The sequence below is a fragment of the Paenibacillus tepidiphilus genome (assembly GCF_008635795.1).
Classification (GTDB): Bacteria; Bacillota; Bacilli; order Paenibacillales; family Paenibacillaceae; genus Paenibacillus_AQ; species Paenibacillus_AQ tepidiphilus.
Genome location: NZ_VWRQ01000032.1, coordinates 1 through 57,178, shown reverse-complemented (window position 1 = coordinate 57,178; position 57,178 = coordinate 1). Strand labels below are relative to the sequence as shown.

Genomic DNA, 57,178 nt, shown 5'->3' with positions numbered 1-57,178 from the left:
GAGGAACCGCAGCGGGTTGTAGTACTGGATGCCAACCGCCCGCTGGAGAGCGTGGAACAGGATGTGCTGCAGGTGCTCAAAGATCGCTTTTTAAAGGATATTGGGGACAATTTGTCTAATTAATAGAGGAGCAGGTTTTGCCGCAGTAAATTCAATGAAGTAATCCTAACATAATAATACTTTGAGGAGGATGCGAAATGAATTTAATCATCGCTATTATTCAGGATAAAGACAGCAACCGGTTGTCCAGTGAGCTGGTCAAAGCCAATTTCCGCGCCACCAAGCTGGCAAGTACGGGCGGCTTCCTGCGTGCAGGAAATACGACGTTTCTGATCGGTGTGGACGACAGCCAGGTCGATGGCGTGCTTCATGTCATCCGCAACAGCTGCAAGGTGCGTGAACAGCTGGTTACTCCGGTGACGCCGATGAGCGGAACCACCGATTCCTATTTGCCGCTGCCGGTTGAAGTCCAGGTCGGCGGAGCGACAGTGTTTGTTCTGCCGGTTGACCGATTCGAGCACTATTAAGCAAAGATTAACGCAATCAGCGATATAAGGGCGGTAGATACCATTGAAGATCAATCCGGGCTACAGGCCCCTAAAAAGCGATCTGTCAAACGCTGAAGGCCCCGGAAGACCGGTGCAGCCCAAGAACTTCTCCGATGTCTTCCAGCAGCAGGGTGAGCAGAAGACGATGGATGAGCTGAACCGCCAGATTAAAGATATTCAGATGCAAGGCGACCGGCTGGCTAAATCCATGACGGTGCGCGAGCTGGCCATCTACCGGAATATGATCAAGCGATTCCTCGAAGAAACGGCCCGGCGGGGTGTTACCCTGAAGGAAACGAAGGGCTGGGACCGCCGGGGCCGCGGTAAACGCTATAAGCTGCTGGAGGAAATAGATACCGCACTGCTTGGGCTGGCCGACGACCTGCTGGAAAGCGAGCAGGGACGGATTGACCTGCTGGGACGAGTGGGAGAAATCCGCGGAATGCTGATCAACCTTTCTTTTTAGAGTTGGAGGAATTTATGCCTTTTCATGATATATTAGGCCAGGAAGCGGCCAAGCGGCTGCTGCAGACGGCACTGCGGAAGGATGCGGTCAGCCATGCTTATCTGTTCACCGGTCCGGCCGGCAGCGGACAACTGAAGACGGCGCTGATGTTCGCCCAGGCGATATTCTGCACAGGCTCCGGCGATGACGCCTGCGGCGAATGTCTGGAATGCCGCAAGGTCCAGCATGGCAATCACCCGGATCTGACCGTGCTGAAGCCTGATGGAGCGAGCATTAAGATCGATCAGATTCGTGAGCTGCAGCGGCTGTTCTCCTACCGGTCGGAGGGGATTCATCCGAAGGTTTACATTATTGAAGGCGCCGATACCATGACGGTACAGGCGGCCAACAGTCTTCTGAAATTCCTGGAGGAGCCTCCTGCTCCGGCTGTCGGTATCCTAATCTCGGACAATGATACGGCGCTGCTCCCGACCATCCGGTCGAGAACCCAGCGTATCCCCTTTGGACCGCTGAACCCGGAGCTGATGCTCCAGACATTGTCCGAGGAGGGTATTCCGGCTCCGCTGGCCAAAACGGCGGTAGCGTTAAGCTCCGGGCTCGACGGCTGCAGGGAACTTTTGGAACAGAATTGGTTTGCAGAAATGAGAAATCTAGTGTTACAATTAGCAAAGGAGTCTCTGGGCAAAAACAGCGCCACCGTGGCAACCGCGGGGCAAAAGCTGTTCAAATCCGGACTGGGAGAGCATATAGCTGTCCTGTTTGACATGTTCCATCTCTGGTTTCGAGATATGCTCAACTTCCTGTACCGCAGACACGAAAGCATCGTTTTCATAGATCAGTTGGATTTTATATCCAGACATGCGCGCCAGCGTAATGACGAGCAGTGGGTGGCTTATATGGAATTCGCGGCGGAGAGTAAGCGAAAGCTCCGTTCCAATGCCAATGCCCAGCTTTGTCTGGAGCAGTTTTTAATCCGATTGGAAAGTTAGGGTTTATTCATCATATATCCTCCGGATCAACGCTCGGCCTGGAAGTAAGGTTTACGGATGAGGAAGGACAAGCAGTGATCATCAGGGAGCGGACTTTGCTTAGGTTCCTTTTACCGGCAAACAAGGGGGTTTATTTTTGTACAGCGTAGTAGGCGTCCGCTTCAAAAAAGCGGGTAAAATATACTATTTTGATCCGCTCGATTTTCCGATTGAACAGGATCAGTGCGTTATTGTCGAGACGGCAAGAGGGGTAGAGTACGGCAAGGTAGTCATTGGCAAAAAAGAGGTGCAGGAAGCGGATGTCGTCCTCCCGCTCAAGAAGGTGATGCGTATCGCCGGCGATGCCGACGCGCGCGTGGTTGAGGAGAACAAGGGAGCAGCCAAGGAAGCTTTCACCACCTGTTTAAATAAAATCCGCGATCATGGACTCAAGATGAAGCTCGTGGATGTAGAGTTTACGTTTGACCGCAATAAGATCATATTTTATTTCACTGCCGAGGGCCGCGTCGATTTCCGCGAATTGGTCAAGGACCTGGCAAGTATCTTCCGTACCCGGATCGAGCTCCGGCAGATCGGTGTACGCGACGAAGCCAAGATGCTGGGCGGGCTTGGGCCATGCGGCCGTGTACTCTGCTGCTCATCCTGGCTAGGCGATTTTGATCCGGTATCGATCAAGATGGCCAAGGATCAGAATCTTTCGCTGAACCCGACGAAGATATCGGGATTATGCGGAAGACTCATGTGTTGTCTGAAATTTGAGCATGATAATTACGAAAGTGCCAAGGAAGAGATGCCGGCGGTCGGTAAGCTTGTCATCACCTCGCTTGGTGAAGGCAAGGTAGTAGGTCTGAACACCGGTAGCCGTACAGTTCATGTGCAATTGTTTGAAGTGGGCAAAGTTAAGGAGCTTCCAATGGATGATGTTGTCGTCAAGTAAACCATAAGGTTACTTTCGGGGTGGAAACTTGGAAAAGATAAATATTTTTGCACACATGCAGGAGATGGAAACGCAAATGGAGAGTATGCGTGTCAGTCTCGATCAATGGAAACAGACGGTTAAGGAATTGATGGAGGACAATCAGCGGCTGACGCTGGAGAATGAACAGCTGCGTAAGATCCTGAAACGCGAGGCGCCGCTTGATCCCACAGCCGAAATGCAGAGTGAAGCGAAGTCGCTGCTTGCTGCAGGCGAAGGACCTGAAGGAGTTGTCGGTGAAGGACATGATAATTTAGCCCGTCTGTATCACGAAGGGTTTCATATCTGCAATGTCTATTTCGGCCATCTGCGTACAGAAGGCGATTGTTTATTCTGTCTTTCCTTTCTTAATAAATAAGGGTATCAGCCGTAGGGTTTACGCCTACGGTTTTTTTTGAATTTGCAGAAGGAGACAACTTGAATGAGAAGTTCTGACCGACCACAGGTGCCACTGCTCCCTTCGGAGCGTGTAGATGACCTGCTGACCCATGATTTGCATATTATTCAAAGTGATGAAGTGTTCAGCTTTTCCATGGATGCGGTTTTATTGGCCCGGTTCGCCGGGATTCCGCCGCGGGGGAGAGTTCTTGATCTCTGTACGGGCAATGGAGTGATTCCCATGCTCCTTACTACACGCACAGAGGCTTTAATAGAAGGAATTGAGATACAGCCGCGTTTGGCCGATATGGCCCGCCGCAGTGTGTCCCTGAATGGACTTGAGAAGAAGGTTACGATTCATGAAGGTGATCTGCGCGAGCTGCATCTGAGTGCCGGTTACGGTGTGTATGATGCGATTACGGTGAATCCGCCTTATATGCCGCTTAATGGCAGCGATCTTAAGCTGAATGAACATCAGGCGATGGCGCGTCATGAGCTTGGCTGTACGCTCGAGGAGGTTATCCAGGCGGCGGTCAGACTGGTGCGTACCGGGGGGAAGGTCAGTATGGTGCACAAGCCGCAGCGGCTGGTGGACATTATGAGCCTGATGCGCAAAAACAGGCTGGAACCGAAGCTGATCCGGTTTGTACATCCCCGGGCTCATCTGGAAGCCAATATGGTGCTGATTGAAGCGGCGCGTGACGGCAAGCCTGAGGTGCGTTTGCTCCCTCCGCTCATTGTATATAATGAAGATAATCAATATTGTCCCGAGATCATGAACATATACTATGGAAACAAAGAGGATAAATCATGACAATTAATTACCAAAGCAGCTTCCAGGGCAAGCCGGATGGGAAAGGAAGCCTTTATCTGGTAGCAACCCCAATCGGCAATCTGGAGGATATGACTTACCGGGCAGTGCGTACGCTGCAGGAAAGTGACATTATTGCCGCAGAGGATACGAGACAGACGCGCAAGTTGCTGAGTCATTTCGAGATTACACCTTCAGAGCTCTACAGCTATCATGAGCATAACAAGGCAGCCAGTGGTCCTGAATTAATCCGCCTTATATTAGAAGGAAAAAATTTGGCACTGGTCAGTGATGCCGGTCTTCCCGCCATCTCCGACCCTGGAGCAGACCTGGTTCAGCTCGCAATCAGCCAGGGAATTCCGGTTGTGCCGGTTCCCGGTGCAAATGCGGCGCTGTCTGCGTTGATTGCATCCGGATTACCGACGACAAGCTTTACCTTCGCCGGGTTTCTGCCCCGTGAACGCAAGGATATCCGCAATGTGCTGTCGGGTCTGCGGCAGGTGCAGGGGAGCCTGCTGTTCTACGAGTCGCCGCACCGGGTGGAGAAGACGCTGGTTCACCTGCAGGAGGCCTTCGGCAACCGCAGAATTGTATTGGCCCGCGAACTGACCAAACGTTATGAAGAGTTTGTACGCGGCACACTGGAGGAATGCAGTGCCTGGCTTCAGGAGCATCCTCCGCTCGGTGAATACGTCATTGTCGTCGAAGGGGAGAGCAAAGCGGAGGCGGAGCTGGCGGAATCGGCATGGTGGCGCGAGCTTACGGTCTCGGAGCATGTCAGTCATTATGAGCAGGAGGGCCTAAACCGCAAGGAAGCCATGAAAAAGGCGGCGCTTGACCGGGGCGTGCCTAAACGGGAGATTTACAATACTTTATTGGCGGCGGAAGAATAAATTCTGTATATTCAAACAACAGATTAAATACCCAAAGATTGATTGTGTTATAAAATTGCTGGATTTGACGTAAAAAAATACCTCCCGGGATCAGCGGGAGGCCAAGGAGATATGAAAAGGTTAGAATTAACAATTGGATTAGTTCTTATTATAACCTATTTATTCTAATTTGTCACAGGGGTAGGGATAGCAGAAATACATTCGTGGCAAACAATTTTGCCTTTGAAGTAAGTAACATTCTCGGCGTTGCCGCAGAAAATGCAGGCAGGCTCATATTTCTTGAGCATGATGCGCTCGCCGTCTACATAAATTTCAAGGGCGTCTTTCTCGCCGATGCCCAGCGTACGGCGCAATTCGATCGGGATAACGACCCGTCCCAGTTCGTCTACTTTTCTTACAATTCCTGTTGATTTCATCATAGCCATCGAAGCTCCTCTCAATTATCAAAAACGTCATGATTCGACATAGTTCACTGTTTTATGATATTTATAATACCAACCATTCCCAAAACAGTCAACCTTTTTTACGCCAAAATTTATGGCATTTATTAAAAAACTTTACGATGCTTAGATTTACCTGAATACGCATGTCTGGACGTCTAAAAATGAATGTCGATGAATTAATAAAAAAAGTCTCATTATTCGACAAACAGCGACAATGATCTTTTTGTCCATACCTCCATTTCGTCGAAATTGGTTTAAATGATAAACAAAGGAGTTGATCTAAGTGAAACAGCTGCTGACTGAAGAAAAGGTTTTCAAAGACCCTGTTCATAACTATATTCATGTACAGGATAGCATCATCTGGCGATTAATTAACACTAAGGAATTTCAGCGTTTACGAAGAATTCGCCAGTTAGGAACATCTTATTTCACCTTCCATGGAGCCGAGCATAGCCGGTTCTCCCATTCACTGGGTGTCTACGAAATTACGCGCCGGATTATTTCACAATTTGAGCGGAGCGGATATAAGGATTGGCTGCCGGAAGAAAGCCTGCTTACCCTCTGCGCAGCGCTGCTGCATGATTTGGGACACGGGCCTTTCTCACATTCTATAGAAGAAGCTTTTGAAATGGACCATGAAGATTGGACATGCCGGATCATTAGGGAGGATACGGAGATTAACGCTATTCTGCGCGAGGTTTCTCCGGATTTTCCTGAAAAAGTGGCTTCGGTTATCGCTAAAACGTATGAACATGAAATTGTCGTCAATCTGGTATCCGGGCCGCTGGATGCGGACCGCATGGATTATTTGCTGCGCGATGCCTACTATACTGGTGTCAATTACGGGACCATTGATATCGACCGGATTCTGCGGATGCTCCGTCCTTATAACGGCAGGGTCGTGGTGAAGGAATCAGGCATGCATGCGATTGAGGATTATCTGATGTCGCGGTACCAGATGTACTGGCAGGTTTATTTTCATCCGGTGACCCGCAGTTCGGAAATTATTTTACGGCAAATTTTCCGCAGAGCCAAAGAGCTGTATCAAAGCGGTTATGCCTTCGGGTTTATGCTGGCTCCCCTGCAGGAATTGTTTCAGAGTGATATCACTGTAGAAAGATATCTCCAGCTTGACGAAGCCTTGGTGCAGACCGCCTTTATGCAGTGGACACAAGAACCGGATGAAATTCTGTGCGACTTGTGCGGCCGGTTTATTCATCGTAGACTGTATAAATATGTAGAGATGGAGAATTTAGATGCCGAGATGATTCAAGACATTCGCAGCAGCTTTGCAGAAGCGGGCCTGAACGCGGATTACGATCTGGAGATCGACTTTCCGACAGATCTTCCTTACGATGTATTTCGTCCGGGCGATGCGTTTGACAGCAAGCAAATTCTATTGCTCGACCGACAGGATAAGCTGCGGGAAATCTCGGAAGTGTCGGATATTGTCCGTTCCATCAGCGGTATTCACCGCGGCCGGTACCATCTTTATTTTCCGCAGGACAAGCTGCAGAAGGCGCTTTCGTGTCTGCCTGATCCTGTGGCAGCCATCTTTGCCAAGTGATACAAAAAAAACTGGAGTTTTATATAGAAATTATGATCAAGGAGTGAATCTTACATGCAATTGTTCGACACACATACCCACCTGGATGCTCCGCAATTCGACGAGGACCGTGAGCAGGTAATATCCCGTGCGCGGGAGGCCGGCGTAAGTAAGATGATTAATATCGGATTCAACCGGGAAACGATTCCAACTACGATGAAGCTCGCGGAAACGTATGATTATATTTATGCAGCAGTCGGCTGGCATCCCCAGGATGCGATTGACATGAAGGAGGGGGACCTAGAATGGATTGCTTCCCTCTGCAGTCACCCGAAAGTGGTCGCCATTGGCGAAATCGGGCTCGACTATTACTGGGATACCTCTCCCAAAGATGTACAGCATGATGTGTTCCGCAAGCAAATTGGCTTGGCCCGAGAATTGAAGATGCCGATCTGTATCCATAACCGTGACGCCCATGAAGATGTGGTGCGGATTTTGCGCGAAGAGAAGGCAAATGAGGTTGGGGGAGTCATGCACTCTTTTTCCGGAAGCTGGGAAACTGCTAAAATGTGCCTGGATTTAGGGTTCCATTTGTCTTTCGGCGGTCCGGTTACTTTCAAGAATGCGCGGGTACCCAAAGAGGTGCTGGCGAACACGCCGCTCGACCGTCTGCTTATCGAAACGGACTCCCCATATCTTACACCGCACCCATTCCGTGGAAAGCGAAATGAGAGTGCTCATGTGCGGCTTGTCGCCGAGGCAGCGGCGGAAATAAAAGGGATTGATTTACAGGAATTAGCTCAAATTACGTATGCGAACGCCATGGAACGATTTGGGATTGTCTGAAATCGGGAGAAAAACGGGCAAAAAAAAGAGTATAGCCGACCTATTAAACTTTTTTAACTTAAAAATGGCCGATTATTACAATTTTTTAATCTTTTTTTTGCTTAAACGTGGTTGAAGCGTGCTTTACAAGATGCATCAAATCAGGATATCATCTTTTCAGTGCAGTGAGCTGTTGTTACTTTTGACAGCCACCGATTCATGAATCGTCTCGCTGAGTCTCCGCTATAGGAGAACGGGGGAACCAATAAATGCCCTGCCGCATGTCCGTACATAGAGTACAACCAGAAGTGCCGCAGAATTTATTCGATTTCTTCACGTGGTCTTTGGGGTGAATTTAGAGGCATCCGCCGTGAGCGGGTGACCCGAGATAGGGCGTCTCTCTTATGCCCGAACCCGACAGCTAACCCCGTAAGCGCAAGTAAGAGAGGAAACCTCGTGCATACATTCCCGCGTATTCAAGCATCCGGAGAAGCCACGAAAGAGTCCTCAAGAGAACTCTTTGCCGGGCTTTTTTATTTTGAATAACGCGGCGGTAACCAGCATACTGTTATACAACAGTCTGGGACACTATGCCGGGCAGGCGATCCATGAAACAGGAAAACGCTTTATAAGTGTGGGCGTATCCTGTTGCAATCTCAAACCTAGTTTTCGTCATTCAGATGCGGTTCTCCGCCATCATGATTATACACCTTGAACGACGGGGCTATGTAAGGAGGATGGAGAGAATGGGCGTAATCCAACCAGAGGTAACCCATGATTCGCAATCATCCAGCAGGTCTATCGCATTACGGTGGAAGCAAGTGAATCCTCGTGTACTATCGCTTGCAGGTGCGGCATTAATTGTGATCGCACTGTTCATTCTGCTGTACGCACACGGTCAGAGCATCAAAGCCATAACTTTGGTAATAGACGGTCAGGTACAGTCGCTGGAGACGCGGGAAACGCTGCTTAGCGAAGTGCTGGCAAAGGAACAAATTTCAGTGCAGCCGCATGATAAGTTATCTATAGGCCTAAGCGATGAAATACAGGACGGCGACCGTGTCGTGATTACCCGTGCGCAGAAAATCAGCCTTACTGCGGATGGAGCAACAAAGACGCTTTACACCACCGAGGGTGCACTCGGTGACGCCATTGCCAAACTGGGCTACAGTCTGGATGGCGACGACAAGATTTTCCCTTCGCTTGACACCGCAGTTTCATCCGGTATGGAAGTCAAGATTGTCCGAATCACCAAACAGAAGGTGGAGCGGTCAGTAAGCTTGCCGTTCCGGGTCATCAAGACCGCAGACCCATCCCTCTACGTTGGAGACGTAAGAGTTGCGCAAGCAGGCAAGCCGGGTGTAATGATCCAGCACATCGAGAAGATCTACCAAGACGGTGAGCTGGCATCCATGAGCATGATCGGCAAGGAAGTACAGACGATTACCAAAGACAAAGTCATTGCCGTTGGTACGAAGGCTGTGCCCAAACCTGTTGTAGCAACTACCAAAACATCTACCGCATCCAAAACCACCGCAAAATCTACGAAGACGGCTGCTGTCAGCAGCAAAGTCGTGCATAAGGCCGGCATCGATTTTGAATACAAGAAAGTGCTTAAGAATGTAAGCATGACCGCATATTCTTCGGAAGAGCCGGGCATTGGCACACGTACCGCTTCCGGTACAAGAGTAACGGAAGGCCGGACGATTGCCGTCGATCCGAATGTTATTCCGATTGGCTGGTGGGTGTACATTGAAGGATTGGGATTCCGCCGCGCTGAGGATACCGGCGGTGCCATTAAAGGCAACAAGGTCGATGTGTATTATGATTCACTGAGCCATGCCCGTAACTTCGGCCGCAAATCGCGAACCGTCTACGTCATCGGGCCTGTGAAGCCGGAGCTTGATTAGGCTGGGGCAGCATCTTTTGCAAAATGATGGTTTATAAGCTATAGTGAGGGTAGCCATGAGGAACGGATGCTGCTCATCAGTTATACATTCTTTAGCCAAAAAGAAGAGGAGCGAATCCTCTTCTTTTTGTGTTGTAGCGGTTGTGGGAGGAGTAAGATGAGCATGATTAAAGAGATCATTGTGGTAGAGGGCAAAAGCGATACGGCCGCTATCAAGCGCGCGGTGGAGGCTGACACGATAGAGACCGGGGGCTCGGCGGTGGACCGCAAGGTCATCGCCAAAATTGCCCTAGCTATGGAACGCAGAGGCGTCATCATTCTGACCGACCCGGACCATGCAGGAGAGCGTATCCGCAAAATTGTCTCATCCAAGGTACCGGGCTGCAAGCACGCGTTCATTCCGGAAAAGGATGCGACACGCAAGGGCGATATAGGAGTGGAGAATGCGTCCCCCGAGTCTATCCGCCATGCGCTGGAGAGGGTGCACACCGCCTTTGAGGGAGCACCGGTGCGTATTGGACTGGAGGAGCTGATGGCAGCCGGAATGCTGGTGCATCCGCAGGCTGCAGACCGGCGCATGCTGCTCGGCAACGCTCTGGGTATCGGTTATTGCAACGGCAAACAATTGTACAAGCGCCTGGCGATGTTCGGAATCTCTCCGGAGGAGTTCGCAGCTGCAGTGGCGCAAATTGATCAGGGAGGCATCGCAGATGAGCGGTAATGACTATATTTCATCCCCGTCGAAGACCAAGGACATTATTTCGCGTTACGGATTCTCGTTCAAGAAAAGTCTCGGCCAGAATTTCTTAATCGACCAGAATATTCTTGATAAGATTGTCGATGCAGCCCAGCTTGACACCGCCTCCGGTGCGCTGGAGATCGGCCCGGGCATCGGGGCGCTGACCCAGCGGCTGGCGGAGACGGCAGGCGCTGTAACGGCGGTAGAAATTGACCGGAGGCTGATCCCGATTCTGAAGGATCTGCTGGCGGACTATCCCCATGTCAACATTCGCAACGATGACGTGCTGAAGGTTGATTTGCGGCAGCTGTTTGCGGAGGACTTCGCTTCCGTAGAGAAGGTCAGCGTAGTCGCTAATTTGCCGTATTATGTGACCACGCCAATCCTCATGAAGCTGCTGGAGGAGAAGCTGCCGCTCCATAATATCGTGGTCATGATTCAGCGTGAAGTCGCCGAGCGCATGGCAGCGGCTCCAGGAGGCAAAGAATACGGCAGCCTGAGCATTGCCGTGCAGTATTACAGCGAGCCTGAGCTGGTCTGCATTGTGCCGAAGACGGTATTCATACCGCAGCCCAATGTAGAGTCTGCGGTAATCCGGCTGAAGGTGCGGGAGCGGCCGCCTGTGGAAGTGGCCGATGAGAAGCACTTCTTCGAGGTAGTTCAGGCGTCCTTCACCCAGCGGCGCAAGACCATCGCCAATAATCTAAAGTCGCGCTTCTTTCCGGGCGAAGGGCGGGAGCGGCTGGAAGCTCTGCTGGCCGAAGCAGGTATTGACGGCGGGCGGCGCGGCGAGACGCTAAGCATCGCCGAATACGCCAGGCTGAGTGCCGTACTGCTCGCTGCCGGAATCAAGTAAAATCCGGCTGCCTATGAACCAACCGTGACCTTTGCCCATACGATGGGGATAGAGGTGGTGTTGGAATGAATCTAGGAGACTTAGTCGTTCGCAAATCCTATGGCGGAGATGTTACTTTCCGGATTGAAAATATGCTGCGGCAAGGAGCAGTCATCAAGGGTACAGAATTCCGCTTACTTGCGGATGCGCCCATGGAGGACCTGGTTCAGGTGCCTCCGACCCGTGTGACCGAGCGGGGCGAGCAGGCCCGGATTAAGGCCAATGAATCGCTGACCCGGCTGAGAAAAGACCGGCAGGAGATTAGCCAGCGCAGTGGTGAGAGCGTCTCGGGCGTCTGGCCGCAGTCGGTCAAGGAGGCGGCGTACTTTGAAGTGCCGGGTAAGGTGCTGCATCTCGACGGCGACGCGCTGTATTTGAAAAAGAGCCTGAGCCTGTACGAGCAACTGCGGATTCCTGCAGAAGGTCATCATGTTCATGAATCCAAGATGGCGGAGACTCTGTATCGGCTGTTGCCGCGTGTACGTCCGGACATTGTGGTAATTACAGGCCATGATGGAGTGCTGAAGCAGCCTCATACCTATGACCTGTACAATCTAAACAGCTACAAAAATTCGCAAAATTTTGTTTCAGCCATTCAAGTGGCACGTGAATATGAGCGGCATTTCGATACGCTGACCATTGTGGCAGGCGCTTGCCAGTCGCATTTTGAGGCGTTGCTGAGCGCTGGAGCCAATTTTGCCAGCTCACCGGGGAGAATCCTGATCCATGCGCTCGACCCGGTATATATCGCAGCCAAGGCGGCGTTCACCTCCATTCGCGATACAGTGAACCTGGGAGATGTGCTGAATCACACGATCAGCGGAAGCCAGGGCATGGGCGGAATTGAGACACGGGGCAGCTTCCGCATAGGAATGCCGCGGCTGCAGAACCTGTCTGCGCTGAAGGTAACGCCTTCAGTGATCTAGAGATTTGTGAATAGAGTGGACGAAAGAAGCGCCGTCGCTGGACGGTGCTTTTTTGAGGTTTGTAAAGTTAGTTAAGTATCGTTTGGGCATATGGTTAGACCCTTGCTTCGTGAACTAATGCTTTGCCGATAACAAGGGGATCAGACCGGTGTAAGCAAGCCGCCGAAAAAATTCGTTGACAACACATGTTGGCATCCACTATAATTAATTATTTAATTTGACAATGGATATTAAAAGTTGTATAATGGACAAGGAAAGAGGTGGTCGTCAGGCAATGGCTAATAATGCGCTATTGGAAATCAAACGCAGTCTCGAAGCTCACGTCGGTCAGAAGATCACTTTACGTGCTAACGGTGGCCGTCGCAAAACTGTTGAACGCACCGGTGTCCTGGAAGAAACGTACCCTTCTGTATTTATTGTCAAACTGGATCAGGAGCAGCAATCGTGTAAGCGTGTCTCCTACAGCTATGCCGATGTACTAACCGAATCTGTGGAGATCACGGTGTTCGAGGAAGATGGGCAGATGCGGATCATGTATATTAAAGCTTAATCGTCTAAAGCAGCCCCCTGTTCAGGGGGCTGTTGTTTTTGCTGGGGGTATTTTGTGAATGGGCTGTGTTCTCCGGCAGCATACTAATCAGGCAACACCTCGTTCACCAATTGTCCATAGGGAGGTAATCCATTAATGAGCCGCAGAAGACGAAGCGTGATGTCCGATGAACTGAAGACAGAGCTCGCTAAGGATCTTGGATTCTACGACACCGTGGAACGCGAAGGCTGGGGCGGTATCCGGGCCAAGGATGCCGGCAATATGGTGAAGCGGGCCATTCAGCTGGCCGAGGAGGCTGCCCGCAAGTCGTAACGGCTGACGTGCTGGAAAACGGAGAACGGAGGTTGTCCTCATTGGACGGCGTCCGTTTTTTATAATGCTGGCATCAATCCTCCGGGAACCCGCAAAGTACCTGCACTGGCATCAGCGGTAAAGCTGGACATTGGGGGTTGTTTACAGGGGTTATTTAGCTTATGGACTTCATCTGCGGTTTCTCATATAATATGTTAAGTTGTTTGTACGGGAAAAGTGAAGGTGGGTGAACGCCTTGAAAATGTATGAAAAAGCGCCAGCCAAAATTAATTTGATGCTGGACGTGCTCCATAAACGGCCTGACGGATTCCATGAGGTAGAGATGATTATGACCATGGTCGATCTCGCCGACCGGCTGGAGCTGTCCGAGCTGAAGCGGGACTCGATTATTATCTCAAGCCAGGCAGGCTATATTCCCCTGGATGAGAAGAACCTGGCTTTCCAGGCGGCGCGTCTGATTAAAGACCGGTATAACGTAAAGACCGGTGTACATATTCATCTTGATAAAAGAATTCCGGTGGCTGCCGGGCTCGCCGGGGGCAGCAGCGATGCCGCGGCTACGCTCCGCGGCCTTAACCGGCTCTGGCGCCTCGATATTCCGGCGCAGGAGCTGCAGGAGCTCGGAGCCGAGCTCGGCTCCGACGTGCCGTTCTGTGTCACAGGCGGTACGGCTCTGGCGACAGGCCGGGGAGAGCGGCTGACTCCGATTACAAGTCCGCCGCAGTATTGGGTGATTCTGGCCAAGCCGCCGATCAATGTTTCGACGGCGGAGGTTTATGGCCGTGTGCGTGCCGCAAGCATCGAGAACCATCCATCGTCGCTCAAGATGCGGGAGGCAATCGAAGCGAATGATTTTGCGGGGATCTGCGCCAATCTCGGCAATGTGCTCGAGGACGTGACCCTGAAGCTGCATCCGGAGGTCCAGCAGATCAAAGAAGCGATGGTCAAGCTGGGTGCCGACGGCGTGCTGATGTCGGGCAGCGGGCCGACGGTATTCGGTCTGGTACAGAAAGAATCCAAGGTGGCACGGATATTTAACGGCCTGCGCGGATTCTGCAAGGAAGTCTATGCTGTCCGCTCGATGGGCTAAAGGAAATAGACCATAGTTTGGCGGCTGGCGCTTGTATAAATCCGTACAAAAGTGATATTATTTGATAATAATATTCGGTTTTGGCGAGGAGCGTTCCGTGAGAAAACTAAAGAGAAGCCAACGTTTGGTGGACATGACCCAATTTTTGCTTGAGAAACCGCATGACTTGCTGCCGCTATCCACCTTTGCCGACCGCTACGGGGCGGCGAAGTCGTCGATCAGCGAGGATCTGGCGATTATCAAGGAAGTTTTTGAAGGTGAGGGTATGGGCGAGCTGCAGACGCTGGCCGGCGCTGCCGGTGGCGTTCGTTACATTCCGCGTATGCCTAAGGAATTGGCCATGGATTTCGTCCGCAGCCTATGCAGCCAGCTCGAGAGCAGTGACCGGATTCTGCCCGGGGGCTATTTGTATATGTCAGACCTGCTGGGGTTCCCGTCGCTGATGGGACAGGCGGGAAAGATTATTGCCTCGGCTTTCTATGGTGTAGATATAGATGTGGTAATGACCGTTGAGACCAAGGGGATTCCGCTGGCTTATGCCACGGCCGAGCAGCTGGGGCTGCCGGTAGTGCTGGTGCGGCGGGACCATCAGGTGACGGAGGGCTCGGCGGTGAGCATTAACTATGTATCCGGCTCGCATAAGAGTATACATACGATGACCCTGTCGCGGAGAGCACTGCGTGAGAAATCCCGGGTACTGATCGTCGATGACTTTATGAAGGCTGGCGGAACTGTGCAGGGCATGATCGATTTGCTCGGTGAATTCAATGCCGAGGTCGCAGGTGTCGCCGTACTGGTGGAATCGGGTGCAGTGGAGAACGAGGAGCGGCTTCTGCATGACTATGTATCTCTGGTCAAGCTTAGCGAGGTTGATTCCAAGGGGCGGCGGATTTCGGCGCATCCCGGGAATTTCTTTACCTCCTGAAACCCACTTCCTGACCATAAAATTCTGCAGATAACATTCCATAGCTATTTGTCGAATTCGTAAGGAAATATAAGAATACTGCCCGAAACTTGTCGAAAACAATGGTTGAAGAAAAATTATCTTCTTTATCAGGCATTTTTTGGAATCAAAAAGAAGGAATTCGCCTTGCAGTGTGGAATTATACACCAAGTCTCTGATGGAAAAAGGTGGTGAACACACACATGCAAATTACGGATGTCAGACTCCGCCGCGTCAACTCTGAGGGGAGAATGAAGGCAATCGCATCCATTACCATCGATAACGAGTTTGTTGTTCATGACATTCGCGTCATCGACGGTAACAACGGAATGTTCGTTGCGATGCCCAGCAAGCGCACGCCGGACGGCGAATTCCGCGATATCGCCCACCCGATCTCTTCGGGTACCCGCGAGAAGATTCAGTCGGCAGTACTGGCTGAATACGAACGCGCCGCTACTGAAGAAGAAGAGGTTATCGAAGAAGGAGCCTGACCATCGCGCGCCGGCTCACTCGGATGCAGCCATTCCTGCGGGAAGGCTGAAGGCCATGCTGTACTTTATTGGGGTTCAAAGAAAAGGGAACCATGCTTGAATGGTTCTCTTTTCTTTTTGCCCGGAATGAGATATATTCAGTAGTGAACTCAAGAAGTAGGAGGTTGGCATTCTTGAAGAGAATGGCTGTTGTTCTTGCCGCAGGTCAAGGCAAGCGCATGAAATCTAAATTATATAAAGTGCTGCACCCTGTCTGCGGGAAACCGATGGTAGGGCATGTACTGGATACAATTAAAGCGACGGGATGCCAGCGGACGGTTGTTGTTGTAGGCCACGGGGCGGAGAAGGTCAAGGCATACATCGGGGAGAATGCCGAATATGCGCTGCAGGAAACGCAGCTGGGTACAGGTCATGCGGTGCAGCAGGCCAAAGCCCTGATCGGCAGCGAGCAAGGGACCACCGTTGTTGCTTGCGGAGATACCCCGCTTATCGCTACGAAGACACTGCAAGGACTGATGGCGCTGCATGAGGAGCGCGGTGCAGCCGCAACCGTATTAACGGCCGTAACGGAGAACCCTTCGGGACTGGGACGGATTATCCGCGGTTCGCAGGGAGAGCTGATCAAGATTGTCGAGCAGAAGGATTGCTCGCCGGAAGAGGCTGCAATCAAGGAGATCAATACCGGTATTTTCTGTTTTGACAATGCCAAGTTATTCGCCGCTCTGGAGGAGGTCACTCCAAACAATGTGCAGGGCGAGTATTATCTTACAGACGTAATTGGTATATTACGGGGACAGGGTGAGCTGGTGCTGGCCTACCAGACCGACGACGCTTCAGAAGCGGTCGGTGTGAATGACCGGCTGGCTTTATCGGAAGCGGAAGCTTATATGCGCGCCCGGATCAACAGAGAGCATATGCTGAACGGCGTAACAATTATTGATCCGGCCTCCACATATATCGGAGCGGACGTCGTTATCGGTACCGATACCATTCTTTATCCGGGAACTCTTCTGAAGGGCAAGACGGTTATCGGGGAGAACTGCGTAATCGGGCCTGCCAGTGAAATCGAAGACTGCACGGTGATGGACGGGGCCTGTGTCAAGCATTCCGTACTGAATCAAGCACAAGTCGGCGCACGGACAACCGTTGGGCCTTTTGCCTATTTGCGGCCGGGTGCAGTTCTTGGCGAAGAGGTCAAGATCGGCGATTTCGTGGAAATCAAGAATGCCGTGATCGGCGACGGCTCCAAGGTGTCGCACTTGAGTTATATTGGCGACGCAGCCGTAGGGAAGAATGTAAATGTTGGATGTGGTGCAATTACCGCCAATTATGACGGATATAATAAAGCAACAACGACGATTGAAGATGATGCCTTTATCGGAAGCAACGTCAATCTGATTGCTCCGGTAACCATCGCCAAGGGAGCTTATGTGGTAGCGGGGTCAACGATTACCCGTTCCGTAGCCGAGAATGATCTGGCGGTTGCCAGAGTTAGACAGGAGAATAAGCCGGGATATGCGGAGAAGATCCGTGCCCGTGCGAAGGCCAAGAAAGACCAATCAAGTCCATCGTAAATGTCCAGGAACTTGGCGCCGGATGATGGTGTGCTACCTTCGCCGGCGCTCTTTTGGAAGCTAAATTCCGTCACGGAGGGTTTAAATTTTATGACTTATTGCGATTCAAAACTGAAGATTTTCACTTGCAATTCCAATCCTAAGCTGGCCAGCCAGATTGCCGATTACATCGGTATTCCGATGGGGGAATCCCATACTACCAGCTTTAGCGACGGCGAGATTCAGGTCAAGCTTTCGGAAAGTGTGCGGGGATGCCATGTGTATATCGTGCAATCCACCTGTGGTCCGGTGAACGACAACCTGATGGAGCTGCTGGTTATGGTCGATGCGCTCAAACGGGCTTCCGCCAAGAGCATCAATGTCGTCATCCCTTATTACGGGTATGCGCGGCAGGACCGCAAGGCCCGTTCCCGTGATCCGATTACGGCCAAGCTGGTCGCCAACCTGATTGAAAAAGCAGGTGCCCACCGTGTCATTACCATGGACCTCCATGCGATGCAGATTCAAGGCTTCTTCGATATTCCGGTTGATCATTTGCTCGGAGTACCGATTCTAGCCCAGTATTTCCGTTCTAAGCAAATTGAGAACCCAGTAGTGGTCTCTCCTGACCATGGCGGTGTTGTGCGGGCGAGAAAGCTTGCTGATTTCCTTAACGCCCCGCTGGCGATTATCGACAAGCGGCGTCCAGAGCCGAATGTCAGTGAAGTCATGAACATTATTGGTAACATCGAAGGCAAGACGGCGATTCTGATCGATGATATTATCGATACAGCCGGAACGATTGTGCTGGGGGCCAATGCACTGATGGAGGGCGGCGTTAAGGAAGTCTATGCCTGCTGTACCCATCCGGTATTGTCCGGGCCGGCGCATGAGCGTCTGGAGAACTCGCCGCTTAAGGAAGTTATCGTGACGGACACCATTCCGATCCGCAGCGATAACCCGACGTCCAAGCTCAAGGTATTATCCGTAGCTCCGCTGATGGGTGAGGCGATCATTCGCGTCCATGAAGAGCTGTCGATTAGCAAGCTGTTTGAAATCGAATAATATCAGCAGAATGTTCTGAGGAATGCTCTGCGCCTATCTCTACATTGTGGGACATAAAAAGGGTTACACCTCCGGTTGTCGGAAGATGTAACCCTTATCGGCGTGTTATTTCCGGACAGCTATGCTCTGCATCAGTAGCCCGGTCGTGAAATAAAGGTGAACCGATTGCGGTTATACAAGGTGCCCTGAAGCTCCACAAAGCCCTCGTCTGCGGCGGTCACTACACCGATGGCGATATGTCTGTCGCCCTGGTAGATCTCGACAGGTACGGCATAATCAATATGATACTGGAAATGGCGCTTTTGCGTTAGACTGTCGCCGGGTTGCAGCATGGTTCATCACCTGTCCTGAAGTAGAGATGGTCAAAGCGTTTGATATAAAGTAAACCCCATACAGCTTATTGTATCAAAAACTGGTTTCTTCTGCTGAAGAGGCCTGTGGAAAGGATCAGGCGGCGACATGAAATGGATTGTAGGACTTGGAAATCCCGGAACACAGTATGCCAAGACCCGGCATAATGTCGGATTTATGGCACTGGACGAGTTGGCATCCAGACACGGGATCGCCTTTAGCCAGAACAAGTGCAAGTCGGTGATCGGGGAAGGAATGATTGGCGGCGTGAAAGCTGTGCTGATCAAACCGATGACCTTTATGAACCTTTCCGGAGAAGCGGTTCGCGCTTATATGGAATATTATAAAGTAAGCCTGGAAGATCTGATTGTCGTGTATGATGATCTGGATACAGAGATCGGCAAAATCCGCTTGCGGTATCAGGGAAGTGCCGGAGGACACAACGGCATCAAGTCGATTATCCAGCATACCGGGACCCAAACGTTCAACCGTGTGCGGATGGGCATCTCCCGGCCGGAGCCGGGCTTTGCCGTTGTCGACTATGTGCTGTCTGCTTTTCCCAAGAAGGAAGGGGATCAGCTGAGAAGCATGATCGAAAATACGTGCGATGCACTGGAATTCAGCTTAAACCATACGTTTGAGCAGACGATGGCCAAGTATAACGGGTAACCGGGAAAGGCAGCAGCCTTTCTCCATAGGCTAAAGAGAAAGGCGTCGGGGCATACTTGAGGGTATATACTACCTTCAGGAGGCATATAGATGGCAATACACTATGTATGCCGGCACTGCCGGACCTTTCTTGGAAGCATCGATAGAAGCAAGTTCACAGAGATGCAGCTGGGGCTGCAAGTGCTGACCCCCGCGGAGCGCAGAGATATCATAGCTTATGATTCAGACGGCGAGATTACGGTTAAGGTGACCTGCGGTTACTGCAAGGAAGCCTTGGAGAACAACCCGGAGCTCAGCCTGCTGGCCAGCCCGCTTCAATAACCGCAGAAGCGGCCGGCTTCTATTGCCATCCGCAAGCCTTGGCTTTTTGCTGAGGCTTGTTTTCCATATTTAATCATAACAGGGACGGGTTAAGATGAACCGTACCCGTATAAACCTGTTTAGTAAGAGAGGTGTTTGTTGTTGTTACAAGGTCTTATAGAGGCGTTTTCTAAAGATACGGACTTCCAGTCCATCGTCCGGGGCATCGGCACGGGGATGAAAGAGCAGTTGATCTCGGGCTTATCCGGGTCGGCCAGACAAATCATGCTGGCTGCGCTGCATGAAGAAACTGCACGGCCGCTTCTCGTCGTCACCCATAATATGTTCTCCGCACAGAAAATCGCCGAAGATTTGCAGGAAGCGCTTTCGGTGGACCGTGTGCTGCTCTACCCAGCCAATGAGCTGGTTGCCGCCGAAGCGGCTGTTTCCAGTCCGGAGACGCTGGCACAGCGGATTGAAGTGCTGACTAAATGCGCCCAGGGATTCCGGGGCGTTGTTGTCGTGCCGTATTCGGGTGTGCGGCGGCTGCTCCCTTCACCGCATGTAATGGCCGAGGCACAGCTGACCGTCACACAGGATGGAACCCTCGTTCTTGATGAGTTCCTGAAAGATATGATTAAGATGGGCTATGAACGGGTAGAACGGGTGGAGAATCGCGGTGAGCTCAGCGTCCGCGGCGGTATCATTGATTTCTATCCTATGACTTCATCGCTCGCTTACCGAGTGGAGCTGTTCGACGAAGAGGTGGATTCCATCCGCACCTTCGATCCCGCCGACCAGCGTTCTATTGATAAAGTACGCAGTGTGAAGATTACACCGGCCAAGGAAATTATTGCTGAAAGCTCCCGCCTGGATGCTGCTTCCTCGGAAGCGGCCGGGATGCTGGAGCGGCAGCTGGAGAAAATGACCGACCGGCAGGCGAAGCTGCGCCTGCGCGAGGAAATGGGCCGCGAGCTGGAAATGCTGCGCCAGGGCGCTTATTTTCCGGAAATCTATAAATATATCAGCCTGCTGTATCCGGAGCGGGCTCATCTGTATGATTATGTGGCGCAGGATACGCTGCTGATTCTGGACGAACCCGCCCGGCTCCTGGAGACGGCCAAGCAGCTTGAACGCGATGAATCGGAATGGAATCTACATTTGCTGCAGAACGGCAAAACATTGCCGGATCTGCATCTATCTGTCGACAACGATGCCATTATGTACCATCGTCCATTCCAGAGCCTGTTCATGTCGATTTTCCTGCGTCAGGTGCCGCATATACAGCCGCAGAATATTCTTGGCTTCATCAGCCGCGGCATGCAGGACTTCCATGGCCAGATGAATGTGCTCAAGGCCGAAATGGAACGCTGGCATAAATCGGGTGTACAGGTAGTGATGCTGGCGGGCAGCGAAGAGCGTCTGGAGCGTATGCGCCGCGTCCTGTATGATTACGGCATTGAGGAGCCGACGATTCTTCAGGGCAATCTGGGCTCCGGCTTCGAGTTGCCCTCCATCCATCTGGCCGTGATTACCGAGGGGGAAATGTTCTCCCAGAAGCAGCGGAAGGCCCGCAAGGTATCGTCCAAGGGAATGGACAATGCAGAGCGGATCAAGAGCTATACTGAGCTGAAGATCGGCGATTATGTCGTGCATCAGAATCACGGGATCGGCAAATATATGGGCATCGGCACACTTGAGGTCAGCGGCATCCACCGGGACTACATGCATATTATGTATGCCGGCGGCGACAAGCTGTCCGTACCGATTGAGCAGATTGATTTGATTCAGAAATATGTCGGTTCAGAGGACAAGGAGCCGAAGGTATATAAACTGGGGGGCAATGAATGGTCACGTGTGACCAGTAAAGTGCGCCATTCGGTACAGGATATCGCCGATGACCTGATTAAGCTGTATGCGGAGCGCCAGAGCGCTCTGGGCTATGCTTTTGAGAAGGATACCCAGGAGCAGCGTGAATTCGAGGAGATGTTCCCGTATGAGGAAACCCGCGACCAGCTTCGGGCGATCGGAGAAATCAAAAAGGATATGGAGCAGAACCGGCCGATGGACCGACTGCTGTGCGGAGACGTAGGCTATGGCAAGACAGAAGTCGCCGTGCGGGCGGCTTTCAAGGCTGCCATTGAGGGCAAGCAGGTGGCTATACTGGTGCCTACGACTATTTTGGCGCAGCAGCATTATGAGACCTTCCGCGAGCGGTTTGCCAACTATCCGCTGAACATTCAGGTGCTTAGCCGTTTCCGCAGCCGCAAGGAGCAGAACGATACAATCAAGGGCGTGCGGCAGGGGACAGTCGATGTCGTTATTGGAACGCACCGGCTTTTGTCGCAGGATATGGTATTCAAGGACCTGGGTCTCTTGATTGTTGACGAAGAGCAGCGGTTCGGCGTTACGCATAAAGAAAAACTGAAGAAGCTGAAAACCAATGTCGATGTGCTTACGCTGACGGCGACACCGATTCCCCGGACGCTCCATATGTCGATGCTGGGCGTACGCGATTTGTCGGTTATTGAGACGCCGCCGGAGAACCGTTTCCCGGTCCAGACTTATGTGGTGGAGTACAGCCAGACGCTAGTCCGCGAAGCAGTGGAACGGGAGCTTGCCCGCGGCGGACAGGTCTACTACCTCTACAACCGTGTTCAGGGCATTCAGGAAATGGCTGCGCAGATCTCCATGCTCGTTCCGGAAGCGCGCGTGGGCATCGGGCACGGACAAATGTCTGAATCCGAGCTGGAAAAAACGATTCTTGATTTCCTTGACGGTGAATACGATGTGCTGGTCAGCACCAGTATCATTGAGACCGGGGTGGACATTCCCAATGTCAACACGCTGATTGTTCATGACGCAGACAAAATGGGGCTGTCCCAGCTGTACCAGCTGCGCGGGCGCGTAGGCCGGTCCAACCGGATTGCCTATGCCTATTTCACCTACCAGCGGGACAAGGTGCTGACAGAGGTGGCCGAGAAGCGTCTGCAGTCCATCAAGGAATTCACCGAGCTCGGCTCGGGCTTCAAGATCGCCATGCGCGACCTGTCGATCCGTGGTGCAGGGAACCTGCTCGGCGCCGAACAGCACGGCTTCATTGCCTCTGTCGGTTTCGATTTGTACTCGCAAATGCTTGCGGAGGAGATCCGTAAACGGAAGGTAACCGTGCTCGGGGAAGAGGATTCCTCCCTCAAGCAGGGGAATACCGTCATTGACCTGTCGATTGACGCATATCTTCCGTCCGAGTACATTTACGACAGCATTCAAAAAATTGAAATCTATAAAAAAGTTGCCGCCGTCTCCACCTTTGAAGATGCCGCAGAGCTGGAGGATGAGCTGCTGGACCGTTTCGGCGAACTGCCGGAAGCCGTGGTCAATCTGCTGTCCGTTGCCCGGCTTAAGGTGTACGGCAAACTGTATGGCCTGGAGTCAATCATCCGCAAAGGCGACGAGGTGGCGCTCAATCTGCATGAGGACAGTATAGGCGCCTTCGACACTGCCAAGCTTGCCAAGGTTGGCAATAGCTTTGAAAGACGTGTACAATTTGATAAAGAGGCCAAGGCCAGCATTCGGATCAAAGCCAAGGACCTCAGTGACAGAGAGCTGCTGGAGCTGCTGGAGAAGTTCCTTGAAGCGGCCAAACAGTCTTTAAAATCGAAGGGAGAACTTCATAATGCCATCAAATAAACAAAAAACCTGGAAGGTGCTGCTGGTTACGCTTGCGGCTACCGTTTCCTTTTCCATGCTTGCCGCTTGCGGCAACGGCAACAATAACAACAATGCCGAGGACAACAGTGCGGCTGTGGCCACGTATAAAGACGGAACAATTACCGAGAAGGAATTCGATCAGGATACCCGGGTGATGAAGTTCCTCTCGCCTCAACAGGCGGCTTACCTGGAGATCGATGCCTTCAAGGAGTCGATCCTGAAGCAGGAGGTGGCCTTCGAGTATTTGGCGGGCCAGGCGACGGATGAAGCGAAGAAGCAGGCGGAGGAAGAAGCCGACAAACAGGTGGCAGCCATCAAGACAGGTCTTGGCGATACTTATGAAGATGCTCTGAAGCAGGCCAATGTAACGGAGGCCGAAATTAAAGACTATATGACGCGTGTGCTTACCGTGTATCAGGACAAGCTGCTCAAAATTACCGACGATGAAACGAAGACGGAGTTTGAAGCGACTAAGATCGACTACACCGTAGCTACGCTGCGGCATGTACTGATCGGGTTGACCGATTCCGAAGGCAAGGAGCGTACCGAAGATGATGCGCTCAAACGGGCGAACGAAGCCAAGGCGAAGCTGGACGGCGGGGCTGATTTCGCTGAAGTCGTCAAAGAGTACTCGGATGATACCGCCTCAGTAGAAGACGGAGGTCAATACAAGGACAAAGAGCTGAGAGAATTTGATGAAGATTTCAAACAGGCTGCACAGACGCTGGAACTGAACACTAACAGTGACCCTGTGAAGACCGTCTACGGATACCACATCATCAAGGTGGAATCCCGCACGGATGCCGCCTTCGATACGTTGACCGATGAGCAGCTTCAATCGGTCAAGAGCACGCTGGCTTCGAAGAAGCTGGAGGCCTTCCTGGAGAACGAGCTGGACAGCCTGGATATTACCGTCAACCTGCCGAAGAGCTCCGCAGCTGCCGATGAGTCCGGAACGACCGGCACAGAGCCGTCTGCATCCGCTGAGCCTTCCGCCGAGGCTTCGCCGGCCGCAACGGAAGCAGCCGAATAGAACAGAAGGTTTGGACAAGCCATCCCCGGTTCCATATGGGGGTGGCTTGTTTGGTTAACAGGGCGGCATGTCCAGCAGGCAGAATTATGGGAAGAGATGAGACGGCTATGTATAAGGAACTGGGAAGAGATGAATACTATGGGCAGAAATTACGATAAAGCACTGGGATTATCCTTTCCCTTTAATGGACAGTAGTTGGACCATACTTCTTAAGAAAGCGGGGCAACATGTGAAATGAAAGCTACTGGTATTGTTCGCCGTATTGATGACCTCGGTCGTGTGGTGATCCCGAAAGAGATTAGACGCACGCTGCGGATCCGTGAAGGAGATCCGCTTGAAATATTTGTTGACCGCGATGGAGAAGTCATATTGAAGAAGTACTCTCCAATTGGAGAACTAGGTGATTTCGCTAAGGAGTATGCAGAGTCGCTGTATGAAGGGACCGGGCATATTACGATGATTACCGACCGCGACACCTTCATCGCCTTAGCCGGAGGTTCGAAAAAGGAATATCTGGACAAGCCGGTTGGCGCGCTGCTGGAGAAGGTCATGGAGAACCGCAAGACCGTGCTGGAAACGAACAGCGGTACTTATGATATCGGCAAAGAGCATTCGGAAGCGATTTCCAGCTATGTAGCGGCACCGATCATCTCCAGCGGTGATCCGATCGGATGTGTAGTACTGCTCAACAAGGATGAGTCGGTCAAGATGTCGCAGCTGGAAATCAAAATGTCTGAGACCGCGGCAGCCTTCCTCGGCAAGCAAATGGAGCAATAACGGTATTGATGTTTTGGAATCCCGTTTTCCTTTGGTATGATGTTCAAAGGGGAAAGCGGGATTTTGTCGTTTCTCGCGCGTTCTTGCGCTATAATATAGAAATTCATTCCATTATGGCAGTTATGGCTGTAGAAGCAGGTATCTTATGAATTCAAATCATCCAGGCTCCAAATTGCTGCAGGGCGCTTTTATCTTAAGTGCGGCGGCTATTCTCTCCAAGCTGATCGGCACGCTGCAGAAGATCCCGCTGCAAAATTTGGGCGGGGATGCCGTATTCGGCATTTACAACACGGTCTATCCGCTGTACACGATGCTCACAACGGCAGCAATGCTGGGACTTCCTTCTGCCCTCTCCAAGTTCGTGGCAGAGGCCGCTGCCGGCAGGAACCAGGAGGAGGGACGCAGGCTGCTGCGCTTAACGGCAGGACTGACGGCAGCCAGCGGCGTCGTTGTAGGGCTGCTCACCTTTGCCGGAGCGCCGCTGATTGCGGGATTGATTGGCAATTCACATGTCATCCCGGCGCTGCGCTGCAGCGCACTCGGTCTGGCGGTGGTCCCGGCTATGGCAGCGCTGCGCGGCTACTTCCAGGGGCTCCATGATATGGTTCCCACCGCTGTCTCACAGGTTGTCGAACAATCGGTGCGGGTAGCAGTCATGATCGCACTTCTCTTGTATATGACCAGAGGCGGGGCCGGTCCGGCGAATATTGCCGCCGGCGCGCTGCTGGGCTCAGCCGGGGGAGGCGTAGCCGGACTGGGCATTATGCTGCTCTATATGCGGCGGCACCGCCGCAAGGAAGCCGCCGCCGAGACAGCGGCAGCCTCTGAGCCGGCCTTGAGTATGCCGGTGGGAGGGACCGGACCGGCTGCATCCTTGCGGCCCGGGAATCAGGGGATTACCATCGGCCGTCTGCTGGCCTACGGGCTGCCGGTCATGCTGGGTGCCCTGGCGGTGCCGCTCATCGGCCTTGTCGATGTCTTCACCGTCCCGCGTCTCTTGTCCGCTGCCCACGGGGAAGCGGAGGCGATGACGCAGTTCGGCGTCTATAACCGCGGGCTGCCGCTGGTGCAGATTGTCACCATGCTGGCCACCTCGTTATCAGTCGTCTTCATCCCGGCGCTGGCCGAAGCCAAATACCGCGGCGACCTGGCACTGATCCGGCTGCGCTGCAGCCTGTCGCTGCGCTGGTTCTGGCTGCTCGGCCTGGCCGCTTCCGTAGGCCTGGCTGTGCTTGCGGCGCCGGTGAACCAGGCGCTCTATGGCGACACCGCCGGCAGCGGCGCGATGATCTGGCTGGCCTTCACCGCCGTCGGCGGTACGGTCAGCATCATCTCTGCCTCGCTGCTGCAGGGCCTCGGCGCCGTGCGCGCGCCGGCGCTGCACCTATTGGCCGCCGCGCTGCTCAAGGCGGCCCTGAACCTGCTGCTCGTGCCGCAGCAGGGCATTACCGGCGCGGCCATCGCCAGCGTGGCCGCCCACGGCTTCTCAGCAGCGCTGAACGTGCTGCTGCTGCACCGCCAGGGCCATCTGCGGCTGCGCTTCGCCGATGCCCTGCTGAAGCCCGCGCTGCTGCTCGCGGGCCTCGCCGTGGCCGCAGGCGCCGTCAGCTTCGGCGCCGATGCAGCGGCCACGGCCGCAGGGCTGGGCGGCGGGCGCACCGCCGCCCTGGCCCAGAGCCTGCTCGGCGTGCTGGCGGGCTGCCTCGCCTTCGGCGCCGGCGCACTTGCCCTGCGGCTGCTGAGCGAAGAAGAGCTGCGCCAGCTGCCGGGCTTCGGCCCTAAGCTGGCCGACAAGCTGAAGAAGCTGCGCCTTCTGCCCTGAGATATTAGTGCTATACCTAAGATTTAGTAAGCAAGACAAAGGAGTGAATCAATATGACTGCCAAACTGACTGTGGTCGGACTGGGGTCCGGCAATCCGGACCGGCTGACCCTGGGCATCGTCAAGAAGCTGCAGACGGCCTCTGCCGTCTATGTACGGACAGCGGAGCATCCGGCGATGTCTGCGCTGCGGGAGCTGGGGATTGAATCGGTATCCTTCGACGGCCTTTATGAATCCCTGTCGTCGTTTCCCGAAGTATATGAGGCTATCACTGAGCGTTTGCTGGAAACGGCGAAGAACGCGCCTGAGGAGACGGAGATTGTCTATGCGGTTCCCGGACATCCCATGGTGGCCGAATCCGCCGTTTCCAAGCTGCGCGAACGCTGTCCCGAGGCGGGCATTGCCCTTACGATTCTTGGCGGGGAGAGCTTTCTCGACGAAGCCTTTGTGCGTCTGGGCTTTGATCCGATTGAGGGCTTTCAGCTGCTCGATGCTTCCGGCATCCGCAGTCATCAGCTCCAGCCGGAGCTGCATACGCTGATCGGACAGATCTATGACGGCTTTACCGCCTCGGAAACGAAGCTGTGCCTGATGGAGATGTACCCGCCGGAGTATGAAGTGGTTGTCGGCCATGCGCTTGGCGTAGAGGGAGAGGAACGTATACATCGGGTGCCGCTGTATGAGCTTGACCGTCTGGAGGGCTACGGCAACCTCTCGCTCGTATACATACCGGCAAGCCGTGAGGAAACGTCCCGCCGCCGCACCTTCGCCCGTCTGCACGAGATCGTCGGCATTCTGCGCAGTCCGGAGGGCTGTCCATGGGACCGTGAGCAGACCCATGATTCCCTGCGCAAAAATCTGATTGAAGAGACCTATGAGGTGCTGGAAACCATCGACCAGGATGATCCCGACCATATGCGGGAGGAGCTCGGTGATCTGCTGCTGCAGATTATGCTCCATGCGCAAATGGAGGAAGAGCTGGGCACCTTTAACGTCTACGATGTGATTGAAGGCCTGAACGACAAGCTGATCTTCCGCCATCCGCATGTGTTCGGTGATATGAGCGCCAGCGATGCCGGGGAAGCACTGCAGAACTGGGAAGGCATGAAGGCGGAGGAGAAGCGGCGCAAAGGGCTGCAGCCGGAGACGGAATCCGCGCTCAGCGGCGTTCCCCGTGACCTGCCGGCACTGATGAAGGCCTACAAGCTGCAGAAGAAGGCGTCGAAGGTTGGCTTTGATTGGGACAATTCGACAGATGTGCTGGCCAAGATCCGCGAAGAAATCGACGAACTGCAGGAGGCGATTGAAGCCGGTGCATCTGCCGATGAGCAGATCCTGGAGCTCGGGGATTTGCTGTTTGCATCCGCCAACCTGGCCCGCTTTATCGGAGCTGATCCGGAAGAAGCACTGACCCGTACCAACCGTAAATTCGTTAGCCGTTTCCATTATATCGAGGAGCGCTTGCGCAGCGCGGGCACCCGTGTGGAGGACAGCAGCCTCGAAGAGATGGAGCGTCTCTGGCAGGAAGCCAAGACACAAGAGCGCAAAGGTTAGATGCGGCGGGATGGGGAAGGCCTTCCTCGTTCCTATCTCGTAGTATATGGCGTGCCGGAAGCGGCAATGCTGGAAATGGGGCTATATTCTCTGTTTGAACCGGCATGAGAGGTTTATAATGTTATAGTGTCCGGCTTTCCCGTTCTTCCTTAAATTTTTTAAAAATCGACGGAATGCGGCAGGATTTCCGGGCAGCATCAAGAATATCATAAAGACGAAATGACGAGCCTGGTTCGAATGTTGACGAGACGCTCGCATTTCATTTATTTTTACGTACTCTAGGAGGAACCTTAAATTATGAACAAGACAGATCTGGTAAACAACATTTCCGAAAAAAGCGGATTGGCCAAAAAAGATGTTGAGACAGTCCTGAACGGATTTCTGGGCGAAGTAACGGATGCACTGTCCAAAGGCGACAAAGTGCAGCTGATCGGCTTCGGCACATTCGAAACCCGCAAGCGCTCCGGCCGCACCGGACGCAACCCGCAATCGGGCACACCTATCGAAATTCCTGAATCCACAGTTCCGGCATTTAAAGCCGGCAACAAGCTCAAAGAAGCCGTCAACTAATGCGTCTGGACAAGTTCCTGAAAGTCTCCCGTTTGATCAAGCGCCGCACGGTGGCCAAGGATGTGTCCGAGCAAGGCCGGGTGCTGATCAACGGCAAGGAATCGAAACCGAGCAGTACCGTTAAGATCGGCGACGAGATTACTGTACAGTTCGGCCAAAAGCTTGTTACGGTCAAAGTGGAGAAGCTGGTGGAAACGACCCGCAAGGACGAGGCTGCCGGAATGTATACACTGCTCCGTGAAGAGCCGGTTGCCAAGAGCAACGGTCTCGACTGGTGAGCGATTGATTGAATAGCAGCAGATTTGAGAAGCATCCCGGTCGCCAGTGGCGGCCGGGATGTTTGTCTTAAAGATATGTTCTATAATCTCTCCTTTGGCCATAGATTGGAATTAAGAAGGAGGGGGTACATGCTATGATCGAGCCAGCCAAGACGAACAAGCAGCACGATCTGCACATGCGCAGCCGCAAGCAGCTGGAGCTGACGGGAGTCCAAAATGTGGAGAGCTTCGACAGCGAAGAATTTCTGCTTCGCACCGAACTCGGGCATCTTACGATCCGGGGCAATCATTTACATATCAAGAACCTGAGCCTGGAGAACGGTATATTGTCGCTGGAGGGCAATGTCCATTCGCTGATTTATCTGGATCCCGGATCGCAGACCAAAAACAAGGGTATTCTCGGCAAGCTCTTTAAATGAACCCGGCCGTACAATGGATGACGCTGCTCTATATGATGCTGGCCGGCACAGCCATGGGGTTTACCTATGACAGCTACCGGGTGCTGTCGCTGAAGCTTCATTTTCCCCGCTGGCTGAACGGTACACTCGATTTGCTGTATTGGGTGTGGGCGGCGCTGCTTACCTTTCGCATGCTTTATGCCGGAAATCAGGGACAATTGAGGTTTTATGTCTTTGTCGGGCTCTTTCTAGGAGTATGGTTCTATTTTTTGCTCTTCAGTGTTACAGTCCAGCGTTTTGTGGTAATGTTAATTCAGTCGGTTCAATATTTGGGTAAGCTGCTGTGGAAAGTGATTGGAGTGCTTATTGGTGTACCGCTGCTTTGGCTCTGGCGTCTCCTTGTGGGCACGCTGCGGCTGCTGTGGCGCATCATACTCTTCATCCTTAAGCTGCTGCTGCGACTTACGAAGCCGTTATGGTGGCTTCCTGTGAAATGGATCTCGCCGTATTGGGCCAAGCTAAGGCAAAGCGCCTGGACGGCAAGGTTGACAGCCGCTCTGAACCGTATCAAAAAACGCTGATCTTGTTAACTTGGAGGTAAGCCGCATGAACAGATTCTCTGCGGAAGAGAAAGGGAAGGGCGGCAATGCTGCTGCAGGAGCCAAGAGAAGACGACTGATCTGGCTTACCGTTGTAGCTGTGTTTTTTGGCTGGGCCGGATACATCTTCTTCTCCCAGAGCGCAGCGATTGCCGAGAAGAATGAGCAGCTCGCCAAGAAGCAATCCGCCCAGGAAGGGGCCAATGCTTCTCTCAACCAGCTGAAATACGAGGTGTCCCGGCTAAATGACGAGGAATATATCGGCCAGCTGGCACGCAAATGGTATAATATGTATCCTCAAGGCGAATCACCGATCCGTACAGAACAATCAGGGCAATAAAGCCGTCCAAAAGGGGCTTATGTTGTGTTGCCTTGCTTGGTTCTTTACTGTATAATCAAATCACCGCAGACCGGATGCCTTTATATTCGTCTGTATATTTTTAAGGGAGGATCATTTTATTCTATGGCAATTGAAGTGGGCACCAAGTTAGAGGGCAAGGTGACAGGCATCACGCATTTCGGAGCATTTGTGGATCTGTCAGGAGGTGTCACAGGTCTCGTTCACATTTCGGAAATCGCCGATAATTACGTCAAGGATGTTAACGATCATTTGAAGATTGGTGATGTAGTAACCGTCAAGGTGATCAATGTCGACAAGGACGGCAAGATCGGACTTTCCATCAAGCAGGCTGTGGATAAGCCTGCGTCGGAAGCACGCCCCCCAAGAGCTCCAAGACCTGACCGTCCAAGCGGCGGCGGAGAACGGTTCGGCGGCGGTGGTGGCGGAGGCGGTGGATTCAATCGTGAACGGGGTGGGCGTCCATTCAAGCCTGCAGCCGGTAAACCTTCATTCGAGGATAAAATGTCACGCTTCCTGAAAGACAGCGAGGAACGGATGTCTTCGCTGAAGAAGAACACGGAAGGCAAACGCGGCGGCCGCGGAGCTAAGCGGGTATAGTATGATCCTGCATACCGGTGTCTAAATAGATGATTTTATTGAAATAAACCGCAAGGGCTTCGGCCTGAGCGGTTTTTTTGTCGCCCGAAAATAAATTGCCGACAGTTTCCCTGCCAATCCCGCATATGTCCGGGGGAATCGCTGACGAATCCTCCCCGGCATTCGCCAGCGATTCCCGCAAAGACGGGTGCTTGGCCTGCAGCAACCCGCTGTCTCGCAAGGGATCATTGCCCTTTCGCCGGCGCTTGTCGGCGAAGCTCTTTTTGTCGGAAATTTCTTGAGACCAGCCCTCCGTTTCTGACAAACTTTCCAGAAGGACCCGCTATATAATGTGAACCATAAATTCGAAACGGGTGGTGGCGAGGAATGAATAAGAGTGGGGTAATCAATTTGCCGGAGTGGACCAAAGCGGGTAAAAAAGAAGAACAGCTGAAAGCGGCCTGGGGTGCCAGACTGAAGGCATGGAGCTTGGGATTACCGGCTGTGCAGTTCCTGAACGTGAAGAAATGGACACTGCTGCTGAGCCTTATGGGATTTTTGCTGGGACGTGCCATGATTCTGGACGAGCTTACTCCATTTGCCGCTGCATACTTCGCCGTCATTGTACTGCTGCGCAAAGATTCCATGCTGCCGGTGGCCGCTTCGCTGATTCTGGGAAGCCTCTTTACCCCGTTTCCCGGAGCCATTATAATATCCGCTCAACTCGCGATATTTTTACTCATTCACAAAGGGCTTGAAAGCTTTCAGAGGATAGATATCTCCTATGCGCCGCTGATGGTTTTCGTCTCCTCCTTTATGGTCGGCCTGTTCCAGGTGGTCATCGGGCCTTCACTGGACTGGTATCCCCTGCTGATGGTCGCCCTTGATGGACTGCTCGGATTCGTGTTGACACTCGTCTTTCTGCAGGCGCTTCCTCTGCTTACCTTCAAGCAGAAGAGCAGGTCCCTGCGCAGCGAGGAAATACTATGCCTGATCATTCTGCTCGCCTCGGTAATGACGGGACTGGTGGGCTGGACGGTCAGCGGACTCTCTCTGGAGCATATCCTTTCCCGGTATCTGATCCTGCTCTTCGCGCTTGCCGGAGGTGCGCCGCTTGGCGCGGCTGTAGGTGTCGTGACCGGTCTGATCCTCAGTTTGGCCGATATTTCCGCGATCTATCAGATGAGTCTGCTGGCATTCTCCGGTATGCTGGCCGGTATGATGCAGTCCGGGCGCAAGGGGGCAGTGTCCATCGGGATGCTGCTGGGCTCCACTATTCTGTCCGTTTATTTTCTTGGACCGGGCGATGTACTGATGTCCACATGGGAGACTTGCTTGGCCATGCTGTTGTTTCTTCTGACACCGAAGAGCATGATTTCTGCCATAGCCAAATACGTGCCGGGAACCCCGGATCACAGCCGCTCCCAAAATGAATATGCGCGCAGAGTGAGAGATATTACCGCAGACCGAGTGACCCAGTTCTCGCAGGTGTTTCAGCAGCTTTCCAGCAGCTTCGGGCAGATTCCCCGGGCGGGGGACGCCGGAAAGAGCGACCGGGAAATGCAGGATTTTATGAATACTGTTACGGAAGAAGCCTGCGCGGGCTGCATCCGGCGGACCCAGTGCTGGGATAATAAATTCTATCAGACCTACAGGTATATGACCGATATGATGACTACCGTAGAGGAGTGCCCGGATATCACCGCAGCGCAGCTTCCGCCCGAGTGGAGCCGGATTTGCGGAAGGACCGGGGAGGTGCTGGAGGCGATGAAAGGGCAATATGAGCTGTATCAGCATGATATGCGCTGGAAAAAACAAATCTACGACAGCCGGCAATTCGTTGCTGAACAGCTATCGGGCGTCTCGCAGGTCATGGAGGACCTGGCCAAGGAAATCAAACGCGAGGGACAAGCCATGTACCGTCAGGAGAATCAGATCCGCCAGGCGCTGGAGAAGCTTGGCCTGTCCATTCACAGCATCGAAATCCTCAGCCTGGACCCCGGGCGGGTGGAGATTGAAGTCGTGCATGCCTATACCCGCGGCTTCGATGAATGCCGCAAAATGATCGCGCCGCTGCTCTCCGATATTCTGGAGGAGAATATCGCCGTTGTCAGCGAGACAGCCGTTCATCCCCGCGAAGGCTTATCCATGGTTACCTTCGGCTCAGCCAAAGCCTATGAAGTGAGCACCGGCGTGGCCGGTGCGGCCAAGGGCGGCGTTATGCTCTCCGGAGACAGCTTCAGCACAGTGGAGCTGGGCAACGGCACCTTCGCCGTATCGGTGAGCGACGGCATGGGCAATGGCGAGCGGGCGCGGATGGAGAGCAGCGCCGCATTGTCGATGCTGGAGAAGCTGCTGCAATCGGGCATGGATGAGAAGCTGGCCGTGAAATCCGTCAACTCGATTCTGCTCCTGCGCTCGCCTGACGAGTTCTATGCCACAGTGGATATGGCGCTGATCGACCAGTATTCGGCCCAGACCACCTTTATGAAGATTGCTTCTGCGCCCAGCTTCGTCCGGCGCGGCAGCGAGGTAATCCCGGTAACCTCCAGCAATCTGCCGATAGGCATTATCAAGGATATCGAGGTCGACCTGATCAGCATGCAGCTGCGAGCGGGCGATGTATTGATTATGATGACCGACGGTATTTATGATGCGCCCGGTTATGCCGTTAATAAAGAGATATGGATGAAACGCCTGATTCAGGAGCTGCAGCACGATGATCCGCAGGAGATGGCCGATGAGCTGCTGGAGAAGGTCATCCGTTATCAGGGCCAGGAGATTCATGATGATATGACCATTGTGGTGAGCCGCGTCGACCATTACCATCCGGAGTGGTCCAGCCTGCATATGCCCGGGATCGGCCGGATGGAGCGCCCGCGCACCGTCAGCTAACCTGTCATTCCGTTAACGTCTTTCTTTCGCCCGGTTTACGCTGTTCCAGAGTTTATGCGTTATAATAGAAGTGTTATTGTGCAGCCCTCTGATTTTTCTTTGTATTTACTATTAATATTAGCGAGCCTGACCATCAGGCGAGCCATGCCTTTGCTGCTCTTCTCTGTTTCAGGCGCTGCTTTTACCGCGAGAATGGGTAGCTCCTTAGCAAATGTAATGGAACGCAGTGAAATTTTGGAGCCGGAGAAGCGGTAGCGTTCGCCTTTGTCCCCGAATTTAAACCGCCTGGTTTAATTCATTAAATTCGGGGACAACAGCGATCGGAGGCCCAAAACTTTCATGGAGTTCCCCCGAAATTTGCAATGGGTTTCTACTCTTCTTTTTGGAAAAGGTAGACGTTTGAAATCTCTCTCCCCTGGATATGCTAGAACTAGATAACAAGAAGGGGAGTGCGGGAATGAAGCAGATATTGCTCATTACGGACGGCTGTTCCAACGTGGGGGAAAGTCCGGTGCTGGCGGCGGGATATGCCTGGAGGGAAGGCATCGCCGTAAATGTCATCGGTGTGGTCGATGAAGGAACCATCGGTGAGCTGGGCAGCCGGGAGATTGCCGATATCGCCAAGGCCGGCGGCGGACTCAGCCGGATTGTCGGCACGCCGCAGCTGGCCCAGACGGTTCAAATGCTGACCCGTAAAACCGTGGTTCAGACGATTCAGCAGGCGGTTAATAAAGAGGTACACAAAATTCTCGGCGAAAGCTCGCTTACGCAGCTGCCGCCGGAACAGCGCTCACAGATGGTGAGTGTCGTTGATGAGCTGACAGAAACCTCGCCGCTGCGCGTAGCGCTTTTGATTGATGCGAGTGCAAGCATGAAGCCCAAGCTGGCTGCGGTGGAGGATGCGGTCCGCGACCTGGCGCTCAGCCTGGAGGCCCGTAAAGGGCGCAGCGAAATCGCCGTGTTTCATTTTCCGGGAAGGAGCGGCGGAGAAGATGCGCAGCTCGATCTGGATTTTACCGGCCAGATCGGTCAGGTGCGCTCGCTGTTTCCCAAGCTGAAGATGCGCGGAGCGACCCCGACGGGACCGGCCATTTTCAGGGTCATTGAGGCGTTCAAGGGCTCGGGCAGCACGGACGAGCCGCGGGCGCTGCTGACCGGCAAGGAACATGATGATCGAGAAGGGATGATTGGTGGGTATGTCGTTTAATCCGCCCTACCCCGCCGGCACTGTCATTAAGGGCAAATGGCGGGGAAACCGCTATGTTGTCCAGCGGGTGCTGGGCAAGGGGGCGAATGGAACCGTATATCTGGTGCAGCGGGAAGGCCGCCGGGAGCAGTATGCGCTTAAGATCGGCAACGATACGCTTGAACTGCAGTCGGAAATCAATATGCTGACCTCTCTTCAGTCCTGCAAGATGCGCAGCGAGCACCGCTCCCGCCGGGAGATGCCCCTATCCTCGTATTTGCTTGAGTCCGACGACTTCGGCGATACCGGTAATATCCCTTTTTATGTCATGCGCTATGTGGAGGGCAGGCCGCTGCATCATTTTTTGGCCAAACGCGGAGCCTCATGGCTTGGCCTGATTGGCATGAAGCTGCTGGAGGAGCTGAACAAGCTGCATGTCTGCGGCTTTGTGTTCGGTGATCTGAAGCCGGAGAATGTTATGGTCTCTGATTACGGCCATGCCGAATTGATTGATTACGGCGGTGCAAGCCCGCTCGGACGCAGCGTGAAGCAGTTTACCGAATGGCATGACCGTGGCTTCTGGAATGCCGGAAGCCGTGTCGGCGATGAGAGCTATGATCTGTTTTCATTCGCTGTCCTTTGCTTGCGTCTTTTAAATGAAGCGGGACTCAAAGCTGCGGCGGGGCAATTACCCCAGACGAGGAATGTGGATGAACTGCTGAAGCTGGCCAGGAATTTGCCGGATAAGCAGCTCGGCGCTTGGCTCTGTGTCGCCCTGAAAGGCGGCTTCGCCGGTTCGGCTCAGGCGGCCAAGGTCTGGAAGGAACAGATTTACAGTAAAAGACAGCAGCGCATGGAGACCATGGCTACACCCGCCTGGCTCAAGGGGGCGTTTGCTTTATCCTTGTTTGTGCTTGTCTTTACGTTATATTGGGTATTCTTTTAAGTACATAGAATGAAGGGGCGAAAGGAAGCCGTAGATGGATTTAATGAATGAACTCACAGAATCCGTAATGGAGGCCGCGGCTGAGCATGAACTGTGGTCGCCCCATGACATAATCATAGTCGCAGTTTCCGGAGGGCCGGACTCTGTGGCTCTTTTGCGTATTCTGCATCATATCGCTTTGACCAGAATGCCGCTTACGCTGGTATGTGCCCATGTGAACCATGGGTTCCGCAGCGAATCGGCCGCTGAAGCCGAGATGGTCCGGGGTCTGGCCGCAGGACTCGGCATACCCTTTGAGCTGGCAAGCTTCGATATTCCTGCCCTTGCGGCGACGAGCGGCCTCGGTCCGGAAGGAACGGCGCGGGAGAAACGCTATGAATTTCTGGTCGCTACGGCGCACCGGTACGGGGCACGTTCCGTCGCGCTTGCCCATCATGCTGATGATCAGGCGGAGACGGTACTGATGCGTCTGATGCGCGGCAGCGGGCTCACGGGACTTGCCGGAATGCGCTGGAAACGCAGCGAAAAAAAAGTGGAACTGATCCGTCCGTTCTTACGTATTAACAAAACGGCCCTTTTGGACCTCTGTTTGACTAATGGGTTTCCGTATGCCGAAGACAGCAGCAATCTGGAGACCAAATACAAGCGCAACAGTGTGCGGCTGGAAATCCTGCCCATGCTGGAGCAATACAATCCGCAGATCAAACAATCGCTTCTGCAGCTGTCCGAAATTGTGGAAGCGGAAGATGAGTATATGGAGGCGACGGCAGCAGAATGCTTCGGGAAGATCGTGAATCCCGGGCATGGAGAATACACCTTTGAGCGTGCGGCTTTTGCAGCCCTACCCTCGGCTTTACAACGGCGTTTGATTAAATTAATATTAAATTATCTGTCGGCGGATGGTTCCATTCTCGATTTTGCGAAGATTGAAAAGATTCGCCGTGCAGTCTTGCAGGATTATCCCACCGGATGGAATCTTCATCTAGGCGGTGGCCTGATCGGCAAGCGGCAATACGATACCATTGTGTTCTCGTCCAAGCCTCCCGAGCGGAAGCTAAGTTATACATATCGGCTGTCTTTGCCTAATTCACGTCTTATTCTGGCGGAAATAGGAAAGGTAATGACGATGACGGTTCTGGAGAGGGATCAATTTCACATGCAAGGGGATGAGGCAGGGCAGCAGCTGGCCTGGTTCGACCGGGATGAGCTGGCCATGCCGCTCACGGTCCGTTCCCGATTACCTGGAGATACCATCCGGGTGATGGGATTAAACGGAAGCAAAAAGGTAAAAGATATTTACATTGATGACAAGATCCCGACTTCCGAACGCTCCGTAATTCCCCTCGTTTGCGACAGTTTGGGCAATATTGTCTGGATTCCGGGCGTTAGGCGCTCGTCACATGCCGCAGTAGGGCGGCATACGGCCTTCGTTATTCTTTTGTCCCTGAGTGAGCTTGCCAAGGATGAAGAAGCGTAATGGTCGAAGGAAGGCTTTCATAGTATAACTTAGGAGGTTTCGCAAGTTGCAGAACGACATTCAGGAAATTCTAATCAGCGAAGAGGAAATTCAACAAAGAATCAGAGAGCTTGGCGCCAAGCTGAGCGAAGAATATGCAGGACGCACGCCTTTAGTGATTTGTGTACTCAAAGGCGCGTTTATCTTTATGGCAGATTTGGTTAAAGTGATTACAGTACCTGTTGAAATGGACTTCATGGCCGTATCGAGTTACGGGGCATCGACCAAATCCTCCGGCGTAGTCAAAATCATCAAGGATCTGGATGCATCCGTTGAAGGACGCGATGTTCTGATTGTTGAGGACATCATCGACAGCGGGCTTACGCTCAGCTACCTAATTGAATTGCTGCAGGGCCGTAATGCCGCATCTATTCAAGTAGTCACTTTGTTTGACAAACCATCTGGACGTACGGTTAATCTCGAAGCGGCTTATACCGGATTTGTCATTCCTGACGCTTTTGTAGTCGGTTATGGACTCGACTATGCCGAGCAGTATCGGAACCTCCCCTACGTCGGTGTGCTGAAGCCTGAAATTTACACCAAATAATCGCGTTAAAAGCCTTAGATTCAAGGATCCATTACCGGACCTGGCTACATTTGAGGACCCCGGGCAGGCTATGGTACAATAACTTGAGTGTTGTGAGAGGAGGTAGGGGATGAATCGGTTCATCCGTAATTCTGGTTTTTATTTGATTTTATTTTTAGTCGTGGTGGGCATTGTCCAGTTTGTCAGCAATGGAAATGAATCCGCCGATTTCCCTAGATACGATGAGTTCAGGCAGGAACTGAAAAATGACAATGTGGAGAGCATGACGGTTCAGTTCGATGCCAATGCATTCCTTGTAACAGGCGAGTACAGGGAACAGGGTGATGCGAAATCGAAAAGCTTCTCCACATATGTTCCTCCTACAGATAATGCCGTTAATGAGCTTATTGCTGCCAGCGAAACCAACGGTATTGAATTTAACCAGAAGAAGATGGAAGGCGACAGCATTTGGCTGACATTCCTTTCCTCCATTATCCCGCTGGTGATTATGTTCATTCTGTTCTTCTTCCTGTTCAATCAGGCCCAGGGCGGCGGCGGTAAAGTGATGAACTTTGGCAAGAGCAAAGCCCGGTTATATAATGAAGAGAAGAAGAAGATCAGCTTCGAGGATGTTGCCGGAGCTGACGAAGAGAAGCAAGAACTCGTCGAAGTCGTGGAATTCCTGAAGGATCCGCGCAAATTCGCCGCAGTGGGCGCCCGTATTCCGAAAGGGGTTCTGCTCGTAGGCCCTCCGGGTACTGGTAAAACCTTGCTGGCCCGCGCCGTAGCCGGCGAAGCAGGTGTTCCGTTCTTCAGCATTTCCGGTTCGGACTTCGTGGAAATGTTCGTCGGTGTCGGTGCATCCCGTGTGCGCGACCTGTTCGAGAATGCCAAGAAGAACGCTCCTTGTATCATCTTTATCGACGAAATTGACGCAGTCGGCCGCCAGCGGGGTGCCGGACTGGGCGGCGGTCACGATGAACGTGAGCAGACGCTCAACCAATTGCTCGTTGAAATGGACGGCTTTGGCGGCAACGAAGGCATCATTATCATTGCGGCAACCAACCGTGCCGACATTCTGGACCCGGCCTTGCTTCGTCCGGGACGCTTCGACCGTCAGATTACGGTTGACCGCCCTGATGTGAAGGGCCGTGAAGCTGTACTGAAGGTACATTCCCGCAACAAGCCGCTGACGAAGGACGTCAAGCTTGATGTAATTGCGAAACGCACAACCGGCTTTACCGGTGCGGATCTGGAGAACCTGCTGAATGAAGCGGCTCTGCTGGCTGCCCGCCGTAACCGTAAGGATATTACGATGCGCGAAGTCGATGAAGCTATTGACCGCGTCATTGTAGGCACGGAGAAACGCAGCCGTATTATCAGTGATCGTGAAAAGCGCATTGTCGCTTACCACGAAGCAGGTCATACGATTGTGGGTTATTTCCTGGAGCATGCCGATATGGTGCATAAGGTAACCATTATTCCGCGCGGACGCGCCGGCGGATATGTGATTATGCTTCCGAAGGAAGACCGGATGCTCGTTACGAAGCAGGAACTGCTCGATAAGGTAACAGGACTCTTGGGCGGCCGTGTCGCTGAAGAGATGTTTATCGGCGAAGTCGGCACCGGAGCCTACAGTGACTTCCAGCAGGCTACACGCATCGTACGCAGCATGATTATGGAATACGGGATGAGTGACAAGCTGGGGCCTATGCAGTTCGGTACTTCCCAAGGCCAGGTATTCCTGGGCCGGGATATCGGTCATGAGCAGAACTACAGTGATTCCATCGCTTACGAAATTGATCAGGAAATGCAGCGCTTCATCCGTGAATGCTACGAACGTTGCCGTGAGCTCCTGACCAAGCATTCCAGAGAAATGCACTTGATTGCGAACACTCTGCTGGAGAAGGAGACCCTGGAGCTGGATCAGATCCAGGAGCTGATCGAGAATGGTTACCTGGCTGAGGATGGCAAGCCGGCAGAAGCACCTGATGCCGGAACAGAAGCAGGCGAACCGGTCATTGATTCGCTCGGCGATGTACGCGTCAGAATTCAGGGCAAACCGGAAGATGCATCTTCCGCACCTGATCTGTCCAAGGATATCCCGAATAATCCAAGCACCGGAAATGACGAAGACCCGGACGGCGGCAATAAAGGCGGAGGCGGCAACCTCGTCTAATTGCATCCCGAAGGCAATAGATGAACCGGAGAATCGTTGATTCTCCGGTTTTTTTATTGCCGTAATCCGAAGAGTGCCTTGAATAAACAGCGGCCACTGCAGCGAAACGCTATAGGACGCCGGGGGTTTCACCCTCCCCGTTACATTGACAGGGGGTGGAACGTTGTGTAAATTAGTGATTAAATATTATATAAATATTATCTTCGCACAAACAGGAACATCAGCAGCAGGCCGTGTAACAACTAAGGGGGAGAATGAACCGTGGAAGCTTTGGCGCTTGAGCGCAAGCAGGAACAGAATCGTGAACTTCGGATGCGCCTTGAACAGCTCAAAAAGGAACGGAATGCAATTATTTTGGCTCATTATTATCAGCGTGATGAAATTCAGGAAGTGGCGGATTTTCGCGGAGACTCTTTTTTGCTGGCACAGAAGGCTGCAGAGACCGATGCGGAAGTCATCGTATTCTGCGGCGTGCATTTTATGGGCGAAAGCGCCAAGATCCTTGCTCCGAACAAGACGGTGCTCATTCCCGATGAACGCGCGGGTTGCCCGATGGCCGATATGGTCAATGTCGACGGGCTGCGCAAGCTGAAGGCTCAACATCCGAATGCCAAGGTCGTAACTTATATCAATTCATCGGCGGAAATTAAAGCAGAAACGGACATTTGCTGTACTTCGGCCAATGCCGTGAAGGTGATAGAATCACTCGACGCAGAGGAAATTATCTGGGTGCCGGATAAGAATCTCGGGCAATATGTACAGGATAAGACAGGCAAGAAGCTGATTATCTGGGAAGGGTATTGCAATACCCACGATATGCTTACCGTCAAAGATGTAATTGAAATGAAAGCCAAGTATCCGGATGCGGAATTTGTAGTACATCCGGAATGCCGCCCTGAGGTGGTTGCCATGGGCGACTTTGTGGGAAGTACGACAGCCATCATTGATCATTGCCGGAAATCGGACCGCCGGCAATTCATTGTGGGAACCGAAGACGGAACGGGCTATCAGCTCCGCCTCGACAGTCCGGATAAGGAATTCCATTTCGCTACCAAATTCCTGGTATGCCCTAATATGAAAGTCAATAATCTGAAGAAGCTGGTTAAATGCCTGGAGACAATGAAGCCGCAGATTTATGTACCGCCCGCTGTCGCCGACAAAGCCAGAACCTCCCTAGAGCGCATGCTACAAGTCCGGTAGCATGCGCTACTCTTTCGTTGAAACAGGTGAAAGCGGTCATGATTCCACAGTATTTGGTAGATTTCAATCTCGGCGAGCTTCCAGCGGTGCAGACAGATTGCATTGTTATCGGTTCAGGCATTGCCGGATTATATACGGCAATTAAGGCCAGTGAAGAACGGAAAGTCGTTCTGATTACCAAGAAGTCGCTTATGGAGAGCAATACCCGTTACGCGCAGGGCGGCATCGCTGCCGTATTCGCCGAGGATGATTCTCCAGAGTTTCATCTTCAGGATACCCTGATGGCCGGGGCCGGACTTAATTCCTACGCGGCGGTAGAGGTATTGGTTAATGAAGGGCCGGAAGGTGTTAGAGATTTAATCCGCCTGGGCACATTGTTTGATAAGGAGAATGGCGAGATCGCACTGACGCAGGAGGCGGCCCATAGCCACCGCCGCATTCTTCATGCCAATGGGGACGCTACCGGGTACGAAATTGTCCGCGCATTAGCTGAGCAGGTGTCGGCACACAGCAATATTGAGGTGTGGGATGATCATTATGTGATTGATCTCATCGTAGAGAATGGCGAATGTGCCGGTGCACTGGTGCAGCGTCCGGGCGGAGAGCGGGTGTTTCTGCAGGCGGGGGCAACCATTCTTTGCTCCGGCGGTGCAGGTCAACTATACCGGTATACGACCAATCCAGAGGTGGCGACAGGAGACGGCGTGGCGATTGCATACCGCGCCGGTGCCCATATCCGCGACATGGAGTTTATTCAGTTTCATCCGACAGCACTCAGCTATCCGGGAGCTCCGCGCTTCCTAATCTCCGAAGCCGTGCGCGGTGAAGGGGCCGTACTGCGCAATATTGAGGGCGAACGGTTCATGCAGCGGTATCATGAGCTGCTGGAGCTGGCGCCGCGCGATATTGTAGCGCGTGCGATTGTCAGTGAAATGGAATTGACGAAATCAACCTTTGTTTATCTGGATATTACTCATGAATCGGCGGAAATGGTTAAGCACCGCTTTCCGACCATATATGAGACTTGCATGAGCTATGGTTTGGATATTACGACAGATTGGATTCCCGTGGCTCCGGCTGCGCATTATATGATGGGAGGCATTAAAACCGACCTGAACGGGGAGAGCAGCATTCCGAGACTGTTCGCCTGCGGCGAGGTTTCATCAACCGGCGTTCAGGGAGCCAACCGTCTGGCGAGCAACTCGCTGTCGGAGGCTATTGTCTTCGGACGTCGGGCAATCGAACGCATTCGCCAGCTTCCGCAGCAGGGATTGGGCAACGTTACCGCAGGGGCCAATCTGGGGCGAAATGAAGCCCCTACTCAGGCAATTGTGGAACGCAGGCTCAAACTGCAAAAGGTGATGGTCCGGTATGTGGGCCTGCGACGTAATGAAGAGATGCTGCAGAAAGCGCTCGAGGAATTAAAGCGGCAGCTTCCTATCTTTGGAGCGCTCCTGACCAAACGCGAGGAATATGAATTTGCCAACATGCTTACCTGCTGTCTGCTCGTTGCCGAGGCGGCATTGGCCCGCGAAGAGAGCCGGGGGGGACATTATCGTGAGGATTATCCGCAGCGTGACGATGACGTATGGCGGAAGCATTTGCTCCAAATCCGTGAGCTGGGAATAGTGGAGGAATCAATTGATGATATTTAACGGTTATAATGAAGAGTTAGTTCAAGCGATTAAGGGCTGGCTGCAGGAGGATGTGGGATCAGGGGATATTACGACCCGTACCACCATCCCGCAAGGGCATGAATCCAAGGGGATTATCCACGCCAAGGAAGACGGAGTAGTGTGCGGACTTCCCGTCGCAGAGCTTGTGTTTGAAATCGTAGACCCTTCGCTGGTGTTTACGGCGTGTGTGCAGGAAGGCCAGCACATTGCCAAAGGTACCGTTATCGCCGAGGTGGAGGGCAGCACCCATTCCATTCTGACCGGGGAGCGGCTGGCGCTGAATCTGATGCAGCGCTTGTCGGGGGTGGCTACGCGCACAGCATCTTTTGTCCAGGAGCTTCACGGACTGCCCGTACGCCTGGTCGATACCCGCAAGACGACTCCGGGACACCGGATGCTGGAGAAATATGCTGTACGGGTCGGCGGCGGAGCGAATCACCGTTTTGGCTTATATGATGCCGTAATGATTAAGGATAATCATATCAAGGGAGCCGGAGGCATCCGTCAGGCCGTTGGACGGGCCCGGGCTAACATTCCACATACGATGACAATTGAGGTCGAGACGGAAAGTCTGGAGCAGGTTGAAGAAGCACTGGCGGCCGGAGCAGATATCATCATGCTCGATAATATGTCTCCGGGATTGATGAGAGAGGCTGTCAGCCGGATCAAGGCCAAATCGCCGCATGTCAAGACGGAAGCTTCCGGCAACGTTTCTCTGGAAACGGTACGTGCCATAGCCGAATCAGGGGTCGATGTCATCTCTGTGGGACGCCTGACGTACTCCTTCGCCAGCCTGGACATCAGTCTGGATTTGAACGCCAAGAAGGAGGAACCGGGCGTATGATGCTAGCAGTCGATATCGGCAATACCAACATCGTTCTCGGTGTATACCGGCAGCGCGAGCTGCTGCACCACTTTCGCCTGAGCACGGCGCGACAATCGACTGTCGATGAATATGGTGTGCTGATCCATAATATGCTTGGAATGTCCAACATTTCGTTCAAGGATGTAGAAGGGATTATTATCTCTTCCGTGGTTCCGCCGCTGGTGCAGGTTATTGTAGAGATGTGTAACAAGTATATCGGGAAGGAACCGCTGCTGGTAGGCCCGGGCATCAAGACCGGACTCAACCTGCGGTATGAGAACCCCCGGGAAGTAGGCGCTGACCGGATTGTTAATGCTGTAGCGGCTATTGAGCAATACCGCTGTCCCCTGGTTGTTGTAGATTTTGGCACGGCGACGACCTTTGATTGCATTGATGCCGCAGCTAACTATTTGGGGGGAGCAATTGTTCCCGGCTTGGGCATTTCCTCGGAAGCACTGTTTCAGCGGGCCTCCAAGCTGCCGCGCATCGAGCTGGAGAAGCCCAAAAAAGTCATCGGACGCAATACCGTGCATGCCATGCAGGCCGGGATTATATTCGGCTATGCCGGGCAGGTTGAAGGCATTGTAAGACGGATTAAACAGGAGATGAATGCACCATCGCTCAAGGTCATTGCCACCGGCGGACTGGCCGCGTTGATTGCCGGCGAAACAGATTGCATTGATGAAGTTAACCCCATGCTTACGCTGGAAGGTCTGCGTATTATTTATGACCGGAACCAATAAACTATAGAGCCTTAAGGCATAGACAGGAGGAGCGAGCAGCCCAATGGAAATCAAAAAAGACCGGCTGGTCCGGGGAACGGCCTTGGAAGGCAGAGTGAGAGCGTTCGCCGTCCGTACAACAGAACTTGTGGATGAGCTGCGGCGCAGGCATGATACGTACCCTGTGACAACAGCGGCTCTGGGTCGGACTGTAACCGCAGCAGCCATGATGGGTGCTATGCTCAAAGGAAAGGAAGAGCTGGTCATCACCGTCAAGGGTAACGGACCGGTCGGGCGGATTAATGCCGAAGCGAATGCATTCGGAGAAGTACGCGGTTATGTGCAGAATCCGCATGTCCATCTGCCGAGCAACAGTCTGGGCAAGCTGGATGTTGCCGGAGCCGTAGGGACGGAGGGCTTCATTGATGTGGTCAAGGACCTGGGCCTGAAAGAGCCGTACCGGGGCAGTGTACCGATTGTATCCGGTGAACTGGGCGATGACTTCACCTATTATTTCGCGGCATCGGAACAGACGCCGGCAGCGGTAGGGCTCGGTGTGCTGGTTGAGCCTGATAACTCGGTAAGGGTGGCGGGAGGCTTTATTATTCAGCTGCTCCCGGGCCTGAGTGATGCTGAAATTACGGATATCGAACGGGCACTGGGTACTTTGCCCTCGGTAACAACTCTGCTTGATCAAGGACTGGAGCCGGAAGACATGCTGCGTCGGCTGCTGCCGGATACAGCAGTACTGGATGAGCTGGACATCCGCTTCTCTTGCTCCTGTACCCGCGAACGTGTAGAGCAAACCTTGGTCAGTCTGGGCCAGCAGGAGCTGGAGCGCTTGATTGAAGAGGATGAGCAGACCGAAGTGGTGTGCCATTATTGCAACGAGAGGTATCTATTTAATCGGGACGAATTGCAGGTAATCCTGGATCAAGCGAAATCGTAGGGCGGATGATGATGACTAGACAGGAGCGCGCACTGCGCAATGCCGTGATCCTATTGGCTGCGGCGGCTCTGGTGCTCGGGGGGCTGCTGATCTGGAGTATGCGTACGGTAGCAACTCTTGAGGAGGATGCGGGGGAAGGCGAATCTCCCGATGTTGCCACTGCCGGCGGACAGCCTGTTACCGAAGAGGAATGGACGCTTGAGTTAAAGAAAAAGCATGGCGATGAGGTGCTTCTGGGCATCCTTAATCATATCGTGGTCGATAAAGAGGCCGCGGCGCTTGGCATCCGGCTCACGGAAGAAGAGATTGACCGGGAGCTTCAGCGTAATATGGCCGGTTATGCTTCGGAAGAGCAATATTATGCGCAAATGCAATCGGAGCTGGGACTATCCCGTCAGGAGGTACGCGAGGAAGCTGCTTACCGACTGACGCTGCAGTCCGTGGCTACCGCAGGCATTACCATCAGCGAGGCGGAGATCGACGCTTATCTGGAGGAGAACAGCGAACGGTTCACACCCGTGAAGCAGATTCAACTGTCGATCATCCGAACTGCGACCTATGAAGAAGCAGACCTGGTGATGGACCGTCTGGAGCAGGGTGAGGATTTTGCTGATTTGGCCCGGCAGGTATCCATTGATGAAGAGAGCCGGGAGCATGGCGGCAGCATCGGTATCGTGGAGGAGAATGATCCGTTCTGGCCCGAAGAGTTGCTTAAGGCTGCGGCTGAGCTAACCCCCGGCGATATCGCCGGGCCCCTTGAGACCGGCGACGATTATACCATTCTTCGCGTAGAGAATATTATTGTTCCCGAACCGCCAGAACCTGCGGATATCCGTGAGGAGGTCCGCAGGGAGCTGGCCCTGGACCAGGCAGCGCCGCTGGAGCAGGTCGAAAGCGGGCTGCGCCAGAAATATGATGCGACGATAGATATTGACAACAGCCTGCAAGATTGATAATATGAATTTAAATGGAAAACCTACTGTTTTAGTCGGATATAATAACGGCGGTTCATTCGTAGCGGTACCGCAGCTGCAAATTACGCGCCCATTATCAATCATTTATCATTTCAAGGAGGTTTTTGCTCATGGCTAAAGTCGTCAACAGTGTAACAGATTTGATCGGTGGCACACCGCTCGTTCGTCTCAACCGGATCGTTCCGGAAGGTTCGGCCGAAATTTATGTGAAGCTGGAATACCAGAACCCGGGCTCCAGCGTTAAGGACCGCATCGCCCTCAGCATTGTCGAAGAGGCGGAGAAGGAAGGTCTGCTTAAGCCGGGCGGTACAATTGTAGAAGCAACCAGCGGCAACACCGGTATCGGTCTGGCACTTGTGGCTGCAGCCAAGGGCTATAAAGCCGTAATCGTTATGCCGGAAACGATGAGCCTTGAGCGCCGCAACCTGCTGCGCGCCTACGGCGCAGAGCTGGTCCTGACTCCGGGATCGGAAGGCATGAACGGCGCGGTGAAGAAGGCCGAGCAAATTCTGAGCGAGAACCCGGATTTCTTCCTGGCCGATCAATTTAAGAATACGGCGAACCTGAAGATCCACCGCGAAACGACCGGTCCCGAAATCGTGGAGGCTATTGAATCCATCGGCGGTCAACTGGATGCATTCGTGGCCGGTATCGGAACGGGCGGCACGATCTCCGGTGCAGGCGAAGTGCTGAAGAGCCAGTATCCTGACATTAAGATTTATGCAGTAGAGCCTGCTGCTTCGCCAATTCTGGCCGGCGGCAAGCCAGGCCCGCACAAGATTCAGGGTATCGGCGCCAACTTCGTTCCGGAAATTCTGAACCAGAATATCTATGACGAAATTATCCACGTCGAGAATGATGAAGCATTCGAAACTGCGCGCCGTGTTGCCAAAGAAGAAGGCGTATTGTCCGGTATTTCCTCCGGTGCTGCAGTATATGCCGCGTTGAAGGTGGCCAAAGAGCTTGGCGCAGGCAAGAAAGTGGTTGCCGTCATTCCAAGTAACGGCGAACGTTACCTGAGCACACCGCTGTATAACTTTGAGGCCTAATTGACGGGCTAAGCCCGCTTCATGGATAGAGTCTCCGATTCCTTAACGGATTTTAAGGATGTCGGGGGCTCTTTTGTGTTTTTTTGTTTATCCTAAGGACAGAAGGCTTTTCAAGACGCTATGAAGTACAGTATACTGACAGGCAATACGATGAACGGGGCCCGCAGTATTTGTATCATTCAGGGTGTCCGAAATCTGCAGCAAGCGAACGTAGGAGGATGGCCTTAACATTGGAGATCATAACAACGCAGCAGGACTGGCAAAAGTGGGCAGAGGAAGATTGGGACCTGCTTCCCTTTATCGTAAAGACACGCCAGGCGGGCGGGCTGCCGGTGTCCTGGGCGAGGGCCTGGGCATCGGCTTCACCTTATTCTGTCCTGCTGGAGAGCGGCAAGGGCGGACGCTATACCTATATGGGACTGGCGCCGGTCTCCGTCCTGAGGGGGAAAGGAAACCAGGCCGAGGTAACCGGCAGCATAGCTGGCGGAGAAGCAGCAGAGCAGCCTTGCTTGCAGAACGGAAATCCGCTGGAGGTGTTGCGGAACTGGATGAGCGGATTGCGTGTGCCGCGTGCCGAGCAGGAGGAGGTGCCACCGTTTACCGGCGGCTGCGCCGGCTTTCTCGCTTATGATGTGGTCCGGTCGCTTGAGAAGCTGCCTGCCCAGGCAGCAGATGATCCTGGATTTCCCGATTATCTCTTTATGAGGTTTGATGAGCTATGGGTTTACGACCATCTGGAGGATGCACTGTACTGTGCGGTGCATGCCCCGCTTCAGCGGGAGGAAGCTGCTGACGGTGAGCTTGAGCGGCTCTATCAGGCTGCTGAAGGGCGGGCGGAGCAGATGCTGGCCGTGTGGCAGGACATCCTCTCTTTCCGGATAGACGATGAACAGGCGGCAGAGAAGGAAGACATCCTCGCTATGGCGGCTGAGTCCACCGGCGAATGGCCGGGAATGGCCTCTGCCTTTACGCCGGACAAGTTCCAGCAGGCCGTGCGGGAGGTTCAGGAATACATCCGGCAGGGCGATGTCTTCCAGGTGAACCTGTCACTGCGCCAAGAGGCGCCGCTGCGCTCAGCGCCCGAAGAAGTGTATGAGTGGTTGCGGCGACTCAACCCCTCTCCTTACATGGGCCTCCTGCGCTCGCCCGGCTTCGCGCTGTCCAGCGGCTCGCCCGAGCTGCTGGTCAAGCTGCACGGGCAGCGCATCAGCGCCCGCCCCATCGCCGGCACCCGGCGCCGGGGCCACACTCCCGCGGAGGATGCCGCCATGGAGGCGGAGCTGCGCGGGAGCGAGAAAGAGACGGCCGAGCATATCATGCTCGTCGATCTGGAGCGCAACGACATCGGGCGCGTCGCCGCCTATGGAACGGTCAGCGTGCCGGAGCTGCTGACCATTGAGCGATACTCGCATGTCATGCATCTCGTATCGCAGGTGGAGGGCATCATGGCCCCCGGCAAGGATGCGTATGATGTTATGGCCGCCATGTTTCCCGGCGGCACCATCACAGGAGCACCCAAGGTGCGGACGATGGAAATCATCGAGGAGCTGGAACCGGTGCGGCGCGGACCCTATACAGGCTCGCTGGGCTGGATTGACTACAGCGGCGATATGGAATTAAATATTATTATACGAACGCTGGCGGTCCAGGACGGAACCGGATATATTCAGACGGGAGCGGGCATTGTGATCGATTCCGATCCGTACCGGGAATACCGTGAATGCCATAATAAAGCCAAAGCAGTCGTGAAGGCGGTGCTCTGCAGTGAGCTGGAGCAATCGCGTAAGCGCCGGCAGGCGAAGGAGGAGCAAGCTTATGATCCTGGTCATCGATAATTATGATTCCTTTACGTTTAACCTGGTGCAATATCTGGGGGAGCTGGGGGAAGAAGTGAAGGTATTCCGCAACGACGAGATTACCCTTTCGGAGATTGAAGCGCTGGCACCGGACCATATTCTGATTTCCCCCGGCCCATGCACCCCGAATGAGGCAGGCATCAGCCTGGAGCTGCTGCAGCATTTCAAGGGCGTTATTCCGATCTTTGGCGTATGCCTGGGCCATCAGGCCATCGGAGCGGCCTTCGGGGGCAATGTCATCCGCGCAGAGCGGCTGATGCACGGCAAGACGTCTCCGATACACCATCACGGTACCTCCGTGTTTGAGGGACTGGAATCACCGTTTACCGCCACCCGGTACCACTCGCTGATTGTGGAGCGGGAGACGCTGCCCGATTGCCTCGAGATTACGGCAGAGACAGCCGAAGGAGAGATTATGGGCCTGCGCCACAAGGAATACCCGATTGAAGGCGTTCAGTTCCATCCGGAGTCGATCATTACCGATCACGGGCATCAGATGCTGCGCAATTTTCTGAAACGGAGAGCCGGGGAGCCGGCATGAACTATATAGGCTTAAACTATCAAGTCGTCGAGTCCAAGAACGCCGTGGTTTCCGCCCTGGATCACGGCTTTTTGTACGGGATGGGGCTGTTTGAGACCTTCCGTACTTACAGAGGTGAGCCCTTCCTGCTAGACCGCCATCTGTCCCGGCTGGAGCAAGGATGCAGGCTGCTGGGGATTCCCTTCCATCCGGCGGAGGCTTCGCTGAAAGAATGGATTGCCAGCGTTATGGAGCACAATGGATTAGAGGAGGCTTATATTCGTTACACCGTGACAGCAGGCGAGGATGTCCTGGGGTTGCCGGCAGGTGACTATACGAAGCCGAACCATCTGCTCTATATCAAGGAGCTTCCCCGCCTGCCCGGCGATTTATATACGCAGGGCAAAGGACTGCAGCTCCTCAAGCTGCCCCGCAACACGCCGGAAGGTCCAGTACGGCTGAAATCGCTCCATTATATGAACAATATAATGGCAAAGCGTGAATTGGCCGGCTATCCTTCCGCCCGGCTCGGTGCGGAAGGGTTGATGCTAACCGGGCAGGGCTATGTGGCCGAAGGCATCGTCAGCAATGTCTTTTTTATCGCCGGTGATTTGTTGTGCACGCCCTCCCTGAATACAGGCATTCTCCCGGGCATTACCCGGGAAATGGTGCTGGAGCTTGCCTCTGAAGCGGGGCTGCAGCCTGTAGAGGGGTTATACAGCTGGGAGGAACTTCTAGCCGCCGATGAGATATTCATCACCAGCTCCATACAGGAACTTGTACCTATAACAGGCTTATGGAATAGTGGCAGCAAGACCCTTGTGAGCGGCGGACACTGCGGAATCCGAACTGCCAAATTACTTGAATTATACCGTGAAAGGACGAACAAGAAGACATGAGACCGGTACTATATAAACGCAGCTACCGCTGTGGGGAGCAAGAGCTTGTGCTGGGTGAACGGACTTTGATCATGGGCATTCTCAATGTCACACCCGATTCGTTCTCCGACGGGGGACTCTGGAATGAACCGGAGAAGGCGGTGGAACATGCGCTGCGCATGGCTTCCGAAGGCGCCGACATTATTGATATCGGCGGGGAATCGACCCGTCCGGGCCATGAGCCGGTGAGTGCGGAGGAAGAGCTGGAACGCATCCTGCCAGTAATTGAAAGCATTCATCGTGCGGCACCGCAGCTGCCATTGTCAGTTGATACCTATAAAGCGGAGGTAGCCCGGCAGGCGCTTAAGGCCGGAGCGCATATCATTAACGATGTCTGGGGCGGCAAAGCCGATCCCGCAATGGCTGCCGCTGCGGCCGCGGCCGATTGCCCGTTCATTGTGATGCATAACCGGCATAACCGTGATTACGCCGATCTTGCTTCGGATATGACCTCCGACCTTCTGGAGAGCATCAATCTCGCGTTGACCGCCGGCGTACGTCATGAGAACATTATTCTCGACCCGGGAATCGGCTTTGCCAAAGACTATACGGAGAATCTGCAGGTAATGATGCTGCTGGACAAGCTGGCGGGACTTGGCTATCCGGTGCTGCTGGCCACCTCGCGCAAGAGATTTATCCGCACCGCTCTTGACCTTCCGGCAGATGATGTAGTGGAAGGGACGGCGGCCACCGTTGCCTTCGGCATTGCCCAAGGCTGCCAGATCGTACGGGTGCACGATGTGGCGAAGATTAAGCGCACGGTTCAAATGTGCGATGCCATGCTCTATGCAAGCGCTCCGCTGTTGTACGGGTAAGCTTTTTTTATATATTGAAGAGAAGGCGGTTGACCATATATGGATAAAATGACACTGCACCGCATGGAATATTACGGGTATCACGGGGTATTCGAAGAAGAGCGCAAGCTGGGGCAACGTTTCTATGTAGATTTGGAGCTGGAGCTTGATCTGTCTGCCGCAGGCAGGAATGATGACCTGGAACAGACGGTAAACTATGCCGAAGTTCATGAGCTGGTGAAGGCTGTTGTCGAAAAAAAGTCGTTCAAGCTGATTGAGGCTCTGGCTGAACATATTGCATCTGCGGTATTGGACACTTATACTATTATCAATGCTGCTACGGTCAAGCTGACCAAGCCGCATCCTCCGTTCGACGTTCATTTTCAGGGAGTAACCGTAGAATTGCGCAGAACGAGAAAGTGAGACAGAGTCCGATGAACAGACATTCCACCTCTGACGCAGCATCAGAGGCTTATATTGCTTTAGGGGCTAATTTGGGTAACCGTGAAGGGGCTCTCAGGGAGGCTTTGCACAGATTGGAGCAGCAGGAAGGCATTCAGGTGCTGCGCTGTTCCAGGATATACGAAACAGAACCTGTCGGTTATCTCGATCAGCCGCAGTTTCTGAATATGGCGGCGGCGCTGAGTACCACCCTGGCACCGGAGGTGCTGCTGCAAGTGATGCTGGAGATTGAGGCACAGTTGGGTCGGGTGCGGGATATCCGCTATGGGCCGCGGACCGTGGATTTGGATTTGCTCTGGTTTGAAGGCTACAGCAGCGACTCGCAGGAGCTCACCTTGCCGCATCCAAGGATGCGAGAGCGGGCGTTTGTACTGGTTCCGCTACAGGAAGTGGTGTCGTCAAAGCCGGGGATTTCCGGATTCCGCGAATGGATGCAGACAGCTGTGGACGATGTGGACGGAAAGGAAGGAATCCGCTTGTGGACACCAAACGCATAGGACTTAGGGTCCGGGCCTTTCGTAAGCTGAAGGGCTATACCCAGCAGGAATTAGCGGATTATGTCGGGGTCTCGTTGGCCGTGCTTGGGGCGGTGGAGAGGGGAAACCGACGTTTAGAAGATAAAATTTTAAATAAAATTGCGGATGTTCTCGATATGTCGGTTGCTGAGCTTATAGATATGTCTGAGTAGACGGAATTTTTATCATTCATATTATTGAAAGAGAGGAGTGAAAGCATGCTGAAAATCGGCGATATTGAGATGAAAAATCAGGTCGTGCTGGCTCCAATGGCCGGCGTGTGCAACCCTGCATTCCGATTAATTGCCAAAGAATTCGGCACCGGACTGGTCTGTGCAGAAATGGTCAGCGACAAGGCAATCCTGCACGGCAATCGCCGGACCCGCGAAATGCTGTTTGTGGATGAGCGGGAGAAGCCGCTGAGTCTGCAGATTTTTGGAGGGGACCGGGCGTCTCTGGTCGAAGCGGCTAAAGTCGTGGATAAAGAAACGAACGCCGATATTATCGACATCAACATGGGCTGCCCTGTGCCCAAAGTGACCAAATGCGACGCCGGCGCCCGCTGGCTGCTGAACCCCGACAAAATCTATGAAATGGTATCGGCCGTTGTCGAGGCTGTCGAGAAACCAGTCACTGTAAAAATGCGGATCGGATGGGATAGCGAGCATATTTTTGTCGAAGAGAATGCCCGGGCAGTTGAGCGTGCCGGCGGCAAGGCGGTCAGCGTGCATGGCCGTACCCGGGAGCAGCTCTATACCGGACATGCAGACTGGAAATATATCAAGATGGCCAAGGAGGCTGTGTCGATTCCCGTCATCGGGAACGGCGATGTGGCCACTCCGGAGGATGCCCGGGCCATGCTGGATCAGACCGGCTGTGATGGTGTGATGATCGGAAGGGGAGCACTCGGCAATCCGTGGATGCTGTACCGTACTGTCCAGTATTTAAGCACAGGAGAGCTGATGCCGGAGCCGGGACCTGCGGAGAAGATCCAAGTAGCTATATTGCATATGGACCGTCTGATCGCCCTTAGGGGAGAGGCAGTAGCCGTCCGTGAGATGCGCAAGCATATGGCTTGGTACCTGAAGGGGCTCAAGGGTGCAGCCCGCGTTAAGGATATCATTATGGAAGAAACCAAGCGCGACGGTATGGTTCGTTTATTGGAGGAATATGTCGCCCAGTACGAGTCCGATGAGGAAGCTGAGGCGTCGCTTTCGGCGGTATGATGACTCATGAACAGAAGGATGGATTGCGGACTGCCGCAGCCATCCTTTTTTTGGCGTAAATATCTCCGTGATAACTGTCGAATCGCTGATATTTCAGCCGCTTTGTCTGCGAAAATGTCCGGGTGTATGGCGCTTTCCCGTGTCTCATTGACATTTTGTAGCGGTTCCAATATAATTTTTCAGTATAAAATCAGCGTTAGGATAAGCAGCACTGCAGCAAGGGGGGTTCTTATCCCTCCAGATTCGCATATAGTATGGTGTTTTTAATAAATGTAAACGACAGGAGAATCGGTTGAGATGAGTGATAAAGAGGTCATCCTTACGCCGGACGGACTTAAGCGTCTGGAAGAAGAACTGGAGAATCTTAAATCCGTTAAGCGCCGCGAAGTGGCTGAGCGGATTAAGGTGGCTATCGGTTACGGAGATATCAGCGAGAACTCGGAATATGAGGACGCGAAGAACGAGCAGGCTTTTATTGAAGGGCGCATCATCACCCTGGAGAAAATGCTTCGCAATGCCCGTATCATTAACAGCGATGAAATCGTCACAGATGTGGTCAGCATTGGGGTAACCGTTAAAGTGGAGGATTTGGAGTTCGGCGATATTATGGAATATACCATTGTCGGCACCGCTGAATCTGATCCGCTGAACAATAAGATTTCCAATGAAAGCCCGGTTGGCAGAGCAATCATCGGTAAAAAAGTAGGCACCATTGTTGACGTTAGTGTTCCTGCAGGCGTTATTCAATATAAAATTCTAGACATCACCATGAAATAAATCCGGAGAAGGAATATAAAAAGCTTCCCTTGGGAAGCTTTTTTCGGGATTCGGAAGCCGATATTCCAAGGAAAGGAACGGGCTGCCCTTGCCTATAGGGGCGGAGCCGTTTCTTCTTGTGTATATGCGCAGGATGGTTTAAGAGAGGATGAAAGAAATGACCGAAGAAAACAACAATGTCGAGACAACCGAAACTGAACTGAGTGAGCTGCTGACAATCCGCAGAGGTAAATTGGACGAGCTGCGTGCGCTGGGAATCGATCCGTTCGGCAAAAAGTATGAGCGTACCGCAAACGCCGGCGATCTTTTGGCCAAATATGACGCACAAACGCATGATGAGCTGGAGGAACTGGGGCTGGAAGTCAGCCTCGCCGGCCGAATTATGGCTAAACGTGTAATGGGTAAAGCCAGCTTCGCCCACATCCAGGATCTGAGCGGCAAAATCCAGATTTACGTGCGCAAGGACAGTATTCCGGAAGAGCAGTACAGTGCATTCACCATCCTTGACTTGGGCGACATTGTCGGTATCCGGGGAACGCTGTTCAAGACCAAGACCGGTGAAACCTCCGTCAAGGTAAGCAACCTGGAAGTGCTGTCGAAATCGCTGCTGCCGCTTCCGGAGAAATATCATGGCCTGAAGGATGTCGAACTGCGGTATCGTCAGCGTTATGTCGATTTAATTATTAACCCTGAGGTTCAGCAGACCTTTATTGCCCGTTCACGGATTATCCAGTCGATGCGCCGTTATCTGGACTCGCTCGGATATCTTGAAGTCGAAACACCGACGCTGCATGCCATTGCCGGCGGGGCTGCTGCGCGTCCGTTCATCACGCATCACAATACGCTGGACATGCAGCTGTATATGCGGATTGCGATTGAACTGCATCTGAAGCGTCTGATTGTGGGCGGATTAGAGAAGGTATATGAAATTGGCCGCGTATACCGCAATGAAGGGATTTCCACGCGCCATAACCCGGAATTCACAATGATCGAGCTGTATGAAGCCTATGCCGATTATAAGGATATTATGAATCTGACCGAAAGCATGATCGCCCATATTGCCCAGGAAGTGCTCGGCACACAAACGATCAACTATCAGGGCCGTGAGGTGAATCTGCAGCCTGGGTGGCGCCGTGTAACCATGGTAGACGCCGTTAAGGAAGTAACCGGAGTGGATTTCGGAGTGCATATGACCGACGAAGAAGCCCATCGCCTGGCTAAGGAGCATCGTGTTCCGGTAGAGAAGCATATGACCTTTGGCCACATCCTCAATGCATTCTTTGAACAGTTCGTGGAGGAAACGCTGATTCAGCCTACCTTTGTCACAGGACATCCAGTCGAAATCTCGCCGCTGGCCAAAAAGAACGATCACGATCCGCGCTTTACAGACCGGTTCGAGCTGTTTATCGTGGCCCGTGAGCATGCCAATGCCTTCAGCGAGCTGAATGATCCGATCGACCAGCGTCAGCGCTTTGAAGCTCAGCTCCAGGAGAAGGAGCAAGGTAACGATGAAGCCCATGAGATGGATGAAGACTTCATCCGTGCTCTGGAATATGGTATGCCGCCTACAGGTGGACTGGGGATTGGTGTGGACCGCTTGATTATGCTGCTTACCAATGCGGCCTCTATCCGCGACGTATTGCTCTTCCCGCATATGCGGAATAAAGACTAATTCAATGTACTGACGGTAGTGATCAATCAAGGAAGCCGCTTCTGGCTTCCTTGAATTTGTTTATTGGCAATAAGAAGCGCGATACTGAGAGACTCAGGAATTAAAGAGTTAAATCAACTTCACTTTGATAATTAGTGTTACATGAAATTCAAAAAAGTACTTGCAATGATTCTGTATACATGGTATATTCTAATTCCGGCCAAGAAAGATCAAATGGTTGCTCGAAATAAGAAATTAAAAAAGAGCTTGCAATGATCGGTTGGATATGATATAGTATAAGAGTTGCTGGTGATGAGAAATTGATCGAACGCAACAATGTTGATCTTTGAAAACTGAACAACGAGTGAGTATCGGAAATCACTTCGGTGATTCCAAAATGAGAATTTATT

General features: G+C 53.1%; 61 protein-coding genes and 1 riboswitch (1 of these 62 cut by a window edge). Of the genes, 57 read left to right on the top strand and 4 right to left on the bottom strand.

Annotated elements, in window-relative coordinates; genetic code table 11:
• From tmk to rsmI, 8 genes are all read left to right on the top strand, one after another.
• Positions 1-123, top strand: partial view of a dTMP kinase gene (gene tmk, locus F1379_RS27460; RefSeq protein WP_150275661.1) — the 3' end only. The gene continues 537 nt to the left of window position 1, outside the view; only the last 123 of its 660 coding nucleotides appear in the window; the start codon falls outside the window, past its left edge; its stop codon occupies positions 121-123.
• 74 nt (positions 124-197) lie between these two features.
• Positions 198-527, top strand: coding sequence for a cyclic-di-AMP receptor (locus F1379_RS27455; RefSeq protein WP_150275660.1), 330 nt, complete (start codon positions 198-200; stop codon positions 525-527).
• Between the two features lie 43 nt (positions 528-570).
• Complete coding sequence (locus tag F1379_RS27450; RefSeq protein WP_150275659.1) at positions 571-1,014, top strand: YaaR family protein; 444 nt, start codon at positions 571-573, stop codon at positions 1,012-1,014.
• A gap of 14 nt (positions 1,015-1,028) precedes the next feature.
• A complete protein-coding gene (gene holB, locus F1379_RS27445; protein ID WP_150275658.1) occupies positions 1,029-2,003 on the top strand; it encodes a DNA polymerase III subunit delta' in 975 nt (324 codons plus the stop codon).
• Positions 2,004-2,139: 136 nt separating this feature from the next.
• Positions 2,140-2,940, top strand: a complete 801-nt coding sequence (locus F1379_RS27440) for a PSP1 domain-containing protein (RefSeq protein ID WP_150275657.1) — start codon at positions 2,140-2,142, stop codon at positions 2,938-2,940.
• 28 nt (positions 2,941-2,968) lie between these two features.
• Entirely contained in the window at positions 2,969-3,337 is a 369-nt protein-coding gene (locus F1379_RS27435; protein WP_150275656.1) for an initiation-control protein YabA, read from the top strand.
• A 63-nt stretch (positions 3,338-3,400) separates the two neighbouring features.
• Positions 3,401-4,171 (top strand): tRNA1(Val) (adenine(37)-N6)-methyltransferase, encoded by a 771-nt coding sequence (locus tag F1379_RS27430; RefSeq protein ID WP_150275655.1) that lies wholly within the window; start codon positions 3,401-3,403, stop codon positions 4,169-4,171.
• Entirely contained in the window at positions 4,168-5,061 is an 894-nt protein-coding gene (gene rsmI / locus F1379_RS27425; RefSeq protein WP_150275654.1) for a 16S rRNA (cytidine(1402)-2'-O)-methyltransferase, read from the top strand. The genes F1379_RS27430 and rsmI overlap by 4 nt, the downstream gene beginning before the upstream one ends.
• A 164-nt stretch (positions 5,062-5,225) precedes the next feature.
• Here rsmI and F1379_RS27420 read toward each other — a convergent pair whose 3' ends face one another.
• A complete protein-coding gene (locus tag F1379_RS27420) occupies positions 5,226-5,480 on the bottom strand; it encodes an AbrB/MazE/SpoVT family DNA-binding domain-containing protein (protein WP_019914502.1) in 255 nt (84 codons plus the stop codon).
• Positions 5,481-5,787: 307 nt separating this feature from the next.
• Here F1379_RS27420 and F1379_RS27415 point away from each other — a divergent pair, with 307 nt between their 5' ends.
• The 13 genes from F1379_RS27415 (at position 5,788) to F1379_RS27355 (ending at position 18,348) form a co-directional block, all read left to right on the top strand.
• Positions 5,788-7,071 (top strand): HD domain-containing protein, encoded by a 1,284-nt coding sequence (locus F1379_RS27415; protein WP_150275653.1) that lies wholly within the window; start codon positions 5,788-5,790, stop codon positions 7,069-7,071.
• Positions 7,072-7,125: 54 nt separating this feature from the next.
• Positions 7,126-7,896 (top strand): TatD family hydrolase, encoded by a 771-nt coding sequence (locus F1379_RS27410; protein ID WP_150275652.1) that lies wholly within the window; start codon positions 7,126-7,128, stop codon positions 7,894-7,896.
• Positions 7,897-8,095: 199 nt separating this feature from the next.
• A riboswitch (cyclic di-AMP (ydaO/yuaA leader) is annotated at positions 8,096-8,326 on the top strand.
• Positions 8,327-8,621: 295 nt separating this feature from the next.
• Positions 8,622-9,785, top strand: coding sequence for a 3D domain-containing protein (locus tag F1379_RS27405; protein WP_150275651.1), 1,164 nt, complete (start codon positions 8,622-8,624; stop codon positions 9,783-9,785).
• Between the two features lie 162 nt (positions 9,786-9,947).
• On the top strand, positions 9,948-10,505 hold the full coding sequence (gene rnmV, locus F1379_RS27400; protein WP_150275666.1) for a ribonuclease M5: 558 nt from the start codon (positions 9,948-9,950) through the stop codon (positions 10,503-10,505).
• Positions 10,495-11,379: a 16S rRNA (adenine(1518)-N(6)/adenine(1519)-N(6))-dimethyltransferase RsmA gene (rsmA, locus tag F1379_RS27395; RefSeq protein WP_150275650.1), complete on the top strand. Its 885-nt coding sequence runs from the start codon at positions 10,495-10,497 to the stop codon at positions 11,377-11,379. The genes rnmV and rsmA overlap by 11 nt, the downstream gene beginning before the upstream one ends.
• Before the next feature lie 65 nt (positions 11,380-11,444).
• Positions 11,445-12,344: a sporulation peptidase YabG gene (gene yabG, locus F1379_RS27390; protein ID WP_150275649.1), complete on the top strand. Its 900-nt coding sequence runs from the start codon at positions 11,445-11,447 to the stop codon at positions 12,342-12,344.
• Positions 12,345-12,618: 274 nt separating this feature from the next.
• A complete protein-coding gene (veg, locus tag F1379_RS27385) occupies positions 12,619-12,894 on the top strand; it encodes a biofilm formation stimulator Veg (protein ID WP_150275648.1) in 276 nt (91 codons plus the stop codon).
• Positions 12,895-13,029: 135 nt separating this feature from the next.
• A complete protein-coding gene (locus tag F1379_RS27380; protein ID WP_150275647.1) occupies positions 13,030-13,206 on the top strand; it encodes an alpha/beta-type small acid-soluble spore protein in 177 nt (58 codons plus the stop codon).
• A 235-nt stretch (positions 13,207-13,441) separates the two neighbouring features.
• Positions 13,442-14,296 carry a 4-(cytidine 5'-diphospho)-2-C-methyl-D-erythritol kinase gene (gene ispE, locus F1379_RS27375; RefSeq protein ID WP_150275646.1) on the top strand — a complete coding sequence of 285 codons (855 nt, stop codon included), beginning with the start codon at positions 13,442-13,444 and terminating at the stop codon, positions 14,294-14,296.
• A 97-nt stretch (positions 14,297-14,393) separates the two neighbouring features.
• On the top strand, positions 14,394-15,221 hold the full coding sequence (gene purR / locus F1379_RS27370; RefSeq protein ID WP_150275645.1) for a pur operon repressor: 828 nt from the start codon (positions 14,394-14,396) through the stop codon (positions 15,219-15,221).
• A gap of 221 nt (positions 15,222-15,442) precedes the next feature.
• The gene (gene spoVG / locus F1379_RS27365; RefSeq protein WP_036696395.1) at positions 15,443-15,730 is read left to right on the top strand and encodes a septation regulator SpoVG; all 288 of its coding nucleotides are present in this window, start codon (positions 15,443-15,445) and stop codon (positions 15,728-15,730) included.
• Positions 15,731-15,903: 173 nt separating this feature from the next.
• Positions 15,904-17,304 carry a bifunctional UDP-N-acetylglucosamine diphosphorylase/glucosamine-1-phosphate N-acetyltransferase GlmU gene (glmU, locus tag F1379_RS27360; RefSeq protein ID WP_150275644.1) on the top strand — a complete coding sequence of 467 codons (1,401 nt, stop codon included), beginning with the start codon at positions 15,904-15,906 and terminating at the stop codon, positions 17,302-17,304.
• A 90-nt stretch (positions 17,305-17,394) separates the two neighbouring features.
• Positions 17,395-18,348: a ribose-phosphate diphosphokinase gene (locus F1379_RS27355; protein ID WP_150275643.1), complete on the top strand. Its 954-nt coding sequence runs from the start codon at positions 17,395-17,397 to the stop codon at positions 18,346-18,348.
• A 131-nt stretch (positions 18,349-18,479) separates the two neighbouring features.
• Here the strand turns inward: F1379_RS27355 and F1379_RS27350 are convergent, their stop codons facing one another.
• The gene (locus tag F1379_RS27350) at positions 18,480-18,680 is read right to left on the bottom strand and encodes a hypothetical protein (protein ID WP_150275642.1); all 201 of its coding nucleotides are present in this window, start codon (positions 18,678-18,680) and stop codon (positions 18,480-18,482) included.
• A 127-nt stretch (positions 18,681-18,807) separates the two neighbouring features.
• Between F1379_RS27350 and pth the strand changes: the two genes are divergently transcribed.
• The 13 genes from pth to F1379_RS27285 all read left to right on the top strand — a co-directional run bounded on the left by pth (position 18,808) and on the right by F1379_RS27285 (position 31,367).
• Entirely contained in the window at positions 18,808-19,368 is a 561-nt protein-coding gene (gene pth / locus F1379_RS27345) for an aminoacyl-tRNA hydrolase (protein WP_150275641.1), read from the top strand.
• Positions 19,369-19,458: 90 nt separating this feature from the next.
• Entirely contained in the window at positions 19,459-19,689 is a 231-nt protein-coding gene (locus F1379_RS27340) for an anti-sigma-F factor Fin (protein WP_150275640.1), read from the top strand.
• Positions 19,690-19,830: 141 nt separating this feature from the next.
• The gene (gene mfd, locus F1379_RS27335; protein ID WP_150275639.1) at positions 19,831-23,358 is read left to right on the top strand and encodes a transcription-repair coupling factor; all 3,528 of its coding nucleotides are present in this window, start codon (positions 19,831-19,833) and stop codon (positions 23,356-23,358) included.
• Positions 23,345-24,412: a peptidylprolyl isomerase gene (locus tag F1379_RS27330; RefSeq protein WP_150275638.1), complete on the top strand. Its 1,068-nt coding sequence runs from the start codon at positions 23,345-23,347 to the stop codon at positions 24,410-24,412. The genes mfd and F1379_RS27330 overlap by 14 nt, the downstream gene beginning before the upstream one ends.
• Before the next feature lie 234 nt (positions 24,413-24,646).
• Positions 24,647-25,189, top strand: a complete 543-nt coding sequence (gene spoVT, locus F1379_RS27325; RefSeq protein ID WP_150275637.1) for a stage V sporulation protein T — start codon at positions 24,647-24,649, stop codon at positions 25,187-25,189.
• Between the two features lie 145 nt (positions 25,190-25,334).
• Positions 25,335-27,011: a putative polysaccharide biosynthesis protein gene (locus F1379_RS27320; RefSeq protein WP_150275636.1), complete on the top strand. Its 1,677-nt coding sequence runs from the start codon at positions 25,335-25,337 to the stop codon at positions 27,009-27,011.
• Positions 27,012-27,064: 53 nt separating this feature from the next.
• Positions 27,065-28,564: a bifunctional methyltransferase/pyrophosphohydrolase YabN gene (gene yabN, locus F1379_RS27315; RefSeq protein WP_150275635.1), complete on the top strand. Its 1,500-nt coding sequence runs from the start codon at positions 27,065-27,067 to the stop codon at positions 28,562-28,564.
• A 297-nt stretch (positions 28,565-28,861) separates the two neighbouring features.
• Positions 28,862-29,134 (top strand): HU family DNA-binding protein, encoded by a 273-nt coding sequence (locus tag F1379_RS27310; RefSeq protein WP_150275634.1) that lies wholly within the window; start codon positions 28,862-28,864, stop codon positions 29,132-29,134.
• Complete coding sequence (locus tag F1379_RS27305; protein ID WP_150275633.1) at positions 29,134-29,412, top strand: RNA-binding S4 domain-containing protein; 279 nt, start codon at positions 29,134-29,136, stop codon at positions 29,410-29,412. Before F1379_RS27310 ends, F1379_RS27305 begins: the two co-directional genes overlap by 1 nt.
• 134 nt (positions 29,413-29,546) lie before the next feature.
• Positions 29,547-29,831 carry a sporulation protein YabP gene (gene yabP / locus F1379_RS27300; protein WP_150275632.1) on the top strand — a complete coding sequence of 95 codons (285 nt, stop codon included), beginning with the start codon at positions 29,547-29,549 and terminating at the stop codon, positions 29,829-29,831.
• Positions 29,828-30,391 (top strand): spore cortex biosynthesis protein YabQ, encoded by a 564-nt coding sequence (yabQ, locus tag F1379_RS27295; protein ID WP_150275631.1) that lies wholly within the window; start codon positions 29,828-29,830, stop codon positions 30,389-30,391. Before yabP ends, yabQ begins: the two co-directional genes overlap by 4 nt.
• 25 nt (positions 30,392-30,416) lie before the next feature.
• The gene (locus F1379_RS27290) at positions 30,417-30,749 is read left to right on the top strand and encodes an FtsB family cell division protein (protein ID WP_150275630.1); all 333 of its coding nucleotides are present in this window, start codon (positions 30,417-30,419) and stop codon (positions 30,747-30,749) included.
• Positions 30,750-30,872: 123 nt separating this feature from the next.
• Entirely contained in the window at positions 30,873-31,367 is a 495-nt protein-coding gene (locus F1379_RS27285; RefSeq protein WP_150275629.1) for a S1 domain-containing RNA-binding protein, read from the top strand.
• Here the strand turns inward: F1379_RS27285 and F1379_RS27280 are convergent.
• Positions 31,354-31,572, bottom strand: coding sequence for a hypothetical protein (locus F1379_RS27280; protein WP_150275628.1), 219 nt, complete (start codon positions 31,570-31,572; stop codon positions 31,354-31,356). The genes F1379_RS27285 and F1379_RS27280 overlap by 14 nt on opposite strands.
• A 161-nt stretch (positions 31,573-31,733) precedes the next feature.
• Here F1379_RS27280 and spoIIE point away from each other — a divergent pair, with 161 nt between their 5' ends.
• The 23 genes from spoIIE to lysS all read left to right on the top strand — a co-directional run bounded on the left by spoIIE (position 31,734) and on the right by lysS (position 56,789).
• Positions 31,734-34,241 (top strand): stage II sporulation protein E, encoded by a 2,508-nt coding sequence (gene spoIIE / locus F1379_RS27275; RefSeq protein WP_150275627.1) that lies wholly within the window; start codon positions 31,734-31,736, stop codon positions 34,239-34,241.
• A 457-nt stretch (positions 34,242-34,698) separates the two neighbouring features.
• Positions 34,699-35,448 carry a vWA domain-containing protein gene (locus F1379_RS27270; RefSeq protein WP_150275626.1) on the top strand — a complete coding sequence of 250 codons (750 nt, stop codon included), beginning with the start codon at positions 34,699-34,701 and terminating at the stop codon, positions 35,446-35,448.
• Entirely contained in the window at positions 35,438-36,373 is a 936-nt protein-coding gene (locus tag F1379_RS27265) for a serine/threonine protein kinase (RefSeq protein WP_203457186.1), read from the top strand. Before F1379_RS27270 ends, F1379_RS27265 begins: the two co-directional genes overlap by 11 nt.
• Positions 36,374-36,407: 34 nt before the next feature.
• On the top strand, positions 36,408-37,850 hold the full coding sequence (gene tilS / locus F1379_RS27260; RefSeq protein ID WP_150275624.1) for a tRNA lysidine(34) synthetase TilS: 1,443 nt from the start codon (positions 36,408-36,410) through the stop codon (positions 37,848-37,850).
• Positions 37,851-37,896: 46 nt separating this feature from the next.
• Positions 37,897-38,436, top strand: a complete 540-nt coding sequence (gene hpt / locus F1379_RS27255; RefSeq protein WP_150275623.1) for a hypoxanthine phosphoribosyltransferase — start codon at positions 37,897-37,899, stop codon at positions 38,434-38,436.
• Between the two features lie 109 nt (positions 38,437-38,545).
• Positions 38,546-40,594, top strand: a complete 2,049-nt coding sequence (ftsH, locus tag F1379_RS27250) for an ATP-dependent zinc metalloprotease FtsH (RefSeq protein ID WP_150275622.1) — start codon at positions 38,546-38,548, stop codon at positions 40,592-40,594.
• Between the two features lie 261 nt (positions 40,595-40,855).
• Positions 40,856-41,794: a quinolinate synthase NadA gene (nadA, locus tag F1379_RS27245; protein WP_150275621.1), complete on the top strand. Its 939-nt coding sequence runs from the start codon at positions 40,856-40,858 to the stop codon at positions 41,792-41,794.
• Between the two features lie 38 nt (positions 41,795-41,832).
• Positions 41,833-43,449 (top strand): L-aspartate oxidase, encoded by a 1,617-nt coding sequence (locus F1379_RS27240; protein ID WP_150275620.1) that lies wholly within the window; start codon positions 41,833-41,835, stop codon positions 43,447-43,449.
• Positions 43,439-44,314: a carboxylating nicotinate-nucleotide diphosphorylase gene (gene nadC / locus F1379_RS27235; RefSeq protein ID WP_150275619.1), complete on the top strand. Its 876-nt coding sequence runs from the start codon at positions 43,439-43,441 to the stop codon at positions 44,312-44,314. Before F1379_RS27240 ends, nadC begins: the two co-directional genes overlap by 11 nt.
• The gene (locus tag F1379_RS27230; protein ID WP_150275618.1) at positions 44,311-45,078 is read left to right on the top strand and encodes a type III pantothenate kinase; all 768 of its coding nucleotides are present in this window, start codon (positions 44,311-44,313) and stop codon (positions 45,076-45,078) included. The genes nadC and F1379_RS27230 overlap by 4 nt, the downstream gene beginning before the upstream one ends.
• 43 nt (positions 45,079-45,121) lie before the next feature.
• Complete coding sequence (gene hslO, locus F1379_RS27225) at positions 45,122-46,006, top strand: Hsp33 family molecular chaperone HslO (RefSeq protein WP_150275617.1); 885 nt, start codon at positions 45,122-45,124, stop codon at positions 46,004-46,006.
• 11 nt (positions 46,007-46,017) lie between these two features.
• The gene (locus tag F1379_RS27220; protein WP_162551299.1) at positions 46,018-46,959 is read left to right on the top strand and encodes a peptidyl-prolyl cis-trans isomerase; all 942 of its coding nucleotides are present in this window, start codon (positions 46,018-46,020) and stop codon (positions 46,957-46,959) included.
• A gap of 131 nt (positions 46,960-47,090) precedes the next feature.
• Positions 47,091-48,029 carry a cysteine synthase A gene (gene cysK / locus F1379_RS27215; RefSeq protein WP_150275615.1) on the top strand — a complete coding sequence of 313 codons (939 nt, stop codon included), beginning with the start codon at positions 47,091-47,093 and terminating at the stop codon, positions 48,027-48,029.
• Positions 48,030-48,247: 218 nt separating this feature from the next.
• Positions 48,248-49,864 carry an anthranilate synthase component I family protein gene (locus F1379_RS27210; protein ID WP_150275614.1) on the top strand — a complete coding sequence of 539 codons (1,617 nt, stop codon included), beginning with the start codon at positions 48,248-48,250 and terminating at the stop codon, positions 49,862-49,864.
• Positions 49,845-50,426, top strand: coding sequence for an aminodeoxychorismate/anthranilate synthase component II (gene pabA, locus F1379_RS27205; protein WP_150275613.1), 582 nt, complete (start codon positions 49,845-49,847; stop codon positions 50,424-50,426). Before F1379_RS27210 ends, pabA begins: the two co-directional genes overlap by 20 nt.
• Positions 50,423-51,304: an aminotransferase class IV gene (locus F1379_RS27200; RefSeq protein WP_150275612.1), complete on the top strand. Its 882-nt coding sequence runs from the start codon at positions 50,423-50,425 to the stop codon at positions 51,302-51,304. Before pabA ends, F1379_RS27200 begins: the two co-directional genes overlap by 4 nt.
• On the top strand, positions 51,301-52,158 hold the full coding sequence (gene folP, locus F1379_RS27195; RefSeq protein WP_150275611.1) for a dihydropteroate synthase: 858 nt from the start codon (positions 51,301-51,303) through the stop codon (positions 52,156-52,158). The genes F1379_RS27200 and folP overlap by 4 nt, the downstream gene beginning before the upstream one ends.
• Positions 52,159-52,197: 39 nt before the next feature.
• The gene (gene folB / locus F1379_RS27190) at positions 52,198-52,560 is read left to right on the top strand and encodes a dihydroneopterin aldolase (protein WP_150275610.1); all 363 of its coding nucleotides are present in this window, start codon (positions 52,198-52,200) and stop codon (positions 52,558-52,560) included.
• An 11-nt stretch (positions 52,561-52,571) separates the two neighbouring features.
• A complete protein-coding gene (gene folK / locus F1379_RS27185) occupies positions 52,572-53,096 on the top strand; it encodes a 2-amino-4-hydroxy-6-hydroxymethyldihydropteridine diphosphokinase (protein ID WP_150275609.1) in 525 nt (174 codons plus the stop codon).
• Complete coding sequence (locus tag F1379_RS27180; RefSeq protein WP_150275608.1) at positions 53,078-53,287, top strand: helix-turn-helix domain-containing protein; 210 nt, start codon at positions 53,078-53,080, stop codon at positions 53,285-53,287. The genes folK and F1379_RS27180 overlap by 19 nt, the downstream gene beginning before the upstream one ends.
• Positions 53,288-53,332: 45 nt before the next feature.
• The gene (gene dusB / locus F1379_RS27175; RefSeq protein WP_150275607.1) at positions 53,333-54,340 is read left to right on the top strand and encodes a tRNA dihydrouridine synthase DusB; all 1,008 of its coding nucleotides are present in this window, start codon (positions 53,333-53,335) and stop codon (positions 54,338-54,340) included.
• A gap of 297 nt (positions 54,341-54,637) precedes the next feature.
• The gene (gene greA, locus F1379_RS27170; RefSeq protein ID WP_150275606.1) at positions 54,638-55,117 is read left to right on the top strand and encodes a transcription elongation factor GreA; all 480 of its coding nucleotides are present in this window, start codon (positions 54,638-54,640) and stop codon (positions 55,115-55,117) included.
• Between the two features lie 157 nt (positions 55,118-55,274).
• A complete protein-coding gene (gene lysS, locus F1379_RS27165; RefSeq protein ID WP_150275605.1) occupies positions 55,275-56,789 on the top strand; it encodes a lysine--tRNA ligase in 1,515 nt (504 codons plus the stop codon).
• 148 nt (positions 56,790-56,937) lie between these two features.
• Here the strand turns inward: lysS and F1379_RS30110 are convergent.
• A partial coding sequence (locus tag F1379_RS30110) for a hypothetical protein (protein ID WP_203457185.1) occupies positions 56,938-57,178 on the bottom strand: 241 nt, incomplete at its 5' end.

What these genes read in the sequence shown, in the direction of transcription:
- F1379_RS27455 (WP_150275660.1), top strand. Translation starts at nt 198, where the DNA reads ATGAATTTAATCATCGCTATTATTCAGGATAAAGACAGCAACCGGTTG.
- holB (WP_150275658.1), top strand. Translation starts at nt 1,029, where the DNA reads ATGCCTTTTCATGATATATTAGGCCAGGAAGCGGCCAAGCGGCTGCTG.
- F1379_RS27430 (WP_150275655.1), top strand. Translation starts at nt 3,401, where the DNA reads ATGAGAAGTTCTGACCGACCACAGGTGCCACTGCTCCCTTCGGAGCGT.
- rsmI (WP_150275654.1), top strand. Translation starts at nt 4,168, where the DNA reads ATGACAATTAATTACCAAAGCAGCTTCCAGGGCAAGCCGGATGGGAAA.
- F1379_RS27420 (WP_019914502.1), bottom strand. Translation starts at nt 5,480, where the DNA reads ATGATGAAATCAACAGGAATTGTAAGAAAAGTAGACGAACTGGGACGG.
- F1379_RS27410 (WP_150275652.1), top strand. Translation starts at nt 7,126, where the DNA reads ATGCAATTGTTCGACACACATACCCACCTGGATGCTCCGCAATTCGAC.
- F1379_RS27405 (WP_150275651.1), top strand. Translation starts at nt 8,622, where the DNA reads ATGGGCGTAATCCAACCAGAGGTAACCCATGATTCGCAATCATCCAGC.
- rnmV (WP_150275666.1), top strand. Translation starts at nt 9,948, where the DNA reads ATGATTAAAGAGATCATTGTGGTAGAGGGCAAAAGCGATACGGCCGCT.
- rsmA (WP_150275650.1), top strand. Translation starts at nt 10,495, where the DNA reads ATGAGCGGTAATGACTATATTTCATCCCCGTCGAAGACCAAGGACATT.
- yabG (WP_150275649.1), top strand. Translation starts at nt 11,445, where the DNA reads ATGAATCTAGGAGACTTAGTCGTTCGCAAATCCTATGGCGGAGATGTT.
- veg (WP_150275648.1), top strand. Translation starts at nt 12,619, where the DNA reads ATGGCTAATAATGCGCTATTGGAAATCAAACGCAGTCTCGAAGCTCAC.
- F1379_RS27380 (WP_150275647.1), top strand. Translation starts at nt 13,030, where the DNA reads ATGAGCCGCAGAAGACGAAGCGTGATGTCCGATGAACTGAAGACAGAG.
- spoVG (WP_036696395.1), top strand. Translation starts at nt 15,443, where the DNA reads ATGCAAATTACGGATGTCAGACTCCGCCGCGTCAACTCTGAGGGGAGA.
- F1379_RS27355 (WP_150275643.1), top strand. Translation starts at nt 17,395, where the DNA reads ATGACTTATTGCGATTCAAAACTGAAGATTTTCACTTGCAATTCCAAT.
- F1379_RS27350 (WP_150275642.1), bottom strand. Translation starts at nt 18,680, where the DNA reads ATGCTGCAACCCGGCGACAGTCTAACGCAAAAGCGCCATTTCCAGTAT.
- pth (WP_150275641.1), top strand. Translation starts at nt 18,808, where the DNA reads ATGAAATGGATTGTAGGACTTGGAAATCCCGGAACACAGTATGCCAAG.
- F1379_RS27340 (WP_150275640.1), top strand. Translation starts at nt 19,459, where the DNA reads ATGGCAATACACTATGTATGCCGGCACTGCCGGACCTTTCTTGGAAGC.
- F1379_RS27330 (WP_150275638.1), top strand. Translation starts at nt 23,345, where the DNA reads ATGCCATCAAATAAACAAAAAACCTGGAAGGTGCTGCTGGTTACGCTT.
- spoVT (WP_150275637.1), top strand. Translation starts at nt 24,647, where the DNA reads ATGAAAGCTACTGGTATTGTTCGCCGTATTGATGACCTCGGTCGTGTG.
- F1379_RS27320 (WP_150275636.1), top strand. Translation starts at nt 25,335, where the DNA reads ATGAATTCAAATCATCCAGGCTCCAAATTGCTGCAGGGCGCTTTTATC.
- yabN (WP_150275635.1), top strand. Translation starts at nt 27,065, where the DNA reads ATGACTGCCAAACTGACTGTGGTCGGACTGGGGTCCGGCAATCCGGAC.
- F1379_RS27310 (WP_150275634.1), top strand. Translation starts at nt 28,862, where the DNA reads ATGAACAAGACAGATCTGGTAAACAACATTTCCGAAAAAAGCGGATTG.
- F1379_RS27305 (WP_150275633.1), top strand. Translation starts at nt 29,134, where the DNA reads ATGCGTCTGGACAAGTTCCTGAAAGTCTCCCGTTTGATCAAGCGCCGC.
- yabP (WP_150275632.1), top strand. Translation starts at nt 29,547, where the DNA reads ATGATCGAGCCAGCCAAGACGAACAAGCAGCACGATCTGCACATGCGC.
- yabQ (WP_150275631.1), top strand. Translation starts at nt 29,828, where the DNA reads ATGAACCCGGCCGTACAATGGATGACGCTGCTCTATATGATGCTGGCC.
- F1379_RS27290 (WP_150275630.1), top strand. Translation starts at nt 30,417, where the DNA reads ATGAACAGATTCTCTGCGGAAGAGAAAGGGAAGGGCGGCAATGCTGCT.
- F1379_RS27285 (WP_150275629.1), top strand. Translation starts at nt 30,873, where the DNA reads ATGGCAATTGAAGTGGGCACCAAGTTAGAGGGCAAGGTGACAGGCATC.
- spoIIE (WP_150275627.1), top strand. Translation starts at nt 31,734, where the DNA reads ATGAATAAGAGTGGGGTAATCAATTTGCCGGAGTGGACCAAAGCGGGT.
- F1379_RS27270 (WP_150275626.1), top strand. Translation starts at nt 34,699, where the DNA reads ATGAAGCAGATATTGCTCATTACGGACGGCTGTTCCAACGTGGGGGAA.
- F1379_RS27265 (WP_203457186.1), top strand. Translation starts at nt 35,438, where the DNA reads ATGTCGTTTAATCCGCCCTACCCCGCCGGCACTGTCATTAAGGGCAAA.
- tilS (WP_150275624.1), top strand. Translation starts at nt 36,408, where the DNA reads ATGGATTTAATGAATGAACTCACAGAATCCGTAATGGAGGCCGCGGCT.
- ftsH (WP_150275622.1), top strand. Translation starts at nt 38,546, where the DNA reads ATGAATCGGTTCATCCGTAATTCTGGTTTTTATTTGATTTTATTTTTA.
- F1379_RS27240 (WP_150275620.1), top strand. Translation starts at nt 41,833, where the DNA reads ATGATTCCACAGTATTTGGTAGATTTCAATCTCGGCGAGCTTCCAGCG.
- nadC (WP_150275619.1), top strand. Translation starts at nt 43,439, where the DNA reads ATGATATTTAACGGTTATAATGAAGAGTTAGTTCAAGCGATTAAGGGC.
- F1379_RS27230 (WP_150275618.1), top strand. Translation starts at nt 44,311, where the DNA reads ATGATGCTAGCAGTCGATATCGGCAATACCAACATCGTTCTCGGTGTA.
- hslO (WP_150275617.1), top strand. Translation starts at nt 45,122, where the DNA reads ATGGAAATCAAAAAAGACCGGCTGGTCCGGGGAACGGCCTTGGAAGGC.
- F1379_RS27220 (WP_162551299.1), top strand. Translation starts at nt 46,018, where the DNA reads ATGACTAGACAGGAGCGCGCACTGCGCAATGCCGTGATCCTATTGGCT.
- cysK (WP_150275615.1), top strand. Translation starts at nt 47,091, where the DNA reads ATGGCTAAAGTCGTCAACAGTGTAACAGATTTGATCGGTGGCACACCG.
- F1379_RS27210 (WP_150275614.1), top strand. Translation starts at nt 48,248, where the DNA reads ATGGCCTTAACATTGGAGATCATAACAACGCAGCAGGACTGGCAAAAG.
- pabA (WP_150275613.1), top strand. Translation starts at nt 49,845, where the DNA reads ATGATCCTGGTCATCGATAATTATGATTCCTTTACGTTTAACCTGGTG.
- F1379_RS27200 (WP_150275612.1), top strand. Translation starts at nt 50,423, where the DNA reads ATGAACTATATAGGCTTAAACTATCAAGTCGTCGAGTCCAAGAACGCC.
- folP (WP_150275611.1), top strand. Translation starts at nt 51,301, where the DNA reads ATGAGACCGGTACTATATAAACGCAGCTACCGCTGTGGGGAGCAAGAG.
- folB (WP_150275610.1), top strand. Translation starts at nt 52,198, where the DNA reads ATGGATAAAATGACACTGCACCGCATGGAATATTACGGGTATCACGGG.
- folK (WP_150275609.1), top strand. Translation starts at nt 52,572, where the DNA reads ATGAACAGACATTCCACCTCTGACGCAGCATCAGAGGCTTATATTGCT.
- dusB (WP_150275607.1), top strand. Translation starts at nt 53,333, where the DNA reads ATGCTGAAAATCGGCGATATTGAGATGAAAAATCAGGTCGTGCTGGCT.
- greA (WP_150275606.1), top strand. Translation starts at nt 54,638, where the DNA reads ATGAGTGATAAAGAGGTCATCCTTACGCCGGACGGACTTAAGCGTCTG.
- lysS (WP_150275605.1), top strand. Translation starts at nt 55,275, where the DNA reads ATGACCGAAGAAAACAACAATGTCGAGACAACCGAAACTGAACTGAGT.